At 73.0% G+C, this 56749-nt stretch carries 48 protein-coding genes and 1 pseudogene; 26 read left to right on the forward strand and 23 right to left on the reverse strand.

Annotated features, from left to right (window positions below; all coding sequences use genetic code 11):
• Positions 1-290: 290 nt before the first annotated feature.
• Positions 291-428, reverse strand: coding sequence for a hypothetical protein (locus BGP73_RS22745; RefSeq protein ID WP_212732820.1), 138 nt, complete (start codon positions 426-428; stop codon positions 291-293).
• On the opposite strand from BGP73_RS22745, the gene BGP73_RS17325 reads away from it, so the two are divergent.
• On the forward strand, positions 417-1274 hold the full coding sequence (locus tag BGP73_RS17325) for a class I SAM-dependent methyltransferase (protein ID WP_069815931.1): 858 nt from the start codon (positions 417-419) through the stop codon (positions 1272-1274). The genes BGP73_RS22745 and BGP73_RS17325 overlap by 12 nt on opposite strands.
• A gap of 48 nt (positions 1275-1322) precedes the next feature.
• On the opposite strand, the gene BGP73_RS17330 is transcribed toward BGP73_RS17325, so the two are convergent.
• Genes BGP73_RS17330 through BGP73_RS17345 form a run of 4 tightly spaced genes read right to left on the reverse strand, consistent with a single transcriptional unit; the run spans position 1323 to position 4987 of the window.
• The gene (locus BGP73_RS17330) at positions 1323-2174 is read right to left on the reverse strand and encodes a 1,4-dihydroxy-6-naphthoate synthase (RefSeq protein ID WP_069815933.1); all 852 of its coding nucleotides are present in this window, start codon (positions 2172-2174) and stop codon (positions 1323-1325) included.
• Positions 2171-2944 (reverse strand): futalosine hydrolase, encoded by a 774-nt coding sequence (locus BGP73_RS17335; RefSeq protein ID WP_069815935.1) that lies wholly within the window; start codon positions 2942-2944, stop codon positions 2171-2173. The genes BGP73_RS17330 and BGP73_RS17335 overlap by 4 nt, the downstream gene beginning before the upstream one ends.
• A 40-nt stretch (positions 2945-2984) precedes the next feature.
• Positions 2985-3482, reverse strand: coding sequence for a hypothetical protein (locus BGP73_RS17340; protein WP_069815937.1), 498 nt, complete (start codon positions 3480-3482; stop codon positions 2985-2987).
• A gap of 59 nt (positions 3483-3541) precedes the next feature.
• Positions 3542-4987 (reverse strand): MFS transporter, encoded by a 1446-nt coding sequence (locus tag BGP73_RS17345; RefSeq protein ID WP_069815939.1) that lies wholly within the window; start codon positions 4985-4987, stop codon positions 3542-3544.
• A 439-nt stretch (positions 4988-5426) separates the two neighbouring features.
• Here BGP73_RS17345 and BGP73_RS17350 point away from each other — a divergent pair, with 439 nt between their 5' ends.
• Together BGP73_RS17350 and BGP73_RS17355 are read left to right on the forward strand one after the other, a co-directional pair.
• A complete protein-coding gene (locus BGP73_RS17350; RefSeq protein ID WP_069815942.1) occupies positions 5427-6314 on the forward strand; it encodes a DUF3027 domain-containing protein in 888 nt (295 codons plus the stop codon).
• A gap of 365 nt (positions 6315-6679) precedes the next feature.
• Complete coding sequence (locus tag BGP73_RS17355) at positions 6680-9949, forward strand: sacsin N-terminal ATP-binding-like domain-containing protein (protein WP_069815944.1); 3270 nt, start codon at positions 6680-6682, stop codon at positions 9947-9949.
• Positions 9950-10020: 71 nt separating this feature from the next.
• Here BGP73_RS17355 and BGP73_RS17360 read toward each other — a convergent pair whose 3' ends face one another.
• A complete protein-coding gene (locus BGP73_RS17360; RefSeq protein WP_069815946.1) occupies positions 10021-12522 on the reverse strand; it encodes an HAD-IC family P-type ATPase in 2502 nt (833 codons plus the stop codon).
• Positions 12523-12571: 49 nt separating this feature from the next.
• Positions 12572-12913 carry a DUF2530 domain-containing protein gene (locus tag BGP73_RS17365; protein ID WP_069815948.1) on the reverse strand — a complete coding sequence of 114 codons (342 nt, stop codon included), beginning with the start codon at positions 12911-12913 and terminating at the stop codon, positions 12572-12574.
• Between the two features lie 1019 nt (positions 12914-13932).
• Here BGP73_RS17365 and BGP73_RS17370 point away from each other — a divergent pair.
• Entirely contained in the window at positions 13933-15399 is a 1467-nt protein-coding gene (locus BGP73_RS17370) for an NCS2 family permease (protein ID WP_079127622.1), read from the forward strand.
• A 33-nt stretch (positions 15400-15432) separates the two neighbouring features.
• Here BGP73_RS17370 and BGP73_RS17375 read toward each other — a convergent pair whose 3' ends face one another.
• Positions 15433-15615, reverse strand: a complete 183-nt coding sequence (locus BGP73_RS17375; RefSeq protein ID WP_069815952.1) for a CopG family antitoxin — start codon at positions 15613-15615, stop codon at positions 15433-15435.
• Positions 15616-15749: 134 nt separating this feature from the next.
• Between BGP73_RS17375 and BGP73_RS17380 the strand changes: the two genes are divergently transcribed.
• The 5 genes from BGP73_RS17380 to BGP73_RS17400 all read left to right on the forward strand — a co-directional run bounded on the left by BGP73_RS17380 (position 15750) and on the right by BGP73_RS17400 (position 20738).
• Positions 15750-16211 (forward strand): MarR family winged helix-turn-helix transcriptional regulator, encoded by a 462-nt coding sequence (locus BGP73_RS17380; protein ID WP_069815955.1) that lies wholly within the window; start codon positions 15750-15752, stop codon positions 16209-16211.
• Between the two features lie 70 nt (positions 16212-16281).
• Positions 16282-17760, forward strand: coding sequence for an MFS transporter (locus tag BGP73_RS17385; protein ID WP_069815956.1), 1479 nt, complete (start codon positions 16282-16284; stop codon positions 17758-17760).
• Between the two features lie 79 nt (positions 17761-17839).
• On the forward strand, positions 17840-18409 hold the full coding sequence (gene thpR / locus BGP73_RS17390; RefSeq protein WP_069815958.1) for an RNA 2',3'-cyclic phosphodiesterase: 570 nt from the start codon (positions 17840-17842) through the stop codon (positions 18407-18409).
• A 234-nt stretch (positions 18410-18643) separates the two neighbouring features.
• Positions 18644-19633, forward strand: coding sequence for an aldo/keto reductase (locus tag BGP73_RS17395; RefSeq protein ID WP_069815960.1), 990 nt, complete (start codon positions 18644-18646; stop codon positions 19631-19633).
• 85 nt (positions 19634-19718) lie between these two features.
• On the forward strand, positions 19719-20738 hold the full coding sequence (locus BGP73_RS17400; RefSeq protein ID WP_069815962.1) for a hypothetical protein: 1020 nt from the start codon (positions 19719-19721) through the stop codon (positions 20736-20738).
• 73 nt (positions 20739-20811) lie between these two features.
• Here the strand turns inward: BGP73_RS17400 and BGP73_RS17405 are convergent, their stop codons facing one another.
• The gene (locus tag BGP73_RS17405) at positions 20812-21021 is read right to left on the reverse strand and encodes a DUF3224 domain-containing protein (protein ID WP_374701158.1); all 210 of its coding nucleotides are present in this window, start codon (positions 21019-21021) and stop codon (positions 20812-20814) included.
• A gap of 43 nt (positions 21022-21064) precedes the next feature.
• Between BGP73_RS17405 and BGP73_RS17410 the strand changes: the two are divergent.
• A pseudogene (locus BGP73_RS17410) lies at positions 21065-21256 on the forward strand (WYL domain-containing protein); the annotation flags it as partial.
• Positions 21257-21333: 77 nt separating this feature from the next.
• On the opposite strand, the gene serC reads toward BGP73_RS17410, so the two are convergent.
• Entirely contained in the window at positions 21334-22452 is a 1119-nt protein-coding gene (serC, locus tag BGP73_RS17415; protein WP_069815966.1) for a phosphoserine transaminase, read from the reverse strand.
• Between the two features lie 99 nt (positions 22453-22551).
• On the opposite strand from serC, the gene BGP73_RS17420 reads away from it, so the two are divergent.
• The gene (locus BGP73_RS17420; RefSeq protein ID WP_069815968.1) at positions 22552-25458 is read left to right on the forward strand and encodes an FAD-binding and (Fe-S)-binding domain-containing protein; all 2907 of its coding nucleotides are present in this window, start codon (positions 22552-22554) and stop codon (positions 25456-25458) included.
• Between the two features lie 63 nt (positions 25459-25521).
• On the opposite strand, the gene BGP73_RS17425 is transcribed toward BGP73_RS17420, so the two are convergent.
• From BGP73_RS17425 to BGP73_RS17445, 5 genes are all read right to left on the reverse strand, one after another.
• Positions 25522-25860, reverse strand: a complete 339-nt coding sequence (locus tag BGP73_RS17425) for a MerR family transcriptional regulator (RefSeq protein ID WP_069815970.1) — start codon at positions 25858-25860, stop codon at positions 25522-25524.
• Positions 25861-26144: 284 nt separating this feature from the next.
• On the reverse strand, positions 26145-26453 hold the full coding sequence (locus BGP73_RS17430) for an SCO5918 family protein (protein ID WP_069815972.1): 309 nt from the start codon (positions 26451-26453) through the stop codon (positions 26145-26147).
• A gap of 193 nt (positions 26454-26646) precedes the next feature.
• Positions 26647-28113 carry a DEAD/DEAH box helicase gene (locus BGP73_RS17435; protein ID WP_069815974.1) on the reverse strand — a complete coding sequence of 489 codons (1467 nt, stop codon included), beginning with the start codon at positions 28111-28113 and terminating at the stop codon, positions 26647-26649.
• A gap of 316 nt (positions 28114-28429) precedes the next feature.
• The gene (locus tag BGP73_RS17440; RefSeq protein ID WP_069815976.1) at positions 28430-28633 is read right to left on the reverse strand and encodes a cold-shock protein; all 204 of its coding nucleotides are present in this window, start codon (positions 28631-28633) and stop codon (positions 28430-28432) included.
• Positions 28634-29013: 380 nt separating this feature from the next.
• Positions 29014-29358 carry a YybH family protein gene (locus BGP73_RS17445; protein WP_374701165.1) on the reverse strand — a complete coding sequence of 115 codons (345 nt, stop codon included), beginning with the start codon at positions 29356-29358 and terminating at the stop codon, positions 29014-29016.
• A 156-nt stretch (positions 29359-29514) separates the two neighbouring features.
• On the opposite strand from BGP73_RS17445, the gene BGP73_RS17450 reads away from it, so the two are divergent.
• The 3 genes from BGP73_RS17450 to BGP73_RS17460 all read left to right on the forward strand — a co-directional run bounded on the left by BGP73_RS17450 (position 29515) and on the right by BGP73_RS17460 (position 32664).
• Positions 29515-30405, forward strand: a complete 891-nt coding sequence (locus BGP73_RS17450) for a LysR family transcriptional regulator (RefSeq protein ID WP_069815979.1) — start codon at positions 29515-29517, stop codon at positions 30403-30405.
• 186 nt (positions 30406-30591) lie between these two features.
• Positions 30592-31590 carry a GNAT family N-acetyltransferase gene (locus tag BGP73_RS17455; protein ID WP_069815981.1) on the forward strand — a complete coding sequence of 333 codons (999 nt, stop codon included), beginning with the start codon at positions 30592-30594 and terminating at the stop codon, positions 31588-31590.
• A 66-nt stretch (positions 31591-31656) separates the two neighbouring features.
• Positions 31657-32664, forward strand: coding sequence for an EamA family transporter (locus BGP73_RS17460; protein ID WP_374701159.1), 1008 nt, complete (start codon positions 31657-31659; stop codon positions 32662-32664).
• A gap of 13 nt (positions 32665-32677) precedes the next feature.
• Here the strand turns inward: BGP73_RS17460 and BGP73_RS17465 are convergent, their stop codons facing one another.
• Together BGP73_RS17465 and BGP73_RS17470 are read right to left on the reverse strand one after the other, a co-directional pair.
• Positions 32678-33814 (reverse strand): NAD(P)/FAD-dependent oxidoreductase, encoded by a 1137-nt coding sequence (locus tag BGP73_RS17465; RefSeq protein WP_069815983.1) that lies wholly within the window; start codon positions 33812-33814, stop codon positions 32678-32680.
• A gap of 163 nt (positions 33815-33977) precedes the next feature.
• A complete protein-coding gene (locus tag BGP73_RS17470; protein ID WP_069815985.1) occupies positions 33978-35078 on the reverse strand; it encodes a citrate synthase 2 in 1101 nt (366 codons plus the stop codon).
• 274 nt (positions 35079-35352) lie between these two features.
• Here BGP73_RS17470 and pdxH point away from each other — a divergent pair, with 274 nt between their 5' ends.
• Positions 35353-36048 carry a pyridoxamine 5'-phosphate oxidase gene (pdxH, locus tag BGP73_RS17475; RefSeq protein WP_244501247.1) on the forward strand — a complete coding sequence of 232 codons (696 nt, stop codon included), beginning with the start codon at positions 35353-35355 and terminating at the stop codon, positions 36046-36048.
• A 159-nt stretch (positions 36049-36207) separates the two neighbouring features.
• Complete coding sequence (locus tag BGP73_RS17480; RefSeq protein ID WP_069815989.1) at positions 36208-37773, forward strand: PAS domain-containing protein; 1566 nt, start codon at positions 36208-36210, stop codon at positions 37771-37773.
• Positions 37774-37860: 87 nt separating this feature from the next.
• Here BGP73_RS17480 and BGP73_RS17485 read toward each other — a convergent pair whose 3' ends face one another.
• Positions 37861-38634, reverse strand: coding sequence for an SIS domain-containing protein (locus BGP73_RS17485; RefSeq protein ID WP_069815991.1), 774 nt, complete (start codon positions 38632-38634; stop codon positions 37861-37863).
• Between the two features lie 159 nt (positions 38635-38793).
• Between BGP73_RS17485 and BGP73_RS17490 the strand changes: the two genes are divergently transcribed.
• From BGP73_RS17490 to BGP73_RS17500, 3 genes are all read left to right on the forward strand, one after another.
• Positions 38794-39483 (forward strand): metal-dependent transcriptional regulator, encoded by a 690-nt coding sequence (locus tag BGP73_RS17490; RefSeq protein WP_069815993.1) that lies wholly within the window; start codon positions 38794-38796, stop codon positions 39481-39483.
• A 231-nt stretch (positions 39484-39714) separates the two neighbouring features.
• Positions 39715-40584 carry an alpha/beta fold hydrolase gene (locus BGP73_RS17495; RefSeq protein WP_069815995.1) on the forward strand — a complete coding sequence of 290 codons (870 nt, stop codon included), beginning with the start codon at positions 39715-39717 and terminating at the stop codon, positions 40582-40584.
• A gap of 284 nt (positions 40585-40868) precedes the next feature.
• Positions 40869-43028 carry an ABC1 kinase family protein gene (locus BGP73_RS17500; RefSeq protein ID WP_069815997.1) on the forward strand — a complete coding sequence of 720 codons (2160 nt, stop codon included), beginning with the start codon at positions 40869-40871 and terminating at the stop codon, positions 43026-43028.
• 192 nt (positions 43029-43220) lie between these two features.
• Here the strand turns inward: BGP73_RS17500 and BGP73_RS17505 are convergent, their stop codons facing one another.
• Positions 43221-44774, reverse strand: coding sequence for a transporter (locus BGP73_RS17505; protein WP_069816294.1), 1554 nt, complete (start codon positions 44772-44774; stop codon positions 43221-43223).
• 92 nt (positions 44775-44866) lie between these two features.
• Positions 44867-45619, reverse strand: a complete 753-nt coding sequence (locus BGP73_RS17510; protein ID WP_107474077.1) for an ABC transporter ATP-binding protein — start codon at positions 45617-45619, stop codon at positions 44867-44869.
• A gap of 425 nt (positions 45620-46044) precedes the next feature.
• Between BGP73_RS17510 and BGP73_RS17515 the strand changes: the two genes are divergently transcribed.
• The 4 genes from BGP73_RS17515 to purU all read left to right on the forward strand — a co-directional run bounded on the left by BGP73_RS17515 (position 46045) and on the right by purU (position 50880).
• Entirely contained in the window at positions 46045-47430 is a 1386-nt protein-coding gene (locus tag BGP73_RS17515) for a transcriptional regulator (protein WP_069816001.1), read from the forward strand.
• Between the two features lie 352 nt (positions 47431-47782).
• A complete protein-coding gene (locus BGP73_RS17520; protein WP_170837869.1) occupies positions 47783-49276 on the forward strand; it encodes a hypothetical protein in 1494 nt (497 codons plus the stop codon).
• A gap of 113 nt (positions 49277-49389) precedes the next feature.
• Positions 49390-49890, forward strand: a complete 501-nt coding sequence (locus tag BGP73_RS17525) for an SCO4402 family protein (RefSeq protein WP_079127650.1) — start codon at positions 49390-49392, stop codon at positions 49888-49890.
• A 99-nt stretch (positions 49891-49989) separates the two neighbouring features.
• Positions 49990-50880: a formyltetrahydrofolate deformylase gene (purU, locus tag BGP73_RS17530; RefSeq protein WP_069816005.1), complete on the forward strand. Its 891-nt coding sequence runs from the start codon at positions 49990-49992 to the stop codon at positions 50878-50880.
• A gap of 70 nt (positions 50881-50950) precedes the next feature.
• Here purU and BGP73_RS17535 read toward each other — a convergent pair whose 3' ends face one another.
• Both BGP73_RS17535 and BGP73_RS17540 read right to left on the reverse strand, forming a co-directional pair.
• Positions 50951-52150: a maleylpyruvate isomerase N-terminal domain-containing protein gene (locus BGP73_RS17535; RefSeq protein ID WP_069816007.1), complete on the reverse strand. Its 1200-nt coding sequence runs from the start codon at positions 52148-52150 to the stop codon at positions 50951-50953.
• Positions 52147-52725: a sigma-70 family RNA polymerase sigma factor gene (locus tag BGP73_RS17540; protein WP_069816009.1), complete on the reverse strand. Its 579-nt coding sequence runs from the start codon at positions 52723-52725 to the stop codon at positions 52147-52149. The genes BGP73_RS17535 and BGP73_RS17540 overlap by 4 nt, the downstream gene beginning before the upstream one ends.
• Positions 52726-53053: 328 nt before the next feature.
• Between BGP73_RS17540 and BGP73_RS17545 the strand changes: the two genes are divergently transcribed.
• The 3 genes from BGP73_RS17545 to BGP73_RS17555 all read left to right on the forward strand — a co-directional run bounded on the left by BGP73_RS17545 (position 53054) and on the right by BGP73_RS17555 (position 55379).
• Positions 53054-53428, forward strand: a complete 375-nt coding sequence (locus BGP73_RS17545; protein WP_069816011.1) for an STAS domain-containing protein — start codon at positions 53054-53056, stop codon at positions 53426-53428.
• Between the two features lie 375 nt (positions 53429-53803).
• A complete protein-coding gene (locus tag BGP73_RS17550; protein ID WP_069816013.1) occupies positions 53804-54328 on the forward strand; it encodes an EF-hand domain-containing protein in 525 nt (174 codons plus the stop codon).
• Positions 54329-54899: 571 nt separating this feature from the next.
• On the forward strand, positions 54900-55379 hold the full coding sequence (locus BGP73_RS17555; RefSeq protein ID WP_069816015.1) for an ATP-binding protein: 480 nt from the start codon (positions 54900-54902) through the stop codon (positions 55377-55379).
• A gap of 25 nt (positions 55380-55404) precedes the next feature.
• Here the strand turns inward: BGP73_RS17555 and BGP73_RS17560 are convergent, their stop codons facing one another.
• Positions 55405-56544 carry a flavin-containing monooxygenase gene (locus BGP73_RS17560; RefSeq protein ID WP_069816017.1) on the reverse strand — a complete coding sequence of 380 codons (1140 nt, stop codon included), beginning with the start codon at positions 56542-56544 and terminating at the stop codon, positions 55405-55407.
• Positions 56545-56749: the final 205 nt, after the last annotated feature.

Below are 56749 nucleotides of genomic sequence, written 5' to 3' on the forward strand. Positions count from 1 at the left end.
AGTGCTGCGCCAGGCACGGTCCGCCCGTCGAGGAGCGGCGTCCGGTGCGGGTGATCGCAAGGCGGCCGGAAGTCCTTGTGGTGGACCTACCAGGGCTTTCGGCCAACGCAGCGAACGCGCGTGCCGGGCGTCGCGACGGGGTGAACCGTGCCTGGCGCAGCACTAGCGCTGCGCCAGGCACGGTCCGCCCGTCGAGGAGCGGCGTCCGGTGCGGGTGATCGCAAGGCGGCACCGGTGCTGTGAGCGGACGTCCCGCGGTCGCCGGCGCGCCGCGGGGGTTCCGGCGACGGCTACCGAGCGTCCTCCGCACCGTGCAGGTGGGCGCGTTCCCCGTCGAGGTCGAGGATGGTGAGGATCTCCACCGGTCCCCCGTGCGCGCCGATGGCGTGCGGGCATGGTCCGGTTAGCTTGGGGACATGGCGCACCACTTCGACCGACACCATCCGCGCGGCGAGACCCACCACGACCACGAGCACGACGAGTCAGGGCTGGCGGATCTGCTGGACCTGGACGCGGAGGTGCTCGGCTCCTACCTGGACGAGGTGGTCGAGTGGGTCGCCGGGCACGCCCCCGACGCTCCGCGGACCGTCGTCGACCTCGGGGCCGGAACCGGTACCGGCACACTGGCGCTCGCCCGGCGCTTCCCGGCCGCCGAGGTGGTCGCGATCGACCGGTCGCCGCTGATGCTGGACCGCCTCCGGGCGGCGGCGCGCCGGCAGCGGACGGCCGATCGGGTGCGGGCGGTGCGCGCCGATCTGGACGTCGCCTGGCCGGAACTCGGGGGAGTGGACCTGGCCTGGGCGGCGCTGTCGATGCACCACCTCGCCGTCCCGGAGCGGGTGCTCCGCGACATCCACGCGGCGCTGCACCAGGGCGGTCTGCTGGCCGTCGTCGAGTTGGACGGCCCGCCCCGGTTCCTGCCCGACGACATCGGGCTGGGCCGGCCCGGTCTGGAGACGCGCCTTCACGAGGCGGGGACCGAGGCGCCCTGGAACGCCCGATCGGACTGGCGGCCGCTGCTGGAGCAGGCCGGTTTCGAGATCTCCGGGCAGCGGACCTTCACCCCGGCGGGCCGCCCGGCGCCGCCCGGCACCGGGCGTTACGCACAGGCCTACCTCAGCCGCCTCCGATCGGGGGTGGGGGACCGGCTGTCCGCCGACGACCGCGCCACCCTGGACCTCCTCCTGGCGGACGACGGTCCCGAGGCGCTGCCGCACCGGGGCGATCTGGCCCTCGGCGGCAGCCGCACCGCCTGGGCGGCCCGCCGCCCCTGAGCGGCTCCCCGCCGCGCCGAGCAGTCGGCGGTGGCGGGCGGGAGCGGGTCAGTCCAGTCGCAGCGCCCCTTCGGGCAGGGGCGGCACCAGCCCTTCGGCCGCGGCACGGGTCAGCAGCCCCCGTACCGCCGCGTAGCCGTCCGCACCGAGATCCGCGGTGAACTCGTTCACATAGAGGCCGATGTGCTGGTCGGCGACGGCCGGGTCCATCTCCTGGGCGTGCGCCAGCACATAGCCCCGGGAGGCCTCCGGGGTCTCCCAGGCCATCCGGACGGAGGCGCGGGCGGCGGCCGCCAGCCCCCGCAGCCGCTCGGCGCCCAGCGAGCGCTTGGCGATGATCGCGCCGAGCGGGATGGGCAGCCCCGTGGTCCGCTCCCAGTGCTCGCCCATGTCGGCGAGGCAGTGCAGCCCGTACTCGCCGTAGGTGAAGCGCGCCTCGTGGATGACCAGACCCGCGTCCACCTTGCCGTCCCGGACCGCCGGCATGATCTCGTTGAAGGGCAGCACCACCACCTCTCCCACCCCCTCGGGCACCTCGGCGGCCGCCCAGAGCCGGAAGAGCAGGTAGGCCGTCGAGCGCTCGCTGGGCACCGCGATCCTGCCGCCCCGCAGGTCCGCGGCGGTACCGGGGGAGGAGGTGAGCACCAGCGGACCGCAGCCGCGGCCCAGCGCGCCGCCGCAGGGGAGCAGGGCATACTCGTCCAGCACCCACGGCAGCACCGCGTACGACACCTTGAGCACATCGAACTCGCCGCGTTCGGCCATCCCGTTGGTGATGTCGACGTCGGCGAAGGTGACGTCCAGCGCCGGCGCCCCGGGCACCAGCCCGTGCGCCCAGGCGTGGAAGACGAAGGTGTCGTTGGGGCAGGGCGAGTAGGCGGTCTTCAGTGCCTCGTTCAACGGGGATCCTCCTCGATGATGGCGGGGGTCAGCAACTGGAAGGCGAGCCGGAGCGACTCCAGGGCCCGGCCGATCTGCCAGGCGTCCCGGTCCCGCGGCCCCACCGGGTTGGAGATCGTCCGGAGCTCCGAGACCGGCAGCCCGTGGGCCGCGGCGGCTTCGGCGACCCCGAACCCCTCCATCGCCTCCGCGCCCGCGCCCGGGTGACGGTCGGACAGTTCGGCGGCGCGCCGGGCGGACCCGGTGACGGTGGAGACGGTGAGCACCGGCGCCGCCAGCACCGGCTCCGGGTGCCCGGCCAGCGCCTCGCGGAACCGGCCGGTCAGCCCGGCCGGCGGGGGGTGGGCCGAGCGGCCGAACCCCAACTCGTCGACGGACAGGTAGCCCTCCGGGGTCTCGGCGCCCAGGTCCGCGGCGACGATCGGCTCGGCGAGCACCACCGAGCCGACCGGCGCGTGCGGGCGGTGGCCCGGTCCGGTGGCGAAACCCCCGCCGATGCCGGCGGAGAGCACCAGACGGTACGGGGAGCCGGCGAGCGAGGCCGCCGTCAGCGCTCCGGCCGCCCCGGCCGCGGCGGCGGACGGCCCGACCCCGGCGGCCAGCACGTCGACCAGCGGCCCGGCCGCGGCCTCGGGGCCGGCCGAGTAGCGGAGCAGGGAGCGGCCACCGGGCAGCGGCTCCGGTCGGACCGCTGGCAACCGGGAGCGGAGCCCCGCGCCGACGGCCTCGGCCTCGGCGGTCACGGCGGTGACGACCAGTACCCGCGTCATCCGGCTCCCTGCCCCACCGGTCGGCGGGCAGGGCCGCCGGTCAGGAGTCGGACCGCTTCAGGTCGACCCGCCAGACGCCCTTCACGGTGGTGGCGGACTCGTTGATCTCGATGATGGCCAGCCGCACCTCCTTCGGCGCGGGCGAGGGCCCCGACTCGCTCTTCTGCGCGGCGAAGATCTCGTCGTACGGGAACGTCTTGTACGTTTCCTTGCTGGTCTCGGACATCACGCCGCGGCCGTTGACCGTCAGCAGCCAGCCGGTGTTCGCCACCACCGGATCCACGCCCACCCGGATCGGCTGATCGTCGCTGACGGACAGCGTTCCCTGCCCCCTGCCCTCGAAGCACTTCTCCACCCTCGCGTCGGAGAGCCCCTTGCCCTGCCGGTAGCACTCGGCCTCGGTGGAGACCGAGTCCGTGCCGACCGTGACCGTCGCCATCGGCGACGGCTTCTGGCAGGCGGAGAGGGCGAGGCCGACGGCCACCGCGCCCAAGGCGAGGGCCGCCCGGCACGTCGTGTTCCTGCTGCTGAGTCGCATCGGAATGTCGCTCCTCCGCACGAGGCCGGTGATGGTCGAAGGCTATCTGGCCAACGGCTTCAGGCCACGCGAGGGTGCGGCGTGCCGCGCCGGGCGGCTGACAGCAGTCCCCGCACCGAAGCCGCCGCGCCGAGGGCCAGCAGCGCCGCCGCCACCGACATCCCCAGCACCCCGCTGAGCGGCAGCGCGATCCCGATCGCCCCGCCGGCCACCCAGGACATCTGCAGCAGCGTCTCGGAACGGGCGAACGCCGAGGTGCGCACCTGCTCGGGCACGTCCCGCTGGATCAGCGCGTCCAGGGACAGCTTGCCCAGCGCCTGTGAAAGACCGGCCACCCCGGCGACCCCCGCCAGCGCCGGGGCGCTGAACAGCGCGGCCGCCGAGACGGTGGCGCCGAGCGCGATGCCCAGCACCGTCGCGATGATCGCTTCCGGGCCGCGGGACTTCAGCCAGGCGCCGGTCGCCGTGCCGAGCGCGTTGCCGACCCCGGCCGCCACCCCGACCACACCCAGCGAGACGGCGGCGCTCTGGTTCCCGATCGGGTGCTCGCGGAGCAGGAAGGCCAGGAAGAAGATGAGGAAGCCGGAGAGGCAGCGGAGCGCGGCGTTGGCCTGCAGCCCGTGCAGCACGGCCGGTCCGACGGTCCGCAGCCCGGGCTTCCGGGGCCGCGGAAGCCCGCCCCCGCGGCGGCGTACGAGGAAGCGGCGCCGTCCCGGACCGCCGTAGCTGGCGCTCCGCCGCCCGCCACGGGCGCCGAGGCCGCCCCGCGGTTCGGGGCTCTCCTCCGAGGCCCCGGCGGCGCCGATGCCGAGCCCGAACCTGGCCTTCGCCTCCCCCTTCGCGGAGTCCACCGTCGGCGGCAGCGAGAAGGAGAGCAGCATGCCGGCGAGGAAGACCGCGCACGCCCCGTAGAGCGGCCAGCCGGGCCCCACCGACTGCAGACCCACCCCGATCGGGGCGGCCAGACCGGTGGCGAGCAGGCCGCTGAGCGTCACCCGGGAGTTCGCTTTCACCAACGAGAACCGCGGCGGCAGCAGCCGCGGCACCACCGCGGAGCGCACCACCCCGTAGGCCTTGGAGGCGACCAGCACGCCCAACGCCGCCGGGTACAGCTCCAGACTCCCGGTCGCGACCGCCGCCGACATGGTGAGCGCCAGCACCGCCCGGGTCAGCATCGCGCCCGCCATCGCGGCCCGCCGACCGTGCGGCACCCGGTCCAGCAGTGGCCCGACCACCGGGGCGAGCAGGGTGAACGGGGCCATGGTGACCGCGAGGTAGAGCGCCACCCTGCCCCGGGCCTCGTCGGTCGGTACGGAGAAGAAGACCGTGGAGGCGAGCGCGATGGTGATCATCATGTCGCCCGCGGAGTTCACCGCGTGCAGTTCGATCAGCTTGCCCAGACCACTCTCACCGGCGCCGTGGGCGTGCGTCGCCCGGCGGATGCCGCGCGCCGTCGCCGTGAACGGCAACTGGGCCGCCCGGCACACCCCCTTCAACGCCGACATCGAACACCTCGAGCCCCCCGGCGTGTGGAACCCGCGGTTCCCACGTCGGGGCGCTTGCCCCGGGAGGGCCAGTGCGACCAGTCGGATGTCACTCCGTCATACTGCCTCAACCTGGGTGAGAGATGGCAGTTAGCCCGGATACCGGTGATTACCGTCACCGGGGTGGCGGACGCCTCCGGTGCCCGGGCGGGTAGGGCGGGTAGGACGGGTGGAGGGATGAAGGTAGCGTTCCCCACGCGCCACCGGGGCATGTCCTCCGCGTAGCTTTCGGACGAACAGCCACCGGCCGGCGCATCTGTTCGTGATCCAGCGCAATGGTTCCCGTGCAAACGGGGCCGGACCGGTCGGGCACGGGCGTCGACGCGGTCCGCTGGTCCGCTCCGTCCGCGGCCTCCCCGGCTGGCCCAGCTGTGGACGGGGTAGGAGAGAATCGATTCTTGTGAGTGCTGCGACGATGCGAAGCCGTACACCTGACCGCCAGTGCGCCGAAGCGGTCGATCTCGCCCGCTCCGCGGCGGTGGAGGCCGCGGGGGAGGCGGCCGTGGGCGAACACCTGGGCGTGGTCGCCGAGGGCGACCGGGTCGTCACGCACTTCTTCGCCAGTCGGGAGCGCGCCTACCGGGGCTGGCGCTGGGCGGTCACCGTCGCCCGCGCCTCCCGCGCCAGGGTCGTCACCCTGGACGAGACGGTGCTGCTCCCCGGCGACGAGGCGCTGCTCGCCCCCGAGTGGGTGCCCTGGAGCGAGCGGCTGCGCCCGGGGGACCTGGGCCCCGGAGACCTGCTGCCCACCCGGGCGGAAGACCCCCGGTTGGAGCCCGGTTTCTCCGGAGAGGACACCCCGCCGCCGAACTCCGCCGTCTCCGAGGAGATGGAGGAGCTCGTCGAGGCCGAGGACGCCGAGGTCACCGAAGGCCCACCGGCGGCGCTCCCCACGGCCCCCACGACCGGCAGCATCGCCGCCGTAGCCGACGAACTGGGCATGGGCCGGGCCAGGGTGCTCTCCCGCTACGGGCTGCGGCTGGCCGCCGACCGCTGGGAAGCCGCCTACGGAGCCCAGACGGCCATGGCGCAGGCGGCGCCGGCACCCTGTGTGAGCTGCGGCTTCCTGGTGCCGCTGGCCGGCTCGCTGCGGCAGGCCTTCGGGGTCTGCGCCAACGAGTTCAGCCCGGCCGACGGCCGGGTGGTGTCGCTGGCCTACGGCTGCGGCGGCCACTCGGAGGCGGCGGTCATGCCGAAGACGCCGCAGCCGGCCCCGCCGGTGATCGACGAGACCCGGGTCGACACCCTCCAGCTCCGCGCCGACCCGGCGGACACCGCGGCCGAGTAGCGGCGGAACGCCCCGGTCAGCCCCCCGGCCCACCTCGTCCCCCGTCCACCGCCCGTGCCCGCGGCCGCCCCGGCAGAGACCGGATGTGCCGGGGCGGCGCGGTGGGGTACGCGTCCTCAGAAGCTGTTGTCCCACCTCGGTTCGGATCAGGGCGAGGTGTCCGGGGCTGCCGAATCCAAGGCGGAGGAGGAAGTCGACGCGGAGCGTCGGCGACCCCGACGACAACGCCGGAGGCGGCGGTGCCGGACACCTCGGGCCCGGGCCGGGGTGGGACAACAGCTTCTAGGCGGTACGTTCGGCGCTGTAGGCACCGCAGCGGCTGGTGCGCGGGCCGGAGAAGGAGACGAGACGTGAGTGGCACGGCGATGGTGCGGGCGACCACCGGCGGGGAGGACCCGTTCGGCACGGCGCGGCTGCGGCGCGGCGTGCTGGACGCCTGGGCCGCCTCCCCCGCGCGCTTCCGGGAGGACGCGAACGCCGAGGAGGAACTGGCCCTCGGCGGTTACCGGGACCGGCTCGTGGTCGAGCTGGCCCAGAACGCGGCCGACGCCGCCTCCCGGGCCGGGGTGCCCGGCCGGCTCCGGCTGACCTTCCACCCCGCCAGCCAGGAGGCCCCCGCCGTCCTGGCGGCCGTCAACACCGGCGCCCCGCTGGACGAGCCGGGGGTCGAGTCGCTCTCCACCCTGCGGGCCTCCGCCAAGCGGGACGAGGCCGGCGGCCGACGGGAGGCGGTCGTGGGACGCTTCGGCATCGGTTTCTCGGCCGTGCTCGCGGTCAGCGACGAGCCCGCCGTGGTCAGCCGCAGCGGAGGCGTCCGCTGGTCGCTGGCCGAGGCCCGGGAGTTCGCCGCGGCGGCCGCCGACGGAAGCCCGGGGCTCGCCGAGGAACTCCGCCGCCGCGACGGCAACGTGCCGCTGCTGCGGCTCCCGCTGCCCGCCGAGGGGGCCGCCCCCGTCGGCTACGACACCGCGGTGGTCCTCCCGCTGCGCGACGGCGCGGCGGTCGACCTCGTGGACCGGCTGCTGTCCGCGATCGACGACGCCCTGCTGCTCACCCTCCCTGGGCTGTCCGAGGTGATCGTGGAGACGCCGGACGGCGTCCGTACGCTGAGCCGCCGTCAGGACGGCCCGGACGTGGTGATCGAGGACAGCGACCACGGCGCCACCCGGTGGCGGACCGCGTCCGCCGGCGGACGGCTGGACCCGGCGCTGCTGACCGGCCGCCCCGTCGAGGAGCGGCTGCGGCCCGGATGGTCGGTCACCTGGGCCCTGCCGGTCGGCCGGGACGGCGCCCCCGGCCGTGCCGACACCGCGCCGGTGCTGCACGCCCCCACCCCCACGGACGAGCCGCTGGGCCTGCCCGGTCTGCTGATCGCCACGTTCCCGCTGGAGCCCACCCGGCGCCACATCGAGCCCGGTCCGCTCGCGGACTACCTGACGGCCCGGGCCGCGGAGGTCTACGTCTCGCTGCTGCGCGACTGGGAGCCGGTGGGCACCGGCACCGTCGACCTCGTGCCCGGACCGCTCGGCCGGGGCGAGCTGGACGGCGAGCTGCGCGCCCAGGTGCTGCGGCTGCTGCCGTCCGTCCCGTTCCTCCCGGCGGCGGCCCCCGCCCAGGGCCCCGCTGAGGAACCCGCGGAGACCGCCGGCGAACCGCCGACCGGCGGCCTGGCCGGCTCCTGGGACGGGGAGGCCCTCACCGCCGGCTGGGAGAGCCGGCGGCGCGCGCTCAAACCCACCGAGGCGGAACTCGTCGAGGGCGCCGGCGCCGAGACCGTCGCGGTGCTCGCCGAGATCTTCCCCGGCCTGCTGCCGGCCGGTCTGGAACGCCGCCCCGAACTCCGCTCGCTCGGTGTCGCAAGGGTGCCGCTGGGGGAGGCCATCGACCGGCTCGCCGGGGTCGAGCGGGAACCCGACTGGTGGCGGCGGCTCTACGACAGCCTCTCCGGCACCGACCCCGACCGCCTCAGCGGCCTCCCGGTGCCGCTGGCCGATGGCCGCACCACCATCGGCCCGCGGCAGGTCCTGCTGCCGCTGCCGGGCAGCGCCCCGGCCCCGGAGGACTCCCCCAACGCCACCACCCTGACCCGTCTGGGCCTCAAGGTCGCGCACCCCGACGCCGCCCACCCGCTCCTGGAGAAGCTCGGCGCCACCCCCGCCTCGCCCCGCGCCGTGCTCACCAGCCCCCAGGTGCGGGCGGCCGTCGCCGACTCCCTCGAAGGGGAGGAGCTGTGGGACGAGACCACCACCCTGGACCCGGAGGAGCTCGCGGAAACCGTGCTCGCCCTGGCCCGGGACGCCCAACTCGAGCCGGGCGAGGAGCCCTGGCTCGCCGAACTCGCGCTACCGGACGAGGACGGCGAACTCGCCCCCGCGGGCGAACTCGTCCTGCCGGGCAGCGCCTTCCAGCGGGTGATCCGCGAGGACGAACTCGCCGCCTGCGACGCGGAGCTCGCCGAGCGGTGGGGCGAGCAGCCGCTCGCCGCCGTCGGGGTGCTCGCCGACTTCGCGCTGGTGCGCGCCACGGACGTGGTGCTCGACCCGGACGAACTGGAACCGCGCGACAGCGACTTCGCCGAGCCCGACGACGCCGGGCTGCTGGACTCGGTGGACGTCTGGTGCGAGGACGTCCTCGACCAGCTGCCGGACACCCCCGTACCACCGGTCGCCACCGAGATCGTCGCCGTCCGGGACCTCGACCTCGTCGCCGACGACGCCTGGCCGCAGGCGCTCGCCATGCTCGCCCAGCCGCCGCTGCGGGACGCCCTCACCACCCCGGTGCGGGTGCTGCTGCCCGACGGCACGACCGAGACCGTGCGCCCGTACACCGCCTGGTGGCTGCGCGGGCACCCGGTGCTCGACGGCCGCCGCCCGGCGGGGCTGCGGGCCGCCGGCGCGGACCCGTTGCTCGCCGGACTCTACGAGGCGGCGGACACCTCCGGCCTCGGCGGGGCCGAGGAATCGGGCAACCGCTTCGACGAGCAGGTGCTGCGCGCCCTCGGCGTCCGTACCTCGGTGGCCGCGCTGCTCGCCGAGCCGGGCGGCTCCGCGGAGCTGCTGGCCCGGCTCGCCGACCCGGACCGGCCGGTCACGGCGGCCCAGCTGCACGGCCTCTACAGCGCCCTCGCCGAACTCGACCCGGAGCAGGTCACCCTGCCGGACGAACTGCGCGCCGTGCTGGACGGGGAACCGCGGGTCGTCGACGCCACGGCCGCGCTGGTGGCCGACGCCCCGGACCTGATGCCCTTCACCGCCGGCCGGCCCCTGCTGCCCGTGCGGCCCGGGGCCGCCGCCGACCTCGCCGAACTTCTCCAGGTGCGGCGGCTCAGTGAGGCCGTCACCGCCGAGGCGCCCGCCGGAGGCGAACCACGCGCCGTGCCCGAGTCGGTCGAAGCCCTCCTCGGCCCGGCCACCCCGACCTCCTACCTCGAACACGCGGAGCTGCTCGTCGGAGAGGTGGAGCTGGACTGGCGCCTCACCCCCGACGGGACGCTGCACGCCGCCACCCTGGAAGGGCTCGCCGCCGGGCTGGCCTGGGCGGCCGGCGAGTGGTCCCGCCGGTTCGAGGTGGCAGCCCTGCTCGAAGCCCCCGACCGGGCCGAGGAACTCGCCAGGGCCCGCTGGTTCGACAACTGAGCCGGTCGGCGGGGCGCCGGGGCTGTGCTCACGCTCCGCCAGGGATCACGGGCCAGCCCGGGAGGGCGCTCTCAGGAGCTGTGGGAGCGCCCCTCCACCGGGAACTTCCTGCCCACCCAGCGCCAGGCGACCTCCAGCAGCCCCGAGGCCGCGACCGCGATGCCCACCGCCGTCCAAGGCATCACCGTGCCCACCAGCCGCAGTGCGAAGAAGTCCTGGAGCCACGGGGTGAGCAGCACGATCAGGAAGCCCAGCCCCATGGCCAGCACCAGACCGAACCGCCACCAGGTGTAGGGGCGGGCCACGATCGCCAGCACCCACATCGTGATCAGAAACAGCGTCAGGGTGGCGGCGCTGGTCTCCGCCGCCAGCGCCTCCGCACCGGTGTAGTGGTGCCGCGCCAGCAGGTAGGTGAGGAAGGTGGCGGCGCCCGCGATCAGCCCGGCCGGTACGGCGTACCGCATCACCCGCCGCACGAAGTGCGGCTGCGCCCGCTCCTTGTTGGGCGCCAGGGCCAGGAAGAAGGCCGGCACCCCGATCGTCAGCGAGGACAGCAGCGTCAGGTGCCGCGGCAGGAAGGGGTACGGCACCTGGGAGCAGACCACCAGCAACGCCATCAGCACCGAGTAGACGGTCTTGGTCAGGAAGAGCGTCGCGACCCGGGTGATGTTGCCGATGACCCGCCGGCCCTCGGCGACCACCGAGGGCAGCGTGGCGAAGCTGTTGTTCAACAACACGATCTGCGCCACCGCCCGGGTCGCCTCCGAACCCGAGCCCATCGAGACCCCGATGTCGGCGTCCTTCAGGGCCAGCACGTCGTTCACCCCGTCACCGGTCATCGCGACCGTGTGACCGCCGGCCTGCAGAGCGCCCACCATGTCCCGCTTCTGCTGCGGGGTGACCCGGCCGAAGACCGCGCCCTGATCCAGCTCCCCCGCCATCCGCTCCCGGTCGGCGGGGAGGTCCCGGGCGTCCACCGGGGCCTCCGAGCCGGGCAACCCCAGTTTCGCGGCGACCGCGCCGACGGACACCGCGTTGTCCCCGGAGATCACCTTGGCCGCGACATCCTGCTCGGCGAAGTAGCGCAGGGTGTCCCCGGCGTCCGAGCGCAGCCGCTGCTCCAGCACCACCAGCGCGGTCGGCCGGGCGCCCTGGCCCACCGCCGGATCCTCCAGCGCCCGCCCCTCCTCGACCCGGGCCAGCAGCAGCACCCGCAACCCCTCGGCGTTGCGCGCGGCGACCTCGGAGAGGGCCGGATCTCCGGCCGGCAGCAGAACGTCCGGCGCGCCCAGCAGCCAGCGGCTCTCGACACCGCCCTCGGACTCCGCCAGGCTGGCGCCGCTGTACTTGCGGGCCGAGGAGAACGGCAGCGAAGCGGTGCACCGCCAGGGCGCGGCGCCCGGCGGGAACGCCTCGATGACCGCCTGGAGGCTGGCGTTGGGACGCGGGTCGGCGGCCCCCAGCGCGCCGAGCACCCGCGCCACGTACGCCTCGTCCACCCCGGAACCGTCCAGCAGCTTCAGCTCGCTGACGTCCATGCCGCCCTCGGTGAGGGTGCCGGTCTTGTCGAGGCAGACCACGTCCACCCGCGCCAGGCCCTCGATCGCCGGCAGCTCCTGGACCAGGCACTGCTTGCGGCCCAACCGGATGACACCGATCGCGAACGCCACCGAGGTCAGCAGCACCAGGCCCTCGGGGACCATCGGCACGATCCCGCCGACCATCCGGCGGATCGCCTCCCGCCAGTCGTGTCCCTGCACCACCAACTGGCTGATCACCAGTCCGACGGCCGCGGGCACGAGCATCCAGGTGATGTACTTCAGTATCTGGCTGATACCGCTGCGCAGCTCAGACTGGACGAGAGTGAAGCGGGACGCCTCCTCGGCGAGTTGCACGGCGTAGGCCTCCCGGCCCACCTTGGTGGCGGTGAAGGCGCCGGTGCCGGCCACCACGAAGCTGCCGGACAGCACCTTGTCACCGGCCCGCTTGAGTACCGGGTCGGCCTCCCCGGTGAGCAGCGACTCGTCGATCTCCAACCCGTCGGCCTCGGCCACCTCACCGTCCACGACGCACTTGTCGCCGGGGCCGAGTTCGATGAGGTCTCCGAGCACGATCTCCGAAGTCGGGATCCCGGTGGTGACGCCGTCCCGCCGTACGGCCGGCTTCGCCTCGCCGATCACGGCCAGGCTGTCCAGCGTCTTCTTGGCCCGCAGCTCCTGGATGATGCCGATCGCCGTATTGGCGATGATCACGAACCCGAAGAGACCGTCCTGGATCGGCCCCACCGAGAGGATGATCAGGAAGAGCACCAGGATGATCGCGTTGAAGCGGGTGAAGACGTTGCCGCGGACGATGTCCGCGGTGGAACGGGAGGAACGCACCGGGACGTCGTTGACCTCGCCCCGCCGGACCCGTTCGGCGACCTCGGCGGCCGTCAGCCCCCGCGCCGCCGGCTGTGACGAGCCTTCCACCGGGGTGGGTTCGGTCACCTGGATCCCCCCGATGTCGGACCGGATGTGGATACGTCCGTCCGGTTCCGGCTCTTCGATGTCGATCTGGGCCCGCTGCGTCATGGAGGAGACGGTACGGTGCGCCCCTCCGGCTCAGGCACCCGGCTGGCCGTTACCGGCCACGGTTGTCGGAGGAGGGGCCCTCGGCGGCCCTCGTCGCACCGGCCGGAGTCTCGGACGGCACCGCCGCCGCGCTCTCGGCGGCCTCCGCCGCGGCGGCCCGCCTGAGGGCGGCGTCGCGGCCCCGGACGTACCAGATGCCGATGACTCCCAGGCCCGCCCCGGCCAGGCAGGTCCACAACCACCACTGATGGCCGTGCCTGGAGTACCAGCCCCAGAAGGGGAGCTGGACGAGGAACAGGACCAGCCAGAGGACGGTGCCGCCGGTGACGACCGCCACGACGTTGCCCTCAAGGGGCTCCGGGGCCTCGTGCCTGGGGGTCCACTTCTTCATGCGCCCAGCTTAGAGCGCCGTGCGGAATGGCTGGGCACCGCACGGGGCTTGGTACCGTGCGCGGTTTGCTTGGTGGGGTGTTGTTGCTGTTGCCGGGTGGGTGCGGGGTCTCGGTGGCTGGTGTTTCTGGGGTGGGTGGGTGGTGCGGGGGCGGGTCCTGCGTGGGTGGGGGTGCCGCGACCGTCTATTTACGGGGCCGTGCGGGTTGGTGGGAGCCGTTTCCGTTGTAGAGCCCCGCAAATACACGGCAGCGTCTCGGCACCCCCACCCACTCCGGCCCCACCCCCTCACGTCGTCCCGCCTCCGCCCACCGGCTCCGGTTTTAGCGGCTTGCCGCCGCCACCTCTCCCGGAACGTCGACTCCTCGCGTACGCGCACCCGTCTCACGACCTCCCGGCCGCGCGCAAACCGGTGGCGGCAGGGGCGCCGACGGACCACGGCAAGAAGCACCGTAAGCCGCCGGAACCGGAACCAGTGTCCTGATGGGGGGATGGCGGGAAGCCGCTAGGGGACCGGGGTCGGTGGGCGGCGGGGGAGGGTGGGAAGCCGCTGGGGACCGGAGCCGGTAGGCAGAGGAGAGAGGGTGGAAGCCACCAGGAGACCGGAGTCGGTGGGCCAGCGGGGAGACGGCGGGAGGGGGTGGGGCCGGAGTGGGTGGGGGTGCCGAGACGCTGCCGTGTATTTGCGGGGCGGACGGCGAGAGAGCCGGAAGACCGGCCCGCACGGCCCCGTAAATAGACGGTCGCGGCACCCCCACCCACGCAGGACCCGCCCCCGCACCACCCACCCACCCCAGAAACACCAGCCCACCAAAACCAGCCCCGCCACCACCCACCACACCACCCACCCCCATGTCTACGCGCGGAGATGGTGATCTAGCTGCTTATGCGTTCATACTGAACCGGTTCCGGATCTGACTGGATTCTTTCGTAGGATCATCTATTCCGGATCCGGTTGTTCATGTTCAAGGCCAAGCCCGGCCCCTCGCCGTTCCAGGCCCCGTACCACTGAGGTCGTCCATGCCCCCCTCGGCCAATTCGCCGGTCGACGCTGTTCAGCCACCCGACGCCACACCCAAGAACGCTCTCGACCGGTTTTTCCAGATCTCTCGACGGGGCTCGAACGTCCCGCGTGAGATCCGAGGTGGCTTGGCCACCTTCTTTGCGATGGCCTACATCCTGGTGCTGAACCCGATCATCCTCGGGGCCGGCACGGACAAGTTCGGCCATCAGTTGGACAGCGGCCAGCTGGTCACCGGCACCGCGCTGATGGCGGGGCTGACCACGGTCCTCATGGGCCTGATCGGCAACGTGCCCATCGCGCTCGCCGCCGGGCTCGGTATCAACGCCGTCGTGGCGCTCCAGCTCGCCCCCCAGATGAGTTGGCCGGACGCGATGGGGATGGTGGTCCTCGCCGGCCTGGTGCTGATGATCCTGGTGGCCTCCGGCCTCCGGCAGCGGGTGCTCGACGCGATCCCGAACAGCCTGCGGCGGGCGATCGCGATCGGCATCGGCCTGTTCATCGCGCTCATCGGACTGGTGGACTCCGGCTTCGTCACCCGGAACCCGGACGCCGCGCACACCTCAGTCCCCCTGGGGCTTGGCACGGCGGGCCGCCTGGAGGGCTGGCCGGTGCTGGTCTTCGTGATCGGGCTGGCGCTGACCTTCGTCCTGCTGCTGCGGAAGGCCCGGGGAGCGATCCTGATCAGCATCGTCACCACCACGGTGTTGGCGATCGTGATCAACAGCGTGGCGAACGTCCCCGACAAGAGCTGGGGACTGACCGTCCCCGGTGTGCCGCGTCGGATCGTGGACACTCCGGACTTCGGGCTGCTCGGCCAGGTGAGCCTCTACGGGGGCTTCCGGGAGGTCGGGCTGATCACCGGGGTGCTCTTCGTCTTCACCGTGCTGCTCTCCGGCTTCTTCGACGCGATGGGCACCATCATCGGTGTCGGTGAGGAGGCGGGGCTCACCGATCGGCAGGGGCAGCTGCCGGGGATGGGCCGGATCCTCATGGTGGACGGGGTGGGGGTCGCCGGAGGCGGCCTGGGCTCGGTTTCGGCCAACACCTGTTTCGTGGAGTCCACGGCCGGTGTCGGGGAGGGGGCGCGGACCGGACTGGCGAACCTCGTGACCGGCGGCCTCTTCCTGCTGGCGCTGGTGTTCACCCCGTTGGCCCTGGTCGTGCCCTCGCAGGCGGCGACGCCCGCGCTGGTCGCCGTCGGCTTCCTGATCATGGCGAGCAATGTGAAGGAGATCGACTGGAGCGACTTCACGATCGCGGCCCCGGCGTTTCTGACGATGATCGCGATGCCGTTCACCTACAGCATCACCAACGGCATCGGTCTGGGGGTGCTGTCGTTCATCCTCTTCCGGAGTGCCACCGGCCGCTTCCGGTCCATCCCCTGGCTGCTGAACGTCGTGGGTGTCTGCTTCCTGGTCTACTTCCTGCTGCATCCCATCGAGCAGATCCTGGGCATCGGCTGATCGTTCAGGACGAGGGCAGCCGGCGCCCGGCGGTCAGGAGACGCCGTAGAAGCGCCTGGTCTCGTCCACCGAGCTGTTGAAGCGTTCGTCGAAGTCGTCGCGGATGAGCGTCCGGGTCACGTAGTCCTGGACGCTCATTCCGCGTTTGGCCGCATGCTTCCGGACCCGTTCGAGAAGCTCGCGATCGAGTCGCAGGCTGAGCACTTCCGATCCCATGGCAGTACGTTCGCCGTCCACGGCCCCGATGTGTGTCACTTCGCGGAGTCGCCTCACCCGTATGGGTGAGTAGAGCCGCGAGCACGTGTGCCGCGGTTGGTATTTAGATAGAGTAATGAGTTACTCTAACGAACATGCCGGTACGCCCCCGCGATCTGCCCGCGGATGACCAATCCGCAGCCGATACGGCTGCGGTGAACGCTCTCCGCTCTGCGGTGATGCGCCTCTCCCGACGTCTCAAGCACCAACGGGTCGACGAGTCGCTCAGCCCCACCGAGATGTCCGTGCTCGGCACCCTGGCCCGTTGCGGCTCCGCCACCCCCGGCGAACTCGCCCGCAAGGAGCATGTGCAGCCGCCCTCGATGACGCGGATCGTCGCCCTGCTCGAAGCGAAGCAACTGGTGCGGCTCGAACCGCACCCCGAGGACCGGCGGCAGAAGGTGGTCACCCAGACCGAGCGAGCCGAAAGCATGCTCGAAGAGAGCCGCCGACGGCGGAACGCCTGGCTCGCCGAGTTGGCCCAGGGGCTCGACGATGAGGAGTGGGCGGCGCTGCGAGCAGCCGCTCCGGTGTTGGAGAAGCTCGCACATCTGTGACGACCGAAGAGGGACGCCGAAGCGGGGCGACACGACGACCGACTCCCTCATGGCTAGGAGGCGAACGCACTTGAGTACGGGACCCGGAGCAGACTCCGCACCCGCACCAGAACCCGAACACATACCCGCCGCCGACACCGGCGGCGATCGGAGCGGTGACCCTCGGCCGCCCGACGAGACCGGCGGCTCCGGCAGCCGCACCGGCGCCCCCCGCCCGGCGGACGCCCGGGACGCCGCCCCGACCCTTCCGCGGGTCGAGAAGGAGCGGAAGGGCACCTTCAGCTCACTGCGGATCCGCAACTACCGGCTCTTCGCCACCGGCCAGGTGGTCTCCAACACCGGTACCTGGATGCAGCGGATCGCTCAGGACTGGCTGGTCCTGAGCCTCACCGGCTCCTCCACGGCGGTCGGTATCACCACCGCCCTCCAGTTCCTCCCGATGCTCTTCCTCGGGCTGTACGGCGGTGTGATCGCCGACCGCTTCCCCAAGCGGAAGCTGCTGCTGATGACGCAGTCCGCGATGGGCCTCACCGGCCTGGCGCTCGCCGTCCTCACCCTCAGCGGGCACGTACAGGTGTGGCACGTCTACCTGATGGCCTTCCTGCTCGGTCTGGTCACCGTCGTCGACAACCCGGCGCGGCAGGCCTTCGTCGTCGAGATGGTCGGCCCGGAGGACCTGCGGAACGCCGTCAGCCTGAACTCGGCCAACTTCCAGTCGGCAAGACTGGTCGGCCCGGCCGTGGCCGGCGTCCTGATCACGGCCTTCGGGAGTGGCTGGGCGTTCCTGCTCAACGGACTCTCCTTCGTCGCGCCCGTCGCCAGTCTCCTGCTGATGCGCCGCAGCGAGCTCCACGAGGTCAAGCCGACACCGCGCGGCAAGGGCCAGCTCCGCGAGGGCCTGCGCTACGTCGCGGAGAGTCCTCAGCTGATCTGGCCGATCATCCTGGTCGGCTTCATCGGTACCTTCGGCTTCAACTTCCCGATCTGGCTGACCGCCTTCGTGGACGACGTCTTCCAGGGCGACGCCGGCATGTACGGGCTGCTCAACACCCTCATGGCCACCGGCTCGCTGGCGGGGGCGCTGCTCGCCGCCCGGCGCGGCACCTCCCGGATGCGGCTGCTCGCCGGGGCGGCGCTGCTGTTCGGCGTGCTGGAGATCACGGCGGCGCTGGCTCCGACCTTCTGGCTCTTCGCGATGCTGCTGGTGCCGATCGGCATGTTCGGCCTGACCATCAACGTCACCGCGAACTCCAGCGTCCAGCTGGCCACCGATCCGGCGATGCGCGGCCGGGTGATGAGCCTGTTCATGATGGTCTTCATGGGCGGCACCCCGCTGGGCGCCCCACTGGTCGGCTGGGTGACCGACGCGTTCGGGGCCCGGATCGGCTTCATGGCCGGCGGGGTGGTCTCCGCGGCGGCCGCGGTCTTCGTCGGGCTGATGCTCGCCCGGGTCGGCGGGCTCAAGCTCCAGGTCGACCTGCGGCCCGGACGCCGCCACGTGCGGTTCGTGCCGCGGGCGCGGGAGAAGCAGCTGGCGCCGGCCGCCTGACGCGGCGGGCGGTCCCGCGGCCCCACGGGCCGCGGGACGACGCCTCCCGCTCCGGTGCGGGGTGCGCGACACTACGGCTATGAGACTCTTCGCTGCGGTGCTGCCCCCGGAGGGCGTGATGGCCGAGGTCGCCACCGCCGTGCGGCGGCTGCGCCGGCTGCCGCGGGCGGAGGAACTGCGCTGGATCCAGCCCGGCACATGGCACTTCACCCTCGCCTTCTACGGCGAGGTCGAGGACGGTCTCCTTCCCGAGCTGCGGGAACGGCTGGGGCGGGCGGCCCGTCGGCATCGGCCGTACGAGATGCGGCTCTGCGGCGCGGGCCGGTTCACACACCGGGCGCTGTGGATCGGTGCGGAGGGGGACCGGCGGGCGATGGCCCGGCTGGCGGACACCGCGAGCGCGGCAGGACGTCGGGCGGGGCTGCCGATGGGCGGCCATCGCGCCTACACCCCGCATCTGACCATCGCGCGCAGCCGGGACCGGACGCGGACCGATCTACGACCGTTCGTCGACGCCCTGGCCGGGTTCTCCGGAGCCCCATGGCTCGCCGGAGAGCTGACGTTGGTCCGCAGCCTGCTGCCGGTGAGCGGCGTGGAGGGGGAGCAGCCGCAGTACGAGACGCTGCAGAGCTGGCCGCTCAACGCCTGACCGAACCGGCCGGGAGCGGCGTCGGCCGCCCTCGGCGCGGGGCTTCCGGCGGGGGGTCTAGTCTCGAAGCGTGGACCCGAAGACTCGTACCTGGATCGTCAGCGGCGCCCTGGTGCTGACGCTGATCGTCGTGGCCGTGGCCTCCGCGCTCGGCTGACCCCGGTCGGCTGTTCCGCCTGCCCGCAGGCGGGGGGTACTTGCCTTGCCGGACGTGAGGGCGTTGGCTGGCGTGCCATGAGGTACACGCAGCTCGGACGGACCGGACTCAAAGTCAGCCGACTCGTCCTCGGGACGATGAACTTCGGTCCCGAGGCCGACGAAACCACCAGCCACACGATCATGGATGCCGCGCTCGACGCGGGCGTCAACTTCTTCGACACGGCCAATGTCTACGGGTGGGGCGAGAACAAGGGCCGCACCGAGCAGATCATCGGAAACTGGTTCGCCAAGGACGGCTCCCGCAGGGACAAGGTGGTCCTCGCCACCAAGGTCTACGGGAACATGGGCGCCGACGGCGAGCCCTGGCCCAACCACGACCGGCTGTCGGCACTGAACATCCGGCGCGCCGTCGACGCCTCCCTGCGGCGTCTCCAGACCGACCACATCGACCTGTACCAGTTCCACCACATCGACCGGAACACTCCCTTCGAGGAGATCTGGCAGGCGATGGACGTCCTGGTGCGACAGGGCAAGATCCTCTACGCCGGCTCCTCCAACTTCTCCGGCTGGCACATCGCCAGGGCCAACGAGACCGCCCAGCGGCTGGGCTCCTACGGACTGGTGAGCGAACAGTGCCTGTACAACCTGGCCGAGCGTCGCGCCGAAATGGAGGTCATCCCCGCGGCGGAGGGCTACGGCATGGGGGTCATCCCCTGGTCGCCGCTGCACGGCGGGCTGCTCGGCGGGGTCCTGAAGAAGGAGAACGAAGGCAAGCGCCGCGCCTCCGGCCGCTCGGCGACGGCACTCGCCAACAGTGCCATCCGTGCGCAGGTGCAGGCGTACGAGGACCTGCTCGGCAAGCACGGCCTGGAGCCGGGCGAGGTCGGCCTGGCCTGGCTGCTGACCCGCCCCGGGGTGACCGGCCCGATCGTCGGTCCGCGCACCATGGCCCAGCTGGAGAGCGGGCTGCGTGCGCTGGAGCTGGACCTCGACCAGGAGCTGCTCACCGCGCTGGACGAGATCTTCCCCGGCCCCGGCCCGTCGCCCGAGGCATTCGCCTGGTGAACCGGGCCCGCCCCGCGCCCGCCCCCGCACCGCCACCCACCGGCGGCAACCCCGGCACCCCCGCCCAACTGCATACTCTTCTGTCATGCGTTCGCTTCTGTGTGCCCTCGGCGCGGTGGTGATGGCCCTCCTGCCCGCGACGGCCCAAGCCGCCCCCGCGGCGCCTTCGCCGGCCGGAGACCCACCGGCTTCGTTCACCATCGAGGACCCCCGGATCACCGAGTCCAGCGGCCTCGCCGCCAGCCGGAGGCACCCAGGTATCTACTGGACACACAACGACAGCGACGACGGCCCGTACGTCTACGCGGTGGACAGCGCCTCCGGCCGCACCGTGGCGACGGTCACGCTCAGCGGGATCGAGCCGCGCGATGTGGAGGCGATCTCCATCGGCCCGGACAACCGGATCTACGTCGGGGACATCGGTGACAACCTCAACGGCAGCTGGCCGGAGGTGTGGATCTACGAGTTCCCCGAGCCGGAGGAACTGGCGGACACCACGCTCACCCCCACCCGCTACACCGTCCGCTATCAGGACGGCCCACGCGACGCCGAGTCGCTCGTCGTGGACCCGAAGACGGGCAGGGCCTACGTCATCAGCAAGCACGAGGACGGCGGCGGCCTGTACGAGGGCCCGAAGGAGCTGTCCGCCTCCAAGGTCAACACCTTCCGGCGGATCTCCGAGGTGGACCTGTGGGCGACCGACGCGGCGCTGTCCCCCGACGGCAGCCGGCTGGTGGTGCGCGGCTACTTCCAGGCGGCGATGTACCGCTGGCGGGACGGTCGGCCGGAGTGGCTGGGCGCGCCGGGCCTGCCGATGCAGCGCCAGGGCGAGTCGGTGACGTTCACTCCGGACGGCCGGGCGCTGATGTACGGCACGGAAGGCGAGCGGTCCACCGTGACCAGGATCGACCTGAGCGGTGAGCTGCTGCCGGACTCCGCACGGGGGCGGCAGGGCGGCAACGGCGCCGAGCGCGGGCCGGCCGGTGACGCGGCGGGCAGCGAGTCGGAGGGCCGGGAGAACCGCAATCTGGTGCTCGCCGCGCTCACCTTCGGCATGGCGACCGCCGTGGTGATGGGGTTGCGCCGGCTCGTCCGCCGTCGCTGACCCCGTGGGGACCGCTCCGCTGGCGGGAACGCTCCCCGGGGCCGCGGCCTTCCGGGGCCGCTGCGCTCCGTGATCAGCCCAGTTCGTAGTCGAACGTGTAGGCGACGGGCGTCTCGCCGTGCCGGGCGGTGAAGCGGCCGGTGCCGCGCAGTCCGGTCAGCTCTCCGGTGCCGGAACCGGCCACGACCTCGAAGGCGCAGTGCACGGTGGATTCCTCGTCGAACGAGCCGCGCTCCTCCACGGCGAAGGCGCCCTCACGACCGTCGAGGCGGCCGGTGAACATCTCCATGCCGGATGGGCCGGCGCAGCGGGCCCTGCGCATTTCCGACCGGTTCCACCTGGACGCGCCTGGCTGGTTCCGGCGCGCCGATCCGGTGGAGCATCTGGGTGTGCTCGCGCGGGCGGTGTGGGAGGAGCGGGTGGTGCTCGCCCACTACCGGCGCTGGGCCGGTGAGGCGCGGCGGGAACTGCGTCCCCTGGGCATCGTCCTGAAGGGCGGTGTCTGGTATCTCGTGGCGCTCCTCCAGACCGCCCCGCCGCGGCGAGGCGGTCTGGAGGACCCGCCGTGCCGCTTCGCCGCGGCGGGGCGGTAGTCCTACAGTCGCTCGATCACGTAGTCGACGCAGGCGGTCAGCGCCTCCACGTCGGCCGGTTCCACGGCCGGGTACATGGCGATCCGCAGCTGGTTGCGGCCCAGCTTGCGGTACGGCTCGGTGTCCACGACGCCGTTGGCGCGCAGCACCTTGGCGACGGCCGAGGCGTCGATGTCGTCGCTGAAGTCGATGGTGCCGACGACCTGCGAGCGCTGAGCCGGGTCGGTGACGAAGGGGCTGGCGTGCGGGGACTTCTCAGCCCAGCCGTAGAGCCGGGACGAGGAGTCCGCGGTCCGCCGCACCGCCCACTCCAGACCGCCCTGGCCGTTGAGCCAGTCCAACTGGTCGGCGAGGAGGAATAGGGTGGCGAGTGCGGGCGTGTTGTACGTCTGGTTCTTGCGGGAGTTGTCGATCGCGGTGGGCAGCGAGAAGAACTCCGGCACGTGCCGTCCACTGGCGTGCACCCGGGCCGCGCGCTCCAGCGCGGCGGGGGAGAAGACCGCCAGCCACAGGCCGCCGTCGGCGGCGAAGGACTTCTGCGGGGCGAAGTAGTAGACGTCCGTCTGCGCGATGTCGACGGGCAGGCCGCCCGCGCCAGAGGTGGCGTCCACCAGCACCAGCGATCCCTCGTCGGCCCCGGCGACCCGCTCGATCGGGGCGGCGACCCCGGTGGAGGTCTCGTTGTGGGTGAGGGCGTAGACGTCCGCTCCCGCCTCCGCCTCCGGCTGTGGGTGGCTGCCGGGGTCGGAGGAGATCACGGTCGGTTCGTCGAGCCAGGGGGCGGCCTTGGCGGCCTTGGCGAACTTCGAGGAGAACTCACCGAAGCTGAGGTGCTGCGACTTCCGCTCGATCAGGCCGTGCGTGGCGATGTCCCAGAAGGCGGTCGAACCGCCGTTGCCGAGCACCACCTCGTACCCCTCCGGCAGCGAGAACAGCTCGCCGACGCCTTCCCGGACCCGGCCGACCAGGTCCTTCACGGGGGCTTGGCGGTGCGAGGTGCCCATCAGCGATTCACCGGTGGCGGCCAGCGCGCTCAGCGCCTCAGTCCGCACCTTGGAGGGACCCGAGCCGAAACGTCCGTCGGCGGGCTTGATGTCAGTGGGAATCCGGATCTCAGCCACGGAAGAAAGACTAACCAGTCCGGCCTGCCTGTCCGACCACCTGTCCACCGGGTGAGATGGGTGTCCTGCCGAGTCGGTTTCGTCCGGCACTCTAGGCCCATGGCTGATCTGCGGGATGTGCGAGGACTGGAGCAGGAGCTCCGACGGCGAGTGCGCGGCGAGGTGTCCTTCGACGCCACCAGCCGTGCGCTGATGACGATGGACGCTTCGAACTACCGGCGGGTCCCGGTGGGCGTGGTCGCGCCACGGGACGCCGAGGACGTCGCCGCGGCGCTGGCCGTCTGCCGGGACCAGGGAACCGCCGTGGTGGCCCGCGGCGGCGGCACCTCGATCGCCGGCCAGGCGACCGGCACCGGGATCGTCCTGGACTTCACCCGGCACATGAACCAGATCACCTCGATCGACCCGGAGGCGCGCACCGCCACCGTCCAGCCCGGGGTGATCTGCGACGGGCTCCGCTCGGCCGCCGGCCGGCACGGTCTGACCTTCGGGCCGGACCCGTCCACCCACAGCCGCTGCACCATCGGCGGAATGATCGGCAACAACTCCTGCGGCTCACACTCCGTGGCCTGGGGCACCACCGCCGACAACGTCGAGGGCCTGGACGTGCTCACCTACGGCGGCGACCGGGTCCGGCTCGGCCGGGGGGACGAGGGCCTGCCGGCGAATCTCCGGCTCGGGGCGGACGACCTCGTCAGCCGCCACCTCGCCCTCCTGCGCACCGGTTTCCCCGAGCTGCCGCGCCGGATCTCCGGCTACGCGCTGGACGAACTGCTGCCGGAGAAGGACCGGAACTGGGCGCGCGCCTTCACCGGCAGCGAGGGCACCCTGGGGGTCATCACCGAGGCGGCGGTGCGCCTGGTCACCCCGCCCGCGGCCCGGGTGCTCGCGGTGCTCGGCTACTCGGACGAGGGCTCCGCCGCCGAGGCCGCGCACACCCTGCTGCCGCACTCTCCGCTCACCGTCGAGGGCATGGCCTCGGACCTGGTGCCGCCCACCGAGGCCCGGCTGCTGCCCCGCGGTGACGCCTGGCTGTTCGTGGAGATGGGAGGTGACTCCCCGGAGGAGGCACGGGCCCGGGCGGAGGAGCTGTGCCGGGTGGCCGGTGAGGCCACCACCGACCACACCGTGGTCACCACCCAGGCCGAACAGCGGGCCCTGTGGCGGATCCGGGAGGACGCCTCCGGCACCGCCACCCGGATGCCGGACGGCAGCGAGGCCTGGCCCGGTTGGGAGGACTGCGCCGTCCCGCCCGCCCGGCTCGGCGGCTACCTGCGCGACTTCCGTGCGCTGTTGGTCCAGCACGGGCTGCGGGGAGCGCCGTACGGGCACTTCGGGGACGGCTGCATCCACGTCCGGATCGACTTCGACCTGCTCACCCCGGCGGGTATCGGGCGCTTCCGGGACTTCTCGACGGACCTGGCCGACCTCGTGGTGGAGCACGGCGGCTCGCTCTCCGGGGAGCACGGCGACGGCCAGGCGCGGGCCGAGTTGCTGCCCAGGATGTACGGCCCGCGGATGGTGCGGCTCTTCGAGGACTTCAAGGACCTCTGGGACCCGGCCAACGGCCTCAACCCGGGCATGCTGGCCCGCCCGCACCGCATGGACGACAACCTGCGCTTCGAGGTGCTGCCGAAGCAGCCGGTGGACGTGGCCTTCGGCTACCCGCACGACAACGGCGACTTCTCGGCCGCCGTCCGCCGCTGTGTGGGCGTCGCCAAGTGCCGCGACACCGCGCCGTCCGGCTCGGGGGTGATGTGCCCGTCCTTCCGGGCGACGGGCGAGGAGCAGCACTCCACGCGTGGTCGGGCCCGGCTGCTCCACGAGATGCTCGGCGGCGAGGTGGTCACCGACGGCTGGCGGTCGGAGGAGGTCCGGGAGGCGCTGGACCTCTGCCTGTCCTGCAAGGGCTGCCGCACCGACTGCCCGGTGGGCGTGGACATGGCCACCTACAAGGCGGAGTTCCTCCACCACCACTACCAGGGCCGGCTGCGGCCGGCCTCGCACTACGCCATGGGCCGGTTGCCCCGGTGGCTCCGCGCGGCGGCCCCACTGGCCCGCCCGCTGAACGCCGCGGCCCGGGTCCGTCCGCTGGCGGCGCTGGCCAAGCTCGCCGGTGGAATCGCCCCGGAGCGGAGCATTCCGGAGCTGGCCCCCGAACCGTTCACCAGGTGGTGGCGGAAGCGGGCCGGGACCGGCGGGGGCCGGGCGGGCTGGCCTGGGGCCGCGTCGGCCGAGGGACCGGCGGCGGGCGAGGACGGAACGGGGCCGGCGGTGGTGCTCTGGCCCGACACCTTCACCAACCACCTCTCCCCGTCCGTCGGCCACTCCGCCGTCGAGGTGCTGGAGGCCGCCGGCCTGCGGGTGCTCGTACCGCCGGAGCCGGTCTGCTGCGGTCTGACCTGGGTCTCCACCGGGCAGCTCGACCAGGCCCGCCAGGTCATGCGCCGCACCCTCGACGCGGTGGCCCCGGCGCTGGAGGCAGGCCTGCCGATCGTCGGCCTGGAGCCCAGCTGCACCGCCACCCTCCGGACCGACCTCCCCGAACTGCTCGGGGACGATCCGCGCGCCCAGCGGCTCGCCGACTCCGTGGGCACCTTCGCCCAGGCGCTGGAGCGGTACGCGCCCGAGTGGCAGCCGCCCCGCCTGGACCGCGAGGTGGTCGGGCAGACCCACTGCCACCAGCACGCCGTGCTCGGCCAGGACGCCGAGCGGAAGCTGCGCGAACGCGCCGGGCTGACCGGGGAACTGAGCGGTGGCTGCTGCGGCCTGGCCGGGAACTTCGGCTTCGAGAAGGGCCACTACGAGGTGTCGGTGGCCTGCGCCGAGGAACAGCTCCTCCCGGCCGTCCGGGGCGCCGGCCCGGGGACGGAGGTCCTGGCGGACGGCTTCTCCTGCCGTACGCAGGTCGAGCAGCTCTCCGACCGCCGGGCCCGGCACCTGGCCGAGGTGCTGGCCGAGGCCCTGGAGCGGCAGCCGGGGACGGACCGGGGGGCCGCTCCCTGATCGGACCGGCGCGGAACCGAGCCGGCGGGCGAGCGGTGCTCGCCGGCTCCCGCCGCGCCCGGCTCAGTCGGTGGTCGGCGGGTGCGGTTCGCCCGCGGCCCGGCGGTACTGGGCGTTGATGCGCTGGGCTTCCTCGAGCTGGTCCTCGAGGATGATGATGCGGCAGGCGGCCTCGATGGGGGTGCCCTGGTCGACGAGTTCCCGGGCGCGGGCCGCGATGCGCAACTGGTACCGGGAGTAGCGCCGGTGGCCCCCCTCGGAACGGAGCGGGGTGATCAGCCGTGCCTCGCCGATGGCGCGGAGGAAGCCGGGGGTGGTGCCGAGCATCTCGGCTGCCCGTCCCATGGTGTATGCGGGATAGTCGTCGTCCTCGAGACGGCCGATCGGATCGTCCGCTGTCATCGCACCTCTCTGGAGCGCTTGGAGGCCCTGGCGTCGAACGCCACCAGGGCCCCGAAGGAACTGCACGTCTGCCGACCTTAACGCCGGGTCGGCCCGCCGCGTCGGCCCGGCCGCCCGATACCGGGGCGAGGTTCGGGCCCCGGGAGGGTGCGACGGGGCGACCCCAGCTGCTCCGGCCACCGGGCCGCCGCCGCGGCGGCGGGCTGGGGACATGCGGAGGGCCCGACCGGCGTGCCGGTCGGGCCCTCGCTGTTGTTCGGATACGGCTCCCGCCTGCTCGGCGGTCAGACCGCCGCGGGGCCTCCGAGCAGATCGGACGCCTGCTGGACCGGGCTGGCGGAGGGCATGGGCGCCTCCTGCGGGGTCGGTCGGCAGACGAAACCGAGAAGGGTCATGGCCCGGACGACTTCGCCGGCGCTGAAATCACGGCGGTCCTGGCGGGTGATGACGGCCCCCACCTGCTTGGCGGGGTACTGGCGGCGACCGATGGTCACGGACTCCCCGGTGATCGGTTCCGGTTTGACGCCCTTCATTTTTTCCAGCACCTCGCTCTTCGTCAGCTCGAACGGGAAGCGGGCGATGACACAGCGCATGGAGGCCTCACAGGGTGAAGGAGGAACGGGACGAGAACGCGGTCTTCAAGGAGACGGTCGGGACGCCGGTGCGGCTCGGCGCGACAGCCTGGCGGGGCTGTCGAACCGGTGTCAGAAGTGCCTCCAGTGCGGTTGAGCGGGACGGGCGCCAGCTTGCGGGAGGTGATTCCCGCCGGGGACTGCGGGGCAGCCCTCAGGCGGCGGAGGCCACGGCGGACCGGCGCTGGGTGGCACGGCGCGTCGCCTGCGAGGGACGGTTGCGCCGGGAACGGGGGGCGGAGTCGCGCTTGGGGCGTTCGGCCGTCGCCGCCGTGATGACGACCGGGCTGCCGGGAGGGGTTTGCGCGCCGGTGATGCGGCTCAGCTCGGCATCCCCCGAGCGCACCTCGGTGATCCGCGGGCGGATGCCCGCCTGTGACAGGAGGCGCGCCATGCCGCCCCGCTGTTCCGGGGTGACGAGGGTGACGACGCGGCCGGACTCGCCGGCGCGGGCGGTGCGGCCGCCGCGGTGCAGGTAGTCCTTGTGGTCGGTCGGCGGGTCGACGTTGACGACGAGGTCGAGATTGTCCACGTGGATGCCGCGGGCGGCGACGTTGGTGGCGACCAGCACGGTCACGTGCCCGGTCTTGAAGTGCGCCAGTGTGCGGGTGCGCTGCGGCTGCGTCTTGCCGCCGTGCAGTGCCGCTGCCCGTACGCCGCTGCCCAGCAGGTCCCGGGTGAGCCGGTCGACGGCGTGTTTGGTGTCCAGGAACATGATCACGCGACCGTCCCGCGCCGCGATCTCCGTCGTGGCGGCGTACTTGTCGGCGCCGCGGACGTGCAGCACGTGGTGCTCCATCGTGGTGACCGCACTGGCCGAGGGGTCCACCGAGTGCACGACCGGGTCGGTGAGATAGCGGCGGACGAGCCGGTCGACGTTGCGGTCCAGGGTCGCTGAGAAGAGCATCCGCTGCCCTCCCGGACGCACCTGGTCGAGCAGCGCGGTGACCTGCGGCATGAAACCCATGTCCGTCATCTGGTCGGCTTCGTCCAGCACGGTGATGCCCACCTGGTCGAGCCGGCAGTCCCCGCGCTCGACGAGGTCCTTGAGCCGGCCCGGCGTCGCGACGACGACCTCCGCGCCGCCCCTCAGGGCGCCTGCCTGCCTGCCGATCGACATACCGCCCACGACCGTGGCCAGCCGCAGCCTCAGCGACCGGGCGTAGGGGGTGAGCGCGTCGGTCACCTGCTGCGCCAACTCGCGGGTGGGTACCAGGACGAGTGCGAGCGGCTGGCGGGGCTCGGCCCGGCTGCCGGCGGTCCGGGCCAGCAGCGCCAGCCCGAAGGCGAGCGTCTTGCCGGAGCCGGTGCGGCCGCGGCCCAGGGCGTCACGGCCGGCGAGGGTGTTGGGCAGGGTCGCCCCCTGGATGGGGAACGGTACGGTCACGCCCTCGGCCTTGAGCGCGGCGAGGAGCTGCTCGGGCATGTCGAGCTCGGCGAAGGTCTCGACGGCGGGCAGTGCGGGAGTGGTCGTTCTGGGGAGGGCGAACTCGCCCGCCGCAGCGGGCCGGCGGCCGGCCGAGCGGCTCGTCCTGCCGGAGGAGCGGTGGCCGCCCTGTCCGGAGCCGGCGCTGCGGCCACGGGTGCGGGAGAAGCGGTCGTTCGTGCGTGTGCGGTTCATGCGGAACCTTCCTCGATGCGGCGCATGTCAAGGAATTCCCGCAGCGGTTGAGCAGCACGGAGAATTGCAAGAAACGGGCCGAATGGAATGCGGAAGTGATTCTGTTCGACGGCGGACCCGTACGGGCGCAGGGCCGGAAAACGGGGGCCGGAGCGGACTTGGAGCCCGGATGCCGACTGCGGTACAGCAGCGCGAAGTGGCGTCCTGGCGCCGACCGCTGGAATCCTTCCGCGGGGGAGAACTGTGCGGGAAACATGTGCGGCTGGGGCCCGCACCCCGGAGGATGCGGGCCCCAGCTGCGTCATACGCTTCAGCGTCAGGCGGGAACGATGTTCTCGGCCGTCGGGCCCTTCTGGCCCTGTGCTATGTCGAAGCTGACCTTCTGGCCCTCGAGCAGCTCACGGAAGCCCTGGGCGACGATGTTCGAGTAGTGGGCGAACACGTCCGCGCCGCCGCCGTCCTGCTCGATGAAGCCGAAGCCCTTTTCGGCGTTGAACCACTTGACGGTACCGGTGGCCATGGCATGTCTCCTTTGGGGCAGTACATCGGTTTCCGCACCGTGCGGGAACCGTGTCGCCGAGATGATCACCCACCGGAAACAAACTAGCCGGAATCACATGAGGCGGCCCGAGGTGAAACCACCGCCGGGGCACTCGAAGTCTGGGAACCACAACTGCAACTGATATCGACACTAACATGTGGCGGCGGTCCGTATGGCTCGGGGGAAACACTCCTCCCGCTTGCCCTGGGAATTCTTACGGCGCCGCGCGCCGAATTCTCTTCCGGCGGGCGTAGATATTCCGCGCCACTGGGTGGGGTCGTCCCATGCGGCCGTCGCCGGTCCCCACCGACCGGCACCACTGATCCCCAGGCGGCCGTCCCGACCGGCGGGGTGATCCGTCAGCCGGTGGGCGGTACGAACTCCGGCTGGTCGAGCACGCGCAGCCAGCTTCCGTCCGGCTGCCGGCGGACCACCTGCGCCCGGGCGCCGCTGCCGTCCTTCGGCGGGGTGGCGGTGAGGGCGATGTCGCCGCTGACCAGGGTCGGCAGCGGCGGTTCCGGCTCGAACCGGGGGCGGTTGGCCAGCACCTTCTCCCAGAGCGCCCGGATGGCCTCGCGGCCCACCGTCTGCTGGCCCGGCGGGTAGGCCATCACCGCGTTCTCCTCGTAGAGGGCGGCGACCCCGGCCGCGTCCCCGGCGTTGGAGCGTTCGACGAACAAGCGGGTGATGTCCTCGGGGCGCATGGCCTTCTCGCAGTCCGCCACTGTTGGGTCCCTTCATCGCGATCTGGATGCCTCTCGCGCGCTTCCGGAGCGGTCCCCCGTCGCGCGCTTCCAGAGTGGTCCCTGGAAAACGATGAGTCCAACAGATGGATCTTCTGGACACTAGAATTATCGGTCATGGAGCTGCGCCAGTTGGAGTACTTCGTCACCGTCGCGGAAGAGCGGAACTTCACCAGGGCGGCCGAACGCGTGCACATCAGCCAGTCCGGGGTCAGTGCCCAGATACGCCAGCTGGAACGGGAACTCGGGGCCGAACTCTTCGACCGGTCCGCGCGCACGGTCACCCTCACGGAGGCGGGAAGGGCCGCGCTGGAACACGCCCGGGCAGCCCTCGCCGCCGCCGGCGCGGTCAGCGAGGCGGTCGGCGAGGTGACCGGTCTGATCCGGGGGCGGCTCACGGTCGGGATGGTCGTCGGCTGCACCATCCCACCGCTCTTCGACGCCATCGCCGCCTTCCACCGAGCCCATCCCGGGGTGGAGGTCTCGCTGCTGGAGGGCGACTCCGACCACCTCGTCGAGCTGGTGCGCGCCGGCGGTGTCGACCTGGCCCTGGTGGGGGCGGCGGCGGATCCCCTGGAGGGGCTGGGCGAGCTGACCATCGTCAGCGAGCGCCTGGTCGCCGCGGTGCCGGCCGAACACCCGCTGGCCGGGGAGTCGCGCGTCGCCTTGCGGGATCTGCTGCGCCATCCCCTCGTGGCCATGCCGCGCGGCACCGGCCTCCGCACGGTGTTCGAGCAGGCGTGCGCGGCGCAGGGCCTCCGACCGGTGGTCGCGCTGGAGGCGAGCGCAGCCGACGCCATCGCCGGCCTCGCCGGCCGCGGGCTCGGCGTCGCCGTCCTCAGCCACTCGATGGCCGCCGGTTACCGCGACCGCCTCCGGGCGGTCGACATCGACGGCGCCGAGGCGCCCGCCCGGCTCGCCCTGGTCTGGCGGTCCGCCCACCGCCCGGCGGTCCGGGAGTGGCTCAGGTACGGCCGACAGGCGTTCAGCAGCCCCGGCGAAGGGTGAGGCGCTGCCCGGACCGTTCGTGGCGGAGGTGCGGTGATCCTTCCGAGAAGCCGTCCGGTCGGCGCTGCGGCGTATCCGGCGCGACCCGGTTCCACACCCCGAGCTCTGAGGTCACCTGTCAAGTGGGCCGCGGCCACGGTACTTTGAGCAACTCACTGTGCGTCGCCATCGACGGGGAGTAGTGGAATGGGCCATGGGTCACACGGAGAGCAGATCGAGGTCTTACGAGCCGGTGAGGAGCACATCGCGCAGATCGTCGAGCTCGCCAGCTCGCGGAGTCTGAGCCAGGCGGACGCCGAGAGCAGCGTGCCGGTCGAGGGCGGCTTCCTGGTCTCCGGGTACACCGAGGACGACTACCTCGCCCGGCTGACGACGGCCGAACACTTCTACGTGGCGGTGAAGGGCACGGAGGTGCTCGCCTTCCTGCTCGCCTACAGCTCCGACCAGGTCGAGCACGACGAGTGGCTGAACCGGAGGATCAAGAGCACGCTGGGCAGCTTCCTCGTGATCAAGCAGATCTGCGTGGCTCGAGAGGCGGCGCGTCGCGGCATCGCGTCGATGCTCTACTACCACGTGCTCGAGCGGTGGGAGGAGACGCCGGTGATCGCGGCGGTCGTCGACCAGCCGCCCAACGAGACCTCGGGACGCTTCCACCGAAAGCTGGGATTCCAGGAGCTGACGCGGCTCACACCCCCGGACGGCATGCCGCGTGTGGTCTGGGTGTGGCGCAAGCCGCGCGAGGCGATGCTGCGCGCCCAGTACGCGACCTCGGTCGACCTCTACAAACACGAGGACAACACCAACTGGCAGAAGCTGAACAACTTCTTCTACATCACCGCGGGCCTAGCAGCGGCCACCGCGTTCTCGCTGGGCAAGGAGGGGGCGGGGGGCAGCTTGGGGAAAGGCTTGGCCATCGTCATCGCGATCATCGGGTTCGGCACCTCCCTGGCCTTCTCCCAGATGCTGCGTTTCGGGCGGCAGTACCTGCTCGCCCGCAAGTCGGCGGTGATCGAACTCGAGGAGTACATGGCCTGGCACGGCGGCCATCGCATCGTGACATGGCACGCCTCGGAAGGGACCGACGCCTATCTGAAGGTCTCGCCGACCGGCTTGATCATGGTGCTGCTGCCGATCCTCGTCGGGCTCTGCTGGCTGGCCGTCATCGGTGTGCTGATCGCCAACTGAGGCGGCCGGGAGGCAATGCGGGGGGCCGCTTCCGGGAGCCGGGCGGGCGGGCCTTAACGTGCGAGGGTGAAGGATCTGGACAGCGGCGACTCGCCGACCGCAGCGGCTTCGGGCGCCTCGGCCCCCTCGGGCCTCGCACCGGCCGACCACCCGGGGAAGGAAGGCCCTGCGGCCCCCACCCCCGGGTCGACGAGTCTGCGCGGCCGGCTGGGCGCCGCCGTCCTGGTGTTCGGCGGGGGAGTGTCGCTCCAGTTCGGCTCGGCCCTGGCGGCGCTGCTGTTCCCCCGGGCGGGGCCGCTCGGCGTGGTGACGCTCCGCCTCGCGGTGGCGGCGATCGTGCTGCTCGCCGTGTGCCGCCCCCGGCTGCGCGGCCACTCGCGCGACGACTGGCTGACGGTTACCGGCTTCGGCGTGGCGCTGGCCGGGATGAACTCGCTGTTCTACCTCTCCATCGAGCGGATTCCGCTGGGGGCGGCGGTGACGCTGGAGGTGCTGGGACCGCTGACGCTCTCCGTGGTCGCTTCGCGGCGGGCGGCGAACGTGCTGTGGGCGGTGCTCGCCTTCGGCGGCGTGTTCCTGCTCGGCCGGAGCGGCTTCGGCCACCTGGACTGGCTGGGGGTCGGTTTCGCGCTCACCGCGGGCGGGCTGTGGGTCGTCTACATCCTGGCCAGCGCCCGCACCGGGCAGCGCTTCCCCGGGGCGGACGGGCTGGCCCTGGCGATGTCGATCGCCGCCGTGCTCACCCTGCCGCTCGGAGTGGCCACCACCGGGGCCGCGCTGCTGGACCCGGTGACCCTGGGCCTCGGGGCGAGTGTGGCGCTGCTGTCCTCGGTCCTGCCCTACACCCTCGAACTGCTCGCCCTGCGCAAGCTGCCGGCGGGGACGTTCGCGGTCATGATGAGTCTGGAGCCGGCCATCGCGGCGACGGCCGGGGTACTGGTGCTGGGCCAGTGGCTGTCGGTCGGCGAGATGACGGCGATCCTGCTGGTCGTCGTCGCGAGCATGGGGGCAGTCCTCACCCCGAGCCGGCGGCCCGCCCGGACGGATCGGCTTCCGCTGCCCCCGGCCCCCTGAGGGCGCCCGGGGGCTACCGCCGGCTGGGGATCAGCGGCCCGGGGTGGCGGGCGGCCAGGATGGTGCTGCGTACGACGGCCTCCTTGAAGGCGGCGGCGGGGTAGCCGGTGAACACCGAGCCGCGCGGGGAGTCGTCGCGCCGGGTGAGCTGGACGATGCCGTTGCGGCGGCCGAGGCTGATGTTGGTGAAGGCGTAGCCGATCCTGACCGGGGACGGTTTCCGGCCCTCCAGCCGTGCCGCGATCACATCGGCCACCTGCCGCCCCATGGGCAGTGCGGCCTGGCAGGACATACGGGCGACGGAGCCGCCGACGGCCTGCCCCGCGGCGGCGTCCCCCACCGCGTACACCTCAGGGTGGGAGAGGGAGCGCAGGGTCGCGTCCACCGTCATCCGGCCGAGGCCGTCGGTGGCCAGTCCCGCCTGCTCCGCGAGCGCGGCTGCGCGGAAGCCGGTGGTCCAGACGGTGGCGTCGGCGGCGAAGGCGGTACCGCCTTCGGTGCGGACCGCGTCCGGGTGGACTTCGGCGACCCGGGTGTGCTGGTGCACGGTGATGCGCAACCGGTCCAGGGCGCTCCGCAGGTGCTGCCGTGCTCGTGGTGCGAGACCCGCGCCGACCTCGGATCCGGCGAGGAGCCGGACGTTGAGCGAGGGATAGGCCTCGGCCAGTTCGGTGGCGGCCTCCAGCCCGGTCAGACCGCCGCCCACGACGGCGACGGAGCCACCGGAGGGGATCGCGGCGAGGCGGTCCCGGAGCCGTAGCGCCTGGCCGGACTCGGCGACCGGGCAGGCGTGTTCGACGGCCCCGGGCACCTTGTCGACGGCGCTACGGCTGCCCAGGGCGTAGACCAGGGTGTCGTAACCGACCGCGTGCGGCGGGCGGTCGATGCGGACGGCGCGCAGTGAGGGTTCGAGGGCGGTGATGCGGGCGACGACGAGCCGGATGCGGGTGCCGGCGATCAGTTCGGCAAGCGGCAGTTCGCGGAGCCGGTGCCCGGCGGCGAGTTGGTGCAGCCGGACCCGCTCCACGAACCGGTCGTCGGCGTTGAGCAGGGTCACGGTCGCGTCGGTGTGGCGCAGCCGCCGGTCGAGGCGTTTGGCCGCGAGGAGGCCTGCGTAGCCCGCTCCCGCGACGACGACGTGATGGCTCATGACGTGACTCACTCCGGCTCTGTCGACTGCCTGTTGCTCTTCCCGCCGTCCATGCTCGAACGGCTTTGTCGGCATATGTGGGAGGTGGCACTGTCAGAGCGTGTCGCACCGAGTGCGGTCGGTGAGTGTGCGGGAGCGGTCTCCGGGAGGCCCGAGGTGCAGGTCAGCGCGGTACCGTCTCGTGTCCGGCGATCTCCCGCGGATCCCGGGAGGCCGGTCCCACATAGCGGGCGGAGGGCCGGACCAGGCGGCCGGTGCGCTTCTGCTCCAGGATGTGCGCCGACCAGCCGGCCGTCCGGGCACAGGTGAACATCGAGGTGAACATGTGCGCCGGCACCTCGGCGAAGTCCAGCACGATGGCGGCCCAGAACTCGACGTTGGTGGCCAGTACCCGGTCCGGGCGCCGGTTGTGCAACTCCTCCAGGGCGGCCCGCTCCAGCGCCTCGGCTACCTCGAAGCGGGGGGCGGCCAGTTCCCTGGCGGTCCGCCGCAGCACCCGGGCGCGCGGGTCCTCCGCGCGGTAGACGCGGTGGCCGAAGCCCATCAGCCGCTCGCCGCGGTCCAGCGCACGTCTGACGTAGGCGGTGGCGTCGCCGGTCCGCTCGATCTCCTCGATCATGCCGAGGACCCGGGACGGCGCGCCGCCGTGCAGCGGCCCGGACATGGCGCCCACGGCGCCCGAGAGCGCCGCCGCCACGTCCGCGCCGGTTGAGGCGATGACCCGGGCGGCGAAGGTGGAGGCGTTCATGCCGTGTTCGGCGGCCGAGGTCCAGTAGGCGTCGACGGCCCGCACATGACGCGGGTCGGGCTCGCCGCGCCAGCGCCGCATGAAGCGTTCGACGACGGTCTCGGCCTTGTCGATCTCCTTCTGCGGCACCATGGGCAGGCCCTGGCCCCGGGCGGACTGGGCCACGAAGGACAGCGCCAGCACGGCGGCGCGGGCCAGGTCGTCGCGGGCCTGCCGCTCGTCGATGTCCAGGAGGGGCTTCAGGCCCCAGACGGGGGCGAGCATCGCCAGGGCGGACTGCACGTCGACGCGGACGTCCCCGGAGTGCACCGGGACGGGGAAGGGTTCGGCCGGCGGCAGGCCGGGCTGGAAGGCCCCGTCGACCAGCAGCCCCCAGACGTTGCCGAAGGACACCCGGCCGACCAGGTCCTCGATGTCGACACCTCGGTAGCGGAGGGCGCCGCCTTCCTTGTCCGGCTCGGCGATCTCCGTTTCGAAAGCGACGACTCCTTCGAGCCCGGGGACGAAGTCGGACATCGGGCGGCTCCTCAGTCTGGTCGAGGCGGGCGTGGTTCCGGGTCCGGCCGGCGTCCGGACCGCCCGCGGCGTGGCCGGTCACCCCGGTGATGCCCCGCTCGGCGGGTGTTCACCCGGCGGCTGGTCCGGAGCGGTCCGGTGGGCGGGGGCGGGGGCCGGTTCGGTCGGCCGAGGGGCGGAGCGTGAGATGGGGCACAGTCGGCGTCCGCTTGGACAGGGATTAAGCCCCCTTCCGAGGGGGTGAACTCGGGTGGTGCGTTCCCTCCTTCGGGGGATGCTGCAAGATGAGCCCGTGGCACACGTTGACCCTGAACAGCCGATCCCTCACGAGTTCGACCCGGCCGCGATGCGTGGGCAGTACCGAACGGCGGGCCTGTCGGAGGAAGGGCTGGCTCCCGGCCCGATGGAGCAGTTCGGCCGCTGGTTCGAGCAGGCCGCGCGAGCCGGGCTCTACGAGCCGAACGCCATGGTGGTCTCCACCGTGGGGGCCGCCGGCCGCCCCAGCTCCCGCACCGTGCTGCTCAAGCAGTACGACGAGCGGGGCTTCGTCTTCTACACCAACTACCGCTCGCGCAAGGGGCGGGAGATCGCCGAGAACCCGAAGGTCTCGCTCCTCTTCCCCTGGCACCCGGTGGCCCGCCAGGTGCTGGTGGACGGCGAGGCCCGGCGGGTCGGCCGGGACGAGACGGTGGCGTACTTCCGCACCCGCCCGCACGGCTCCCAGCTGGGCGCCTGGGCGAGCGAGCAGTCCTCACCGATAGCCTCCCGCCGGGAACTGGACCGGGCCTACGAGGAGCTGGCGGTCCGTTACCCGCCCGGCGAGCAGGTGCCGGCGCCGCCCGACTGGGGCGGTTTCCGGGTGGTGCCGGAGCGGGTCGAGTTCTGGCAGGGCCGGGAGAACCGGCTCCACGACCGGCTGCGGTACGTCAGCACCGGGACCGGGTGGCGGGTGGAGCGCCTCTTCCCCTGAGCCGGGGCGCCGGACGGCGGCGGGTCGGCGGTCACCGGGCGGAGCCGGATGACGACTCGGCGGCGCCGACTTTCCCGGAACCTGATGTGTGCTGCGTCACGTTCCAGTTGAATGGTCGGGCGAGCGGAGATCCAAACGACCCACCCCAGGGGGTGCCAGGTGACCGCCTCTCTGCCTTCGGGCCCGGACCAGGGCCGCTCAGCGTGCCGGTGCGCCGCCCCGGCGGACGCCGCCGCCTCCGGCCTCCCGGGGCGGCCCGACCCGACGCGGGCCGCCACCGGGGCCGGTGGCGACTGCCCGCCGGACCACCGCGGCGACCGGGACCTGCTCACCGCGCTCGTCGACGGTATGGACGCCGGGCTCTGCGCCTTCGACGCGCAGGGTGTGATCACCCACTGGAACCGCGAGGCCGAGCGCCTACTGGGCTGGTCCGCGGCGGAGGCGGTGGGGCGGCAGGGCTTCGGCGGCTGGGCGCTGCGGCCCGCCGACGCCGGCGAGGTCGCGGAGCGGCTACTGGGCGCGATGTCCCGGAACGGGCGGCAGGTGGACGAGTTCGCCCTGCTGGCCCGGGGCGGCGGCCGGGTGCTGATAAGGGCGCAGACCGGCTGTGTGCGCGACGCGGGCGGGCGGCCCGCCGGCGTCTACTGCGCGTTCACCGAGGTGCAGGCCCAGATCGAGCTGGAGCGGTCGATCGCGCTCAGCGAGGCGCTCTTCGAGGACGCCTCCTGGGGCGTGGTGCTCGTCGACGCCGATCTGCGGCCGGCGCTCGTCAACGGTGAGGGGCTGCGGTCGTTCGGCCAGGATCGGGAGTCGCTGCTCGGCCGCCCGCTGGGCGAACTCCTCACCGAGGGGGCGCAGGAGTTGGAGGGCGCCTTCCAGCAGGCGCTGGTTGAGGAGGAACCGCCGGGGCCCGCCGAGTTCTGGGTGACGCTGCGCGGGCCCGCCGAGCCCCTTACCGGGGAGGCCGGGGCGGAACCGAGGGGAAACGGTTCGGCGGTCGGCCGCCGCCGGTGCTGGCGGAGCGGGTTCGTACGGTTGTCCTCGCCGTTGGCCCAGGAGCCGGTGCCGCTCGGCGTCGGCTGGTTCTTCCAGGACGTCACCGAGGCCCGGCGGCGCGAACGGGAGGCGGCGGTCCTGCGCTTCCGCAGCAGTCAACTGCACCGCGCGGGGCTGGCCGCCGCGGAGTGCGAGGACCCGGCCGAGGCGGCCACCGTCCATCTGGACTTCGCGCTGGCCGGTTTCGCCGACCGCGCTCTGCTGGACCTCCTCGCCGCGGCGGAGGACGGTGCGGACCGGCTGGTGCGGGTGGCGGCGACGCCGGTGGAGCGGAGCGGGAGGTGTTCACCGGCGCTCCGCGGAGGCGCGCCGGTGGGTTATCCGGAGGGACATCCCGCCCTGCAGGCGGTGGAGCGGACCGGGGCGGTGCGGACCTCATGGCCCGGCACCACCGGGGCTCGGGCTCCGGCGGGCACGGTTCCCGGGTCGGCCGCCCGCTGGGCCTCGCTCCGGTACTGGCCGGAGGGCTCGGTGCACGCGCTGTGCACGGTGCTGCGCAGCCGCGGTCGGACGCTGGGCGTGCTGACCTTCCTGCGCGGCGACAGCCGCCGGGCCTTCGACCGGTCGGACGCGCTGTACGCGGAGGACGTGGCGGTGCGGGCGGCCGTGGCCCTGGACCTGGCGCGGAGCCTCCCCGGTGGGACGGCGGGTCGCCGGGGCCGGCCCTGAGAGCGGCGCGCCCGTGGGCCGGTCCTTCCGGCCGTACGGGCGGATCGGGGCGGCGGCGCGGCCGACCGGTGTCGGTGCGGCGCGCCGTCAGCTCAGGTAGAAGATCCGCTCGGTGTGCTCGGCCATCAGCCGCTCGTTCCAGGCGTGGCCGCCGTCGACGTTGCCGGAGCGCAGCAGCGGCGGGGTGATGCCGCGGTCGAGGAGCCGGCCCGCGGCGGAGGCCGTGATCGCCTGCATGACGGCGCTGGTCACCACGGTGGAGGCGGGGCCGAACGGCGCGTCGACGCCCGGCGCGGTCAGCTCCGCGTCCCCCACCGCGATCTTGTTGTCGACGACGGTGTCGCAGTGGTCGGCGAGGAAGGTGTCGGAGGGATGGCGGGACTCGGTCTCCCGGGCGTACCGGACCGAGGTCACCGCGATGGTCCGCAGTCCGAGGGCGCGGGCGTGCTGGGCCATCTCCACCGGCAGCGCGTTGCGACCGGAGAGCGAGATGATCACCAGCAGGTCGCCGGCCCGTGCCGGGCTGTTCTCCAGCGCCGCGGCGGCCAGCCCGGACACCCGTTCCAGCGCGCTCCCCAGGGTGGCGGGCCGGACGTCGACCCCGACCAGGCCGGGCACGGCCAGCAGGTTCATCAGGGCCAGGCCGCCGGCCCGGTAGACCACGTCCTGGGCCGGGAGGGCGGAGTGGCCGGCGCCGAAGGCGAAGAGCCGGCCGCCGTCCGCGACCGTCTCGGCGATCAGCTCGCCGGCGGCCTCGATGCTCTCGGCCTCCTCGTCGCGGACCCGCCGCAGCAGTTCCACGGCCGAGTCCAGGAAGTGGCCGGCGAGGTGGTGCTCGCTGGGCGGTATGTGGCTCGGCATCGCTGGCCTTCCGTGCGGAAACCGGGTGTGGTGGCGATCACGTTGGGGCTCCGGGCGGTCGGCTGTCAACACCGCTTACCGCCGAGCGGGCCCGGTTGTCCGAGGGATGGGCCAGAATTGAGGACAGGGCCGTCGCGACAGAATCTTCAAGGGGCAAAGATGTCCGGACTTATCGATACCACGGAGATGTACCTCCGCACCATCCTCGAGCTGGAAGAGGAAGGTGTGGTGCCCATGCGTGCCCGGATCGCCGAGCGGCTCGACCAGAGCGGTCCCACGGTCAGCCAGACGGTGGCCCGGATGGAGCGGGACGGGCTGGTCACCATCGCCGGGGACCGGCACCTCGAGCTCACCGAGGAGGGCCGCCGGCTGGCGACCCGGGTGATGCGCAAGCACCGGCTCGCCGAGTGCCTGCTGGTGGACGTGATCGGGCTGGAGTGGGAGCAGGTGCACGCGGAGGCCTGCCGCTGGGAACACGTGATGAGTGAGGCGGTGGAGCGCCGCGTACTGGAGCTGCTGAAGCACCCGACCGAGTCGCCGTACGGCAACCCGATCCCGGGCCTGGCCGAGCTGGGGGAGGAGGGCGAGGCCGGCTCGTTCCTGGAGGGCATGGTGAACCTGCTGGAGCTGGACGCCGGCGCCGAGGGCAAGAGCGCGGTGGTCCGCCGGATCGGTGAGCCCATCCAGACCGACGCCCAGTTGATGCACACGCTGCGCAGGGCCGGGGTGCGTCCGGGATCCGTGGTCAGTGTGACGGAGGCGGCCGGCGGGGTCATGGTGGGCAGTGGTGGCGAGGCCGCGGAGCTGCCCGCGGATGTCGCAGCACACGTGTTCGTGGCCAAGGGCTGACCAACAGGCACCCGTCAGCCCGCTCTTTTCTGTACGGTTCTGCCTTCCGCCGCTCCACACTCGGGCCGAGCAGCGACTTTTGTCCGCGGTCAGTCGAGCCTGGGGCGCGCGGAAGCGCTTATTCGAATAGATATTCGATAGTGTGGGCTGTGGTCCAACTCGGCCTCGTCCGCGAGGTTTCCGCAGCCGACATCACGGAGCAGCCGGAAGGATTGGGGGGTGCCAAGACCTATGGCTCGGCGCATCGATGTGACCGGATCCGGGGGAGTGCGGCTCGCCGCCTGGGAGTTCGCCGATCCGCCCAAGGGGGAGGCGGGAGAGTCGGCGACGGACTCCACGGCGGTGCTGTTACTGCACGGGCTGATGGGGCGGGCCTCGCACTGGGCGGACACCGCGCGCTGGATCGCGGGGCGGCGGCGCGCTGTCGCGCTCGACCAGCGTGGCCACGGCCACAGCGAGAAGCCCGTGGCGGGCGGGTACGGCCAGCAGGAGTACGTGGCCGACGCGGCCGCCGCCGTCGAGCAGTTGGGCCTCGGCCCGGTCGCCGTGGTGGGCCACGCCATGGGTGCGCTCACGGCCTGGCAGCTCGCGGCGGAGCGGCCGGACCTGGTGCGGGCCGTGGTCATCAGCGACATGCGGGCCTGTGCGCTCGGTGAGCGTTCACAGCGTGAATGGGAGGAGTGGTACGACTCCTGGCCGGTCCCCTTCGCGACCCTGGCCGACGTCCGCAAGTGGTTCGGCGAGGACGACCCGCGGTTGGAGCGTCCGCGCGCGAGCCGTGGCGAGTTCTACGCGGAGGTCATGACGGAGAGCGCCGACGGCTGGCGTCCGGTCTTCTCCCGCGGCCACATGGTCGAGTCCCGCGAGGCGTGGGTCCACGACGCGCACTGGGACGAACTCGCCCGGGTGCGCTGCCCCGCGCTCGTGGTGCGGGGGGTCGACAGCGATCTCGGTCGGGCGGAGGCGCAGGAGATGGTCCGGGTGCTGCCCCGGGGCCGCTACGCGGAGGTGCCCGACGCCGGGCACCTCGTCCACTACGACCAGCCGGAGACCTGGCGGTCGGCCGTGGAGGAGTTCCTCGCCTCGGCGCTGCCGGCCTGAGGTCGCCCGAGGGTTGGGCCGACGCCGCAGCCGGTCCCCTCCGGAGCCGTTCCGGAGGGGCCGGTGCCCGGAATATCCGGCAGCGGCGGTTGCATGATGCGGCAGAGCACGGCCGGCGATCACAGAAGAGGCACACGCGACCACTGTTGATCGTTGTTGAATGCGATGACAGCGTGGTGCGTCGTCGATGACCGCACCGCGGGGACATCCAGTGCCGCCACGGGCAGCCCTCCCAGGAACGGCACTGGCCGCCGACCGCCAACGTTCCGATCGGACCATTCCGTATGCCGCCGTCGTTCCTGGCCGCCAACCCCTTCGACCAGACCGTCCAGTGGATCCTGACCGTGGTGGCCGTGATCGTCACCGTCGGGGTCCTCTTCGCCGGGGTCTCCGTCGGCGCACGCCGGCTCCTCGGCATCCGGCTCGGCGCACTGCGGACCCTCGTCGCGTGTGCCACCGGCATGACGGCCTTCCAGCTGTTCAACCTCGCGATACCCGACTACGACAGCCGGCTGGCGCTGTCCACCGTCGCGCTGATCCTCTGCCTGCTCTCGGCGATGGCCGTGCTGGTCCTGGCCGAGGTGGTGATCCCCTCCGGGAGTTACCTGCGCCCGGTGCAGTGGGCCCGCGCCGCTCACCGCCGTGTGACCCGCGCCCGCCGCTACTCCCGGATCAGCCGCATCTTCATGCGGCACGGCCTGGGCAGGTACATCCGCGGCCGGGTCCGGCTGGAGCGCGCCGCGACCGCCGGCGAGGCGGGGCGGCAGGCCGCCCGCTCGCTGCGGCTGGCGCTCGAGGAGTGCGGCGGCACCTTCATCAAGCTCGGCCAGGTGCTCTCCACCCGCCGCGACCTGCTGCCCCCGCACGTCATCGAGGAGCTCAGCAGGCTCCAGAGCGATGTGCCGACCGCCCCCTGGAAGGAGGTGGAGACCGTCCTCCTGGAGGAGTTGGGCGCACCGGTTGAGGAGGTCTTCGCGGAGTTCGACCCCGAACCGCTGGCCGCCGCCTCCATAGCCCAGGTCCACCGCGCTGTGCTCCGCGACGGCAGCACCGTCGTGGTGAAGGTCCAGCGGCCGGGCATCCGCGAGTCGGTCGAACGCGATCTGGACATCGTCCTCGCCATCGCGCAGAGCCTGCACATCCGGGCCCGTTCCATGCAGGCCTTCGGGGTCCGGGACCTGGCCGACGGCTTCGCCGTCGCCGTCCGCGAGGAGCTCGACTTCCGCATCGAGGCACGGAACGCGGACGCGGTAGCCGCCGCCAGCGGCGGGCACGCCGCCGACGCCGCGGTCCGGGTCCCCCGCGTCCACCACGAACTCTCCTCCGCCCGGGTGTTGGTGCAGGAGTGGCTGGACGGGGTGACCCTCGACCGGGCCGACGAGGTCGCCGAGGCCCGCGGCCTCGACCGGGACGCACTGGCCCGCACCGTGCTCGGCGCCATGCTCCGGCAGATCATGAGCGACGGCGTCTTCCACGCCGACCCGCACCCCGGCAACATGCTGCTGCTCGCCGGGGAGGCCAGGATCGGCCTGCTCGACTTCGGCTCGGTGGGCCGCATCGACCCGACCGTCCGGGCGGCCATCCAACACCTGCTGCTCTCCGTCGACCGGGGCGACCCGGCCGGCATGTGCGACGCCCTCCTCGAACTCCTCGGCCCCCGCGCGGAGGGCGGCGACGCGCCCCCGGTCGACGTCCTCAACCTCGAACGGGAGTTGGGCCGGTTCATGGCCCGCCACCTGGGGCCGGCAGCCCAGCCGGACGTCGAGATGTTCACCGCGCTCTTCCGGCTGCTCACCCGCTTCGGCCTGACCGTCCCCCCGGAGGTCGCGGCGGTCTTCCGCTCCCTGGCGACCCTGGAGGGCACGCTCAGCCGACTCGCGCCGGGCTTCAACCTCGTGGACGAGGCCCGGCTGGTCGCCACGGAGCTGGTGACCAGCCGGCTGGTCGGCGGTCCGGCCGGCCGGTTCGCCTCCCGCGTCGGCCAGACCTACGCGAAGTGGACCGGTGGCGAGGACCCCGCCGAGGCCGGGCCCGGCGGATCGGCGGCCCTCGGCGCCGCCCGGGGCGGCGACGGCAGCACGGCGCTGGCCCGGACCGTCGCGCAGGAACTCCTCCCGCTGGTCCCGATGCTGCGCCGGCTGCCGCGTCGGGCCGACCGCATCACGGCCTCGGTGGAGCAGGGCCGGCTCTCCGCCCGGGTGCGGTTGCTGGCCGACGAGAGCGACCGGCGGTTCGTCGCCGGTCTGGTCCACCAGCTGCTGGTGGCGCTCCTGGCCCTGGGCACCGGCCTGATGGGGGTGCTGATGCTGGTCTTCGGCACCGGCCGCGGCCCGCGGGTCACCTCCCAGCTGGAGCTCTTCCCGCTGCTCGGGTACAACCTGCTGGCCGTCGGGGCGGTGCTGACCCTCCGGGTCCTCTTCGCCGCCATGGCGCGCCGACCATGAGAGCCCTCCCGCGGTCTCCGGCAGCTCTCCGAGGACAGCCGCGGCGCCTTGCCCGCGGACCGGGGTACGAACCGGTGCGCGGGCGCGCCGTCGCCTTCTGAGGCACCGCTTCCGCCGCCGCCCGCTGACCTCTACGGCCGACCCGGCGGGGCGCCACCGGAGCGGCCTGAGGACTGCCGCCCCGCCCGGTGTTCAGCCCTTGCTGACCGCGGTCAGGATCTCCGGGAGCCTGGCCGCGGTGCGCGGAGCGGCGACACGGAGCCCGATCAGCCAGACGACCACGCCGTAGACGGCGCCGACCGGCAGCAGCAGCCACGTCAGGTCCTCCGAGCCGGACTGGTGCAGCCAGATGGTCAGGGCGATCAGCGGGGCACAGAGCACCGCGCCACCCAGCATGCCCCCGAGGATGCTGAGCCAGGCCAGCCCCCCTTGCCCGGGAGCCACGTTCTTGTAGCCGCTGTCCTGCGGGATCGAGTACGGGAAGAGCGCCGACGCCAGCGCTCCGGTGGCCACCAGCGCGCCCAGCAGGCCCAGGGACAGCCCCATCGTCTCGGGGAAGACCGCCCAGCGGTCCAGCAGGGCCACCGAGCCGAGCACCACCACCGCGGTGTAGGGCAGCGCCACCAGGATCAGCGCGAGGGACCGGCCGCGCAGCTCCAGATAGGCGTCCCGGGGGGAGGAGATCGTCTGGGCCACCATCCAGAAGGCCGAGGAGTCCTGCCCGAACTGGTTGTACATCTGGAGGCCGAGCAGTCCCGCCGCGCCGCAGGCCATGTACACGTTGGGGTTGCCCTGTACGTAGGAGATCACCGGCAGCAGCAGCCCGATGGTCAGCGAGGTCGCCCAGGACGCCCTCGACTTGGGGTCGCGCCAGGCGTAGCGCAGGGTACGCAGCATGACCGTGCCGACCCGGCCGGCCGGCAGCAGTCCGGCCGGTCCCGCCTTCGCCGCGGTCCGCTCCGGAGCGGCCTGCAGGGTGGAGCCGTCCGGCGTGGTCATCAGCTTGGTCAGGCTCCGCTCCCACCACCAGAGCAGGAGCAGCAGCGCCACCAGCGACAGGGCGAGTTGGCCGGCGGCCAGCGGATAGGCGCCCTCGCCCGCCGAGCGTACGGCGTCGATCGCCGAGGCCGGGGGCACCCAGCGCAGCACGTCCGCAAGCGGCCGCAGCACGGCCAGGCCGTCGGGAGAGGAGAGCTGCCGGATGCCGAGGTTGACGAACTGCACGCCGACGGCGATGAACAGCCCGCTGAGCAGCGCCAGATCCCGCCCGCGGCGGCTGGTCAGCAGTCGGATGTTGCCGGCGGCCACCGCGCGGGCCAGCGCCAGGCACACCAGGAGCACCAGCGGTACGGCGAGCACCGAGACCCCCGCCGCGGCCGGGGTCCGGGCCACCGCCACCGCCGAGCCGATCGCCAGGGTCAGGGTGAACAGCGGGCCGATCCCGATCAGCGAGGCCACCAGCAGCGAACGGACCAGCGGGCGGGGCCGCAGGGGCAGCATCGCCAACCGGGTCGGGTCCAGCGTCTCGTCGCCGCCGGTGAAGAACAGCGGTAGCGCCGCCCAGCCCAGCGCCACCACCCCGGTGACCGAGACGACCAGCGCGGGAGCGTCCTGGTGGCCGCGGAGCGCGATCAGACCGATCAGCTGGCCGATGGCGTACAGGGTGGTCAGCACGACGGAGGTGATGAACACCGCCTTGCGGCCGCTGGACTGGTGCAGTCCGTTCCGGAGCAGCGCCCACTTCATCCGTACGAAGACCGCCGTGCTGGTCGGGGTTCCGGCGGAGACCGGCGTCGCGGGGGAGGAGGCGGACCAGGAGGTGGCCGTCGGTGCCGTGCTCACGCGGTGCCCCCGCCCAGCCAGTCGAGGTCCTGCCGCGCGCCGTGGGCGTTGGCGCCCACCAGTTCCAGGAACGCCTCCTGGAGGGACGGAGCGGCGCCGCGCACCTCGTCCAGCGGGCCCTGGGCCCGGATCCGCCCGGTGGCCAGCACGGCGACCCAGTCGCACAGGCTCTCCACCAGCTCCATCACATGGCTGGAGAAGACGACCGTGGCGCCGGAGGCGGTGTAGCGCTCCAGCACCCCGCGGATCGTCTGGGCCGAGACCGGGTCCACGCCCTCGAACGGCTCGTCGAGGAAGAGCACCCTGGGGTTGTGCAGCAGGGCCGCCGCCAACCCGATCTTCTTCCGCATGCCCGTCGAGTAGTCGACCACCAGCTTGTGCTGCGAACCGGCCAGGTCGAGCACGTCCAGCAGTTGGGCGGCGCGCTTGTCGACCTCGGCGCCGGGCAGTCCGCGCAGCCGGCCGGTGTAGGCGAGGAGTTCGACTCCGGAGAGCCGCTCGAAGAGCCGCAGGCCCTCCGGCAGCACCCCGATCCGGGCCTTCACCGCGACCGGGTCGGCCCAGACGTCGTGGCCGTCGATCTCCACCCGCCCGGCGTCAGGACGGAGCAGCCCGGTCACCATGGAGAGGGTGGTGGTCTTGCCGGCTCCGTTCGGGCCGACCAGTCCGACGAACCTGCCGGCCGGCAGCTCCAGGTCGATCCCCGCCACCGCGACCTGCTCGCCGAACCGCTTCCAGAGCCCTTCGATCCGGACCGCGGGCGGCGCTCCTCCGCCCTCCGAGGGGGCGTCGCCGGTGAGTCCGTTGGTGTTCGCTTCCCCCGCTGTCACCGGAGTAGCCCCCTGTCGGTCGTGTCCGCGTCGCTTCCAGGATAGGCGGCCCCGGTGGCGTGTCCCCGGGCACCGACGGGGCCTCCCGGAATGCCGACACGCCGGGTGACGGACGGCATACGGGGCGCATGGGAGCACCGGTAGGGGCGCGCGGTGGTGGGGCTCCGGAGAGTGGGTAGTTCCCTGTGGCCCGCAGCGGCTCGGCACCCCGGCCGCGACCAGGGCCGGTGCGGCCGGTCGGAGCCAGGAAGGCCGCAAACCGTCTGCGAAAACCCCAAATCGTAGGAATTCCCGGTGGTCTGCCGGGGCAGGGAGCACCCGTGGCAACTCAGGAGGAAGCGCCGATGGCTGCCAGGCCCCCCGCGCAGCGCCAGCCCAACGAACGACTCCAGGCGCTCATTCAGGAAGCGGCCTGTTCCAACGCGGGCCTGGCCCGCCGGGTCAATCTCTGCGGTGCCGAGCACGGTCTCGACCTGCGGTACGACAAGACCTCGGTCGCCCGCTGGCTCCGCGGACAGCAGCCGCGCGGCCGGGCCCCGCTGCTGATCGCCGAGGCGCTCGGTCGCAAGCTGGGCCGCCCCGTCACGCTCGACGAGATCGGGATGGCGGGCGGCCGGAACCTCGCCTCCGGCGTCGGGCTGCGCTTCTCGCCCACGGTGGCCGGCGCCGTGGAGCACGCCTGTGAACTGTGGCGCAGCGACGTCGGCCGGCGGGACTTCCTCTCCGGTTCGACCGTGGCCGCCTCGGCGCTGGTCGAGCCGAGCCGGGACTGGCTCATCACGGGCGCCGATCCCCGGGTCGAACGGGACGGCGGCCAGCGGGTCGGCCGCAGTGACGTCGAGGCGGTCCGGGCGATGACGAAGGCGCTGGTGGAGATGGACCACCGGTTCGGCGGCGGGCATCTCCGGCCGCTCGTCGCGCACTACCTCAACAGCGTCGTCTCCGAACTCCTGGCCGGTACCTACCGGGAGGAGGTCGGCAGGGAGCTCTTCGCGGCCGTGGCACGGCTGACCGAACTGGCCGGCTACATGGCGGTCGACACCGGCCAGCCGGGGCTGGCGCAGCGCTACTACATCCAGGCGCTGCGGCTGGCGCAGGCCGCCGGGGACCGCGGGTACGGCGGATACGTGCTCGCCGCGGGCATGAGCCACCTGGCCGTCTCGCTGGGCAATCCGCGGGAGGTCGCACAGTTGGCGCGGGCCGCGCAGCAGGGCGCGGGCGGCCGTGTCACGCCCAGGGTGGAGGCGATGTTCCTCGCCGCGGAGGCCCGCGGCCACGCGCTGATGGGTGACGACAGCGCCTTCCAGACGGCGGCCGGAGGAGCCGTCACCGCGCTGGAGCGAGCCGGTGACGGCTCAAACGGCGAGGACCCCGAATGGATCCGCCACTTCGATGAGGCCTATCTCGCCGACGAACTCGCCCACGGCCACCGCGACCTGGGGCAGGCCGAGCCCGCCCGGCGGCAGGCGGAGCAGGCGCTCGCCGCACACCCGGAGCAGCGGGTCCGGCGCCGGGCGATCGGGCTGGCGCTGCTGGCCTCGGCCCAGGTGGAGCAGCGGGAGGTCGAGGAGGCCTGCCACACCGGGACGCAGGCCGTCGAACTGCTCGCGACCGTACGCTCGCAGCGCGGCCGGGAGTACCTGACCGATCTGGGGCAGCGGCTCGCCCCGTTCACCCGGGAACCGGTGGTGCGGGAGTTCCGCTCCCGACTGGAGCCCCGGGCGGCCTGAGGGATGGTGCCCGGGCCCTGGAGGACGGAAGCCCGGTGCACGAAGCCCGGCTGGACGGATACGGGTGCCGGTGCGCCGGTTGGTGGGCCGGCCCGCCGAACTCCCGCGCGCCTGCCGGGCGGAGGCGGTCAGCGGCGAGCCGCGGGCCCGCGCCGGCCGCCGCGGCGGCCGGGGAACGTGAGGCAGAGCCGAGGGGCGCGCCGCCGGGAGCCGAGGGCCATGGCACCACCGCACGGCGAACCGGTAGCGTGAGCCGACGATTGTCGTATGAGCTCCTCGCAGGATGGGCGCCGTCCGCCGCGCGGCCACGCTGGGAAGGGCTCCAAGCCCCGTACAGTCCATAGGAGTCCCGGTGACGCACAGCGGTCAGGGGAACGAGCCGCAACCTCCTGCGGCCCGGCCCGCCTACGAGGGCGTGGTCCTGCCCTCGAACGGCGAGCCATGGGTGCCCTCGCAGCAGGCCTCGCCCGCCACCGGGCAGCCCTGGGGCCAGCCCTGGGGGCCGGAGGCGTCCGTCCAGCACGGCGCCGGCCAGCCCGTCGAGGGCGCCCCCGTCCGGGGCGAGCTGCCCCCGGCCCACCCAGGGCAGCAGCAGCCCACCCCCCCGCCGCCGCAGGCCCTGCCCCCCGGCCACCTCAACGAGCAGACGCAGCAGTTGCGCGCCCCGGTGCCGCCCCGGCAGCACCAGGAGCCACCCCCCGCGGAGCAGCCCGCCAACGCTGCCGCGGACTTCGAGGCCACCCAGTACCTGCCGCCGGTCGCGCCGGGCGGGCCGCCGCCGGAGAACCCGGCCGAGTCGACCCAGATCCTCGGCCGCCAGGGGCCGCCGCGCACCGGCGCCCCCGGTCCGGCGGACCGGGCGCCGGACGACACCACCCAGCTGCTGCGGTCACCGGTGCCGCCGCAGCAGCCGCGCGCCCACTACGGCGCCCAGCCCACCGGACCGGCGCCGTCCAGCGGCCAGCCCTCCTCGCCCCCGCCTCCGGGCCGCGCCCCGTACGGGATCCGACCGGGCGTCCCGGGGGAGCGCCAGCCGCCCGCGGAGTTCGACGGGCTGTTCCGCGCCGAGACGCACGGCGACTCCGAGGCCACCGCGCTCATCCCGCCGATCACGGACGGCATGGGGCACCAGCAGCAGCCGCCGCAGCAGCACTCCTTCCGGCAGCCCCCGCCACCCTCTCGCGGACCGATGAACCCGGGCCAGCCGGAGGACGGCGGCGGCCGGCGCCGCGGCCTCTCCCGCGGGGCGCTCATCGGCCTGGTGGTGGCGGGCTGCGCGGTGGCGGGGCTCGCCGCGGGCGCCGCGCTCAGCGGCGGTGACGACGACGAGCCGGAGGGCAAGGAGGAGGTCGTGGCCGAGGAGACGGACGGTGGCCAGCCCCAGGCCGACCCGGCCGAGGAGCAGGCCAAGGAGCTCGACAAGTTGCTGGCCGACAGCAGCGACAGCCGGGGCGCGGTGATCCGGTCGGTGGAGGCCATCAAGGGATGCAAGAACCTCGACTCCGCCGCCGAGGACCTGCGGGCCGCCGCCGAGCAGCGCAACGGGCTGGTGACCAGGTTGGACGAGCTCTCACTCGACCAGCTGCCCCAGCACGAGGACCTCGCCGAGGCACTGACCAGCGCCTGGCAGGCCTCGGCCTCGGCCGACAACCACTACGCGGCCTGGGCGGACCAGGTGGCCGGCGAGGGCGGCTGCCCCAAGGGCAAGGCGAAGCACACCGGCGAGACCGCCGCCGGGAACAAGGCCAGCGGTGAGGCCACCGAGGCCAAGCAGCGGGCCGCCAAGATATGGAACGGCATCGCCGAGAAGTACGACCTCACCAAGCGGCAGGTGACCCAGCTCTGAGAGCCCCGAGCAAAACGGGGCTCTGCGAGTGGCCGGGGCGGGCCGGAACCACCGGCGCCGGCCGGGTGTTCCAGGGGGCGGGCCGGCCCGCCCGGGGCGAGAACGTACGATCGGTGGCCGTGCAAGCTTCAGTGAGGTCTTCCCGTCCCGGCCACCGCTCCACCACCATGGGGTACATGCCGATAACCGACATGCCGTGGTGGCGCTGGCGGAGCAACGTCCGCTCCGGCCTGCACATGCTCTCCGATCCGGTCTTCCAGCAGGAGTGCTGGCTCGCGGGGGTGAGCGGGTACGGGGACGTGACCGACGCCGTCTACCGACTGGTCGAGGACACCTGGCTGGACAACTGGTCCGCCGACAAGTACCTGGGCACGATCTTCCGGGACTCGCAGGAGACCTCCCTGGTGGACGTCGCCGTCCTCCGGGTGCTGAGGATCATGCACCAGGTGGGGCCCGACGCCCCGGTCTCCGCCTACCTGGCGCACCACGCCTGGCCGGAGGCGGTACGGGCGGCGCGCGAGGCCCATGTGCGCCTGGCCGGCAACGACGGCGAGGACCCGGACCAGCCGCCCCGCTCACTGGAGCAACTGGCCCTCCTCACCCAGGCGGTCTGACCCCGCGGGCGGCTGCCTGGCGGTCCGCGCCACGCCGTCCCCCGAGCGGCGGGACGCCCGCCGACGGCGCGCGGGGGAGATATGGGACCCTATGGCCTCATGAACCTCTCGCAGCCCGCCGCTCCCGGGGAGTACGTCCTCACCCTCTCCTGCCCGGACAGACAGGGCATCGTGCACGCCGTGTCCAGCTACCTCTTCATGACCGGCTGCAACATCGAGGACAGCCAGCAGTTCGGCGACCGGGACACCGGCCTGTTCTTCATGCGGGTGCACTTCGCCGGCGGCGGGCAGGCGTCGGGAAGCGGTGCGCAGAGCCTGGAGAAGCTGCGGGCCGGGTTCGAAGCGGTGGGCGACGCCTTCCGGATGGACTGGCAGATCCACCCCGCCGAGGAGCGGATGCGGATCCTCCTGATGGTCAGCAAGTTCGGGCACTGCCTGAACGACCTGCTCTTCCGCTCGCGGACCGGCGCCCTCCCCGTCGACATCGTGGCTGTCGTCTCCAACCACGAGGACTTCGCCGAACTGGTCGGCTCCTACGACATCCCCTTCCACCATCTGCCGGTCACCCGGGAGAACAAGCCGGAGGCCGAGGCCCGGCTGCTGGAGATCGTCCGGACCGAGCAGGTGGAACTGGTCGTGCTCGCCCGCTACATGCAGGTGCTCTCGGACGACCTCTGCAAGCAGCTGTCCGGCCGCATCATCAACATCCACCACTCCTTCCTGCCGAGTTTCAAGGGCGCGAAGCCCTACCACCAGGCGCACGAACGGGGCGTGAAGCTGATCGGGGCCACCGCCCACTACGTCACCGCCGACCTCGACGAGGGCCCGATCATCGAGCAGGAGGTCGAGCGGGTGGGCCACGGCCTCACCCCGGCCCAGCTGGTGGCGGTCGGCCGGGACGTGGAGTGCCAGGCGCTGTCCCGAGCGGTGAAGTGGCACAGTGAGCGCCGGGTGCTGCTCAACGGCCGGCGGACGGTCGTCTTCGCCTGAGCCGGCGGTCTCCGAGCAGCTCGTCTCCGAGCCGCCGGCTTCCCGAGCGCCCAGGCCGCCTCCGGTCCGCTCAGACGCAGGAGAGCGAGGCGGTCGCCGAGAGCACGTCCCGGATCGCCTCCCGGTCACCGTGCTGGCCCGCGGCGGCCTCCTCCGGGGAGACGTGCCCCGAGGCCAGCCGGCAGAACTCCATCTCGTCGAGCGCCACATGGGCCACGGCCGCCTCCCGGGAGGCCACCGCGGCCGGCGAGTCCAGCGGGATGAACCAGTCGCCGCCCCCGCTGCCCTCCACCTCCAGATGGAGCGTCCGCCCCGGCGCCCCCGCCGCGACCAGGGTGCGCACCGGACCGGCGAGTCCGGCCCGGCGCCGGGAGGCCAACACCTCCGGGAGCATCCGCGCACCCAGGTCGATCATGTCGTTCAGATGGTGGGGGAGCGGCGGGCTGTACGGGTAGTCGATGGCCTCGGCGATGTCCCCGGCGTGCACCCAGCACTCGAAGGCGCGGTCCAGGAAGGAGTCGCAGAGCGGTAGTGCGAGCCCGCTGGCGTGGGCCACCTCGACCTCGGCCACGGCGGGGCCGGCCCGGGAGGCGGTGCGCAGCACCGCGCGGGCCTGGGCGCGCCAGGGCTCGCGGAGCGCCGCGGGGGCCTCGTCGTCCTGCCGCCCACGGCCGTCCTCCGTCCGGCCGCTGCCGCGCCGCGCCGCCGACCCGGTCCCCGCCTGCTCCGGGATCCCCAGCGCCGCCGCGACCAGGCCGTCGGCCGCCGTCAGATGGCTGATCACTCCGGCGACGGTGGCCTCCCGCTCCATCTGCCGCTCGTCCTGGAACCACTTCAGCCGGACCGGAGCCCGCCACTCGTCCTCACCCATGTCCCGCAGCAGCGCGTCCAACCGGGCGCTCTCGGCGTCGTACGGCGCCGCCCAGCTCGGCAGCGGTATCCGGGCGGGGCGGCGGCCCAGGCAGCCCTCGATCACCCGGGAGCGCAGCAGCGGGTCCAGGTCGAGGCTGTCCTCGGAGTGCAGCAGCCCCACAGCGGTGCGCAGCCGCAAGGCCTCATCCGCGCAGGGCGCGCAGTCGGTGAGGTGCTCCTCCACGGCGGCGGTCTCCTCGGGTGAGCAGGCGGCCAGCGCCCATGCGCCGAGCAGCGACTTCAGCACCCGGTGCTCGTCGGCGTGGCAGACGCCGGCGGGGGCGTGGTTCCTCGGACCCCGGGACGGGTTCGAACGGTCCTCGGGGACGGGGAGGCCGAATCCGCTGTCCTCGCTCACGACCGTCTTCCGATGCCGGGGGCCAGCGCCCGGTGCGGTGGGTGGCTCGCGGTCGACAGCAGTTGGAGGCCGAGCCGGAGCCGGCGGCGGGCCTCGTCCTCGGTCACCCCGAGATCGGCCGCGGTCTGCCGGTAGTCGCGGCGCTGGAAGTAGGCCAGCTCCAACGCCGCGCGGAGGGGCGCGGGCATGGAGGTGACGATGTAGTCGGCGCGGGCGGCGGTGGAGGCCTCCCGCACCTTCCGTTCGACGGTGTCCGGGGTCACCTGGCGGTCGGTGTGCATGAGTGCGGCCTGGTCCTGCCGCAGCCGGTGTACGGAGTACCGGTGGGTGAGCGCGGCCACCCAGGAGCGCAGGGTCCCGTCCTTGGGGGCGTAGGCGTCCGGGTTCTCCCAGATGGCGCAGAAGACCTCGCGGGTGACCTGGTCGGCGGCGTCCTCCTCGCCGAGCACCCGGTGTGCCAGGTGGTGGACGAGGGATGCGAAGCGGTCGTACAGCTCACCGAGCGCCGCCGCCTCCCCCTGAGACAGCCGCTGCTGCATCCTCCGGTCCCACAGCGGTGGTAGCTCGTTCGCCATGCGGCCCCCAATGATTCGGTACTGCCCGTGTCGGTCGTCCCGTGCGGTGCTGTCCGTGATCGGTCGTCGCTTGTCGGCCCTGCTTCTGTTCGAATGTAGTGGGCGGGCGTGAAGGCGCACGCCCCTTTGGCGATGTGCGCCCCCGGAGAGTGGTCGGATGGTATAGATCCCGTCACGGTTGACCGGGGCTTTTCGGGACGCGGGGCGCGCCGTGTGCGTAGGGTCGTGGGGGTAGCGGGACGATGACCGGTGTTTCGGGGGTGCGGGGTCGGGCAGCCGAAGTAGGACGGACCCGTTCCGGTCCGGGTACTGAAGGGACTTCGAGCGCGTGACGTTGAAGGTGTTGGAGGGAGAGCGGGACAACTGGGCCGTTCTGCAGGTCTCCGGTGAGATGGACCTGGTGACCTCGCCGACGGTGCGGCAGCGGGTGCACGAGGCGGTGGCGGAGGGGCGCCGCAGCCTGGTGTTGGACCTGTCCGGGGTCCGGTTCTGCGACTCCAGCGGCGTCGGCGTCCTCATCGCGGCTCGGCGGCTGATGCGTTCCTGCCAGGGGGAACTCCGCCTGATACTCCCTGCCCGCGGGGCCGAGGAGGGCTCGCACGTCAACCGCGTCCTGACGGCCCTCGGAGTCCGCCGGCTGTTCGAGGTCTACCCGGACGTGGCGACGGCCGTGGACCGCTCGGCGAGCCCGCTGTCGGCGTAGCGCCGGGGCCGGCAGGGGACCGGGGGCAGGAGGTCGGCAGGGAGCGGGTCCGCGGGTCGGCGCTCCCGCCCGGATGCTCCGAGCGGTGCGTGGAGGCGGATTTCGCTCGGAGCGAGCAGTCGGCAGAACTATGCGCTGAATGTCCGGAAAGTCGCTTTAAGTTGGGGTGTGTGTCACACCCCGGAGCGCACCGCCCCCGTGGGTGCGCGGCCGCCGTTCACCAGGAAGGTCTTCTTCCTCGCAGTCGGTCTCCCCCCACTGAAAAGCATGCCTACACTCAGGGCGTACGCACCCGGTCGGTTCTGGGACGAACGGAACAGTCCGGTATGTACGCACCACTGAGAGACTCGCTTCCGACATGACACAGAGGCAGCCGTGGACAGCTCCGAGTACGAGCGCAAGATAGCTTCCCGTTTCGCCAGCTTCGACCAGGACGGCAACGGCTACATCTCCCGGGACGACTTCAACGCGGCGGCGGTGGCCGTGCTCAGGGAGTTCGGCGTCGCCGACCGCTCCCTCAAGGGGCAGGACCTCTACGAGGGCGCCGAGGCCTTCTGGCAGGGCATGGCCGGGATGGCGGACCACGACGGCGACCAGCGGATCACCCGCGAGGAGTTCGTGGGCGGGGCTCTCGAGCGGCTCAGGGAGAGCCCGCAGAGCTTCCGTGCGATCGCGGAGCCGTTCCTGAGCGCGGTGATCGCCATCGCCGACGCCGACGGGGACCGTGAGCTCAGCCCCGCCGAGGCGGAGCGCGTACTGCGGGCGCTGGGTGTCGCCCCGGAGCTGTGCGGCCAGGTCGCCGCGGCGCTGGACGCCGATGGTGACGGCCGGATCTCCGAGGAGGAGGTCCTGTCCGCCTTCGCCGCCTACTACACCGCCCCCACCGTGCCGGCCGTCTGACCGGCCGACCGCCGCACGGGTGCCGCCTGGATCTCCGCGGCGCCCCGCTCCTGATCCACGCGGAGCCCGAACCACACGGACTGACGCCCCGCGGCCTCACCGGCGACCGCATCGGTGAGGCCGCGGGGCGTTCTGCCGCGCCCGCCCGGGACGGTTCGGAGCCGGCCGCCCCGTCTTGCTTGTTCACCGCAGACCATCACGGAGAGTCGCCGAACAGGCCGCTCTGCCGCGCCCGTCCTGTCACTGGGCGGAGTCGTGGGCGGGTTCGGGTACGCTCGCCGGGGTGCGACTGGGCAGCGGTGCGATACCGCCCCGAGTAGCCCGAAGGGTGAGCCGGGGCGCGCAAGAGTGCGCCGTTTGCGCCGGGTGTGCGCCGGAAAAGCCCTCGCGTTCGACTCCCGCCCGAGGGCGTCGCACAGTATGCAGCACGCGTACTCCTTTGCGTCGGAATATGCCCGAAGCGCTTGTTGCGGTGACTGTACGTCAACCATGCTGTGCTGCAACGAGGTCACATTCCGTGATCAACTGGAGGCGCGAGGCGATGTGTCCGCCGGTTCGGATGGTGTGAGCGGTGCAGGTGCATCAGGTTCAACTCGAAGTGCGGCCCGACCCCGCGGAGGTGGGACGAGCCCGCCGGTGGGCCCGTACCCAGCTCGCCTCTTCGGGTATAGCGGCCGACGAGCCGACGGCAGAGGTGCTCATTCTGCTGATCTCAGAGCTCGTCACGAACGCCGTGGTGCATACCGGGCGTCCGGCCGTCCTGCGCATGCGGCTGGTGCTCGGGCCGGGCCCGGAGGTGCCCGGTGCCGGAACGGTCCGGGTGGAGGTCCGTGACCGGAGCGAGGTGACGCCGCAGCAGCGCCACGCGGCGGGGGAGGAGACCGGGGGGCGGGGGCTGGAACTCGTCGACGTGCTGGCCGACCGCTGGGGCTGGGACATGGAGGAGACCGGCAAGAGCGTGTGGTGCGAGGTGGACCGGGGCACCCCGGTGCCGATGCCGCTCCAGGGCGACGCCCGCGAGTCCCCGTACCCGCTCCCCAACCGGGCCTGAGCCTCCCGTTGGCGCCGGACCCGGCTCAACGGGACGCCAGATCCACCGCCTTGGCGATCCGGCGGGCGTCGAGAGCCAGTTCCCGGAGCATGCCGCTGATGGGGTTGGTGTAGCCGGTGAAGTACAAGCCGGGGGCGTTCTCCGCCGAGCGGGGGCCGTGGTGGCGCGGCCGCCCCCGGCCGTCCAGCAGGTCGAGATGGCCGACCAGCCCCTCCAGCCCGCGGCGGTAGCCCGTCGCCGCTATCACGGTGTCGGGGGAGACGTCCGAGCCGTCGGAGAGGAGGACCCGGTCGTCCTTGAAGGCCTGCGGGGCCGGCACCGGTTCGACCTTCCGCTTCCGGACCGCGTCGACGAGCCCCACGTCCTGCACCGGGATGGCCCCCTCCAGCACCCGGGAGTAGAGGCCGGTCTCCGGGCGCGGGAGGCCGTAGGGCGCGAGGTCCGGCACCGACCAGCGGGCCATTCGCGCCGCGGCCCGGTCCACCAGCCGGCGCGGCAGCCGGCGGACCAGCACACCGGTCCACTGGGCCGGCCAACCGGCGGTGCTGCGGCGGACGATGTGCGGGGGAGTGCGTACCGCCAGCCGTACCCGCGCCGCACCGTGCTCCGCGAGGTCCACCGCGATGTCCGCGCCGGTGTTGCCGCTGCCGACGACCAGGACGTCCCGCCCCCGGTACGGCTCGGCGTTGCGGTACTCGCCGGCGTGCAGCACTTCGCCGCTGAAGGTATCCAGCCCCGGCCAGTCCGGTACGTGGGGCGTGTGGTTGTAGCCGGTGGCCACGACCACCGCCGACGCCGCCAGTTCGCGCCCGCCGGTGGCGCGGAGCAGCCATCCGTCGGCGGTTCGGTCGACCCGGTGCACCTCCACCCCGGTGACGATCTCCAGCCGATGGTGTTCGACGTACTGCTCCAGGTACCGGACCAGGTCGTCCCGGCTCAGCCAGCGGCCGAAGGAGCGCGGGATCGGGTGGCCGGGCAGGGCGGAGAGGCGGCGGGTGGTGTGCAGCACCAGCCGGTCGTAGTGTCCGCGCCAAGAGGCCGCTACCGCCCTGGACTTCTCGAGTACCACGGCGTGGATACCGCGCTCTCCCAGGGCGGCTGCGACGGCGAGTCCGCCGGGACCGCCGCCTATGACGTAAACGGGTGAGTGGGGGGTCTCGGGCATGCGTCGAGGGTATCCATGGAATTGACATGTAACGGCTCATTCGCCGTCTGGGTCCGTATCGGATGGATTACGGCCGGGCTGGAACACCTCGGTACGCCGCCCTGAGGCGGTTTCAAGTCGGCGCAGGGGGTAACGCCGGTGCCGGAGGGACGGCTTGCCCCGGCGGATCGTCGGGCGGTGCCGGCTGTTGTCCTCGTCCGCGGGT

Origin of the sequence: Streptomyces sp. TP-A0874, assembly GCF_001748085.1 — a bacterium.
In the GTDB taxonomy this organism is placed as follows: domain Bacteria; phylum Actinomycetota; class Actinomycetes; order Streptomycetales; family Streptomycetaceae; genus Streptomyces.

Excerpts from the sequence above, each read along its gene's own strand:
- BGP73_RS17325 (WP_069815931.1), top strand. The coding sequence starts at position 417 with ATGGCGCACCACTTCGACCGACACCATCCGCGCGGCGAGACCCACCAC.
- BGP73_RS17335 (WP_069815935.1), bottom strand. The coding sequence starts at position 2,944 with ATGACGCGGGTACTGGTCGTCACCGCCGTGACCGCCGAGGCCGAGGCC.
- BGP73_RS17340 (WP_069815937.1), bottom strand. The coding sequence starts at position 3,482 with ATGCGACTCAGCAGCAGGAACACGACGTGCCGGGCGGCCCTCGCCTTG.
- BGP73_RS17345 (WP_069815939.1), bottom strand. The coding sequence starts at position 4,987 with ATGTCGGCGTTGAAGGGGGTGTGCCGGGCGGCCCAGTTGCCGTTCACG.
- BGP73_RS17355 (WP_069815944.1), top strand. The coding sequence starts at position 6,680 with ATGGTGCGGGCGACCACCGGCGGGGAGGACCCGTTCGGCACGGCGCGG.
- BGP73_RS17360 (WP_069815946.1), bottom strand. The coding sequence starts at position 12,522 with ATGACGCAGCGGGCCCAGATCGACATCGAAGAGCCGGAACCGGACGGA.
- BGP73_RS17365 (WP_069815948.1), bottom strand. The coding sequence starts at position 12,913 with ATGAAGAAGTGGACCCCCAGGCACGAGGCCCCGGAGCCCCTTGAGGGC.
- BGP73_RS17370 (WP_079127622.1), top strand. The coding sequence starts at position 13,933 with ATGCCCCCCTCGGCCAATTCGCCGGTCGACGCTGTTCAGCCACCCGAC.
- BGP73_RS17375 (WP_069815952.1), bottom strand. The coding sequence starts at position 15,615 with ATGGGATCGGAAGTGCTCAGCCTGCGACTCGATCGCGAGCTTCTCGAA.
- BGP73_RS17380 (WP_069815955.1), top strand. The coding sequence starts at position 15,750 with ATGCCGGTACGCCCCCGCGATCTGCCCGCGGATGACCAATCCGCAGCC.
- thpR (WP_069815958.1), top strand. The coding sequence starts at position 17,840 with ATGAGACTCTTCGCTGCGGTGCTGCCCCCGGAGGGCGTGATGGCCGAG.
- BGP73_RS17395 (WP_069815960.1), top strand. The coding sequence starts at position 18,644 with ATGAGGTACACGCAGCTCGGACGGACCGGACTCAAAGTCAGCCGACTC.
- BGP73_RS17400 (WP_069815962.1), top strand. The coding sequence starts at position 19,719 with ATGCGTTCGCTTCTGTGTGCCCTCGGCGCGGTGGTGATGGCCCTCCTG.
- BGP73_RS17405 (WP_374701158.1), bottom strand. The coding sequence starts at position 21,021 with ATGTTCACCGGCCGCCTCGACGGTCGTGAGGGCGCCTTCGCCGTGGAG.
- BGP73_RS17420 (WP_069815968.1), top strand. The coding sequence starts at position 22,552 with ATGGCTGATCTGCGGGATGTGCGAGGACTGGAGCAGGAGCTCCGACGG.
- BGP73_RS17425 (WP_069815970.1), bottom strand. The coding sequence starts at position 25,860 with ATGACAGCGGACGATCCGATCGGCCGTCTCGAGGACGACGACTATCCC.
- BGP73_RS17430 (WP_069815972.1), bottom strand. The coding sequence starts at position 26,453 with ATGCGCTGTGTCATCGCCCGCTTCCCGTTCGAGCTGACGAAGAGCGAG.
- BGP73_RS17435 (WP_069815974.1), bottom strand. The coding sequence starts at position 28,113 with ATGAACCGCACACGCACGAACGACCGCTTCTCCCGCACCCGTGGCCGC.
- BGP73_RS17440 (WP_069815976.1), bottom strand. The coding sequence starts at position 28,633 with ATGGCCACCGGTACCGTCAAGTGGTTCAACGCCGAAAAGGGCTTCGGC.
- BGP73_RS17445 (WP_374701165.1), bottom strand. The coding sequence starts at position 29,358 with ATGCGCCCCGAGGACATCACCCGCTTGTTCGTCGAACGCTCCAACGCC.
- BGP73_RS17450 (WP_069815979.1), top strand. The coding sequence starts at position 29,515 with ATGGAGCTGCGCCAGTTGGAGTACTTCGTCACCGTCGCGGAAGAGCGG.
- BGP73_RS17455 (WP_069815981.1), top strand. The coding sequence starts at position 30,592 with ATGGGCCATGGGTCACACGGAGAGCAGATCGAGGTCTTACGAGCCGGT.
- BGP73_RS17465 (WP_069815983.1), bottom strand. The coding sequence starts at position 33,814 with ATGAGCCATCACGTCGTCGTCGCGGGAGCGGGCTACGCAGGCCTCCTC.
- BGP73_RS17470 (WP_069815985.1), bottom strand. The coding sequence starts at position 35,078 with ATGTCCGACTTCGTCCCCGGGCTCGAAGGAGTCGTCGCTTTCGAAACG.
- pdxH (WP_244501247.1), top strand. The coding sequence starts at position 35,353 with ATGCTGCAAGATGAGCCCGTGGCACACGTTGACCCTGAACAGCCGATC.
- BGP73_RS17485 (WP_069815991.1), bottom strand. The coding sequence starts at position 38,634 with ATGCCGAGCCACATACCGCCCAGCGAGCACCACCTCGCCGGCCACTTC.
- BGP73_RS17490 (WP_069815993.1), top strand. The coding sequence starts at position 38,794 with ATGTCCGGACTTATCGATACCACGGAGATGTACCTCCGCACCATCCTC.
- BGP73_RS17495 (WP_069815995.1), top strand. The coding sequence starts at position 39,715 with ATGGCTCGGCGCATCGATGTGACCGGATCCGGGGGAGTGCGGCTCGCC.
- BGP73_RS17500 (WP_069815997.1), top strand. The coding sequence starts at position 40,869 with ATGCCGCCGTCGTTCCTGGCCGCCAACCCCTTCGACCAGACCGTCCAG.
- BGP73_RS17505 (WP_069816294.1), bottom strand. The coding sequence starts at position 44,774 with ATGAAGTGGGCGCTGCTCCGGAACGGACTGCACCAGTCCAGCGGCCGC.
- BGP73_RS17515 (WP_069816001.1), top strand. The coding sequence starts at position 46,045 with ATGGCTGCCAGGCCCCCCGCGCAGCGCCAGCCCAACGAACGACTCCAG.
- purU (WP_069816005.1), top strand. The coding sequence starts at position 49,990 with ATGAACCTCTCGCAGCCCGCCGCTCCCGGGGAGTACGTCCTCACCCTC.
- BGP73_RS17540 (WP_069816009.1), bottom strand. The coding sequence starts at position 52,725 with ATGGCGAACGAGCTACCACCGCTGTGGGACCGGAGGATGCAGCAGCGG.
- BGP73_RS17560 (WP_069816017.1), bottom strand. The coding sequence starts at position 56,544 with ATGCCCGAGACCCCCCACTCACCCGTTTACGTCATAGGCGGCGGTCCC.